This is a genomic window from Bradyrhizobium sp. Ce-3, from assembly GCF_022835695.1.
GTDB lineage: Bacteria > Pseudomonadota > Alphaproteobacteria > Rhizobiales > Xanthobacteraceae > Bradyrhizobium.
The window spans coordinates 110,231-164,873 of record NZ_BQUV01000002.1; the positions used below are offsets into that span (position 1 = coordinate 110,231).

General features: G+C 65.2%; 54 protein-coding genes and 1 pseudogene (1 of these 55 only partly in view). 36 read left to right on the plus strand and 19 right to left on the minus strand.

All coding sequences use genetic code 11. From position 1 onward, the window contains the following. From BRSPCE3_RS06820 to BRSPCE3_RS06855, 8 genes are all read left to right on the plus strand, one after another. Positions 1–334, plus strand: the end of a protein-coding gene (locus BRSPCE3_RS06820) for an AraC family transcriptional regulator (RefSeq protein ID WP_244065061.1). The gene continues 554 nt to the left of window position 1, outside the view; only the last 334 of its 888 coding nucleotides appear in the window; its start codon lies beyond the left edge, outside the window; the stop codon is at positions 332–334. 218 nt (positions 335–552) lie between these two features. Beyond that, entirely contained in the window at positions 553–1,554 is a 1,002-nt protein-coding gene (locus BRSPCE3_RS06825; protein ID WP_244065062.1) for an alpha/beta fold hydrolase, read from the plus strand. A gap of 92 nt (positions 1,555–1,646) precedes the next feature. After that, positions 1,647–2,360, plus strand: a complete 714-nt coding sequence (locus BRSPCE3_RS06830) for an SDR family NAD(P)-dependent oxidoreductase (RefSeq protein WP_244065063.1) — start codon at positions 1,647–1,649, stop codon at positions 2,358–2,360. 76 nt (positions 2,361–2,436) lie between these two features. Then, entirely contained in the window at positions 2,437–3,078 is a 642-nt protein-coding gene (locus BRSPCE3_RS06835) for an HD domain-containing protein (RefSeq protein WP_244065064.1), read from the plus strand. Between the two features lie 289 nt (positions 3,079–3,367). Next, a complete protein-coding gene (locus BRSPCE3_RS06840) occupies positions 3,368–5,065 on the plus strand; it encodes a phospholipase C (RefSeq protein WP_244065065.1) in 1,698 nt (565 codons plus the stop codon). A gap of 121 nt (positions 5,066–5,186) precedes the next feature. Then, complete coding sequence (locus BRSPCE3_RS06845; protein WP_244065066.1) at positions 5,187–6,518, plus strand: cytochrome-c peroxidase; 1,332 nt, start codon at positions 5,187–5,189, stop codon at positions 6,516–6,518. A gap of 72 nt (positions 6,519–6,590) precedes the next feature. Continuing rightward, complete coding sequence (locus tag BRSPCE3_RS06850; RefSeq protein WP_244065067.1) at positions 6,591–7,376, plus strand: aldo/keto reductase; 786 nt, start codon at positions 6,591–6,593, stop codon at positions 7,374–7,376. A gap of 176 nt (positions 7,377–7,552) precedes the next feature. After that, entirely contained in the window at positions 7,553–8,437 is an 885-nt protein-coding gene (locus tag BRSPCE3_RS06855; RefSeq protein WP_244065068.1) for a hypothetical protein, read from the plus strand. 13 nt (positions 8,438–8,450) lie between these two features. Here the strand turns inward: BRSPCE3_RS06855 and BRSPCE3_RS06860 are convergent, their stop codons facing one another. Further along, positions 8,451–9,128 (minus strand): DUF599 domain-containing protein, encoded by a 678-nt coding sequence (locus BRSPCE3_RS06860; protein ID WP_244065069.1) that lies wholly within the window; start codon positions 9,126–9,128, stop codon positions 8,451–8,453. Between the two features lie 122 nt (positions 9,129–9,250). On the opposite strand from BRSPCE3_RS06860, the gene BRSPCE3_RS06865 reads away from it, so the two are divergent. The 5 genes from BRSPCE3_RS06865 (at position 9,251) to BRSPCE3_RS06885 (ending at position 12,518) form a co-directional block, all read left to right on the plus strand. Beyond that, complete coding sequence (locus tag BRSPCE3_RS06865) at positions 9,251–9,904, plus strand: glutathione S-transferase family protein (protein WP_244065070.1); 654 nt, start codon at positions 9,251–9,253, stop codon at positions 9,902–9,904. A gap of 116 nt (positions 9,905–10,020) precedes the next feature. Continuing rightward, on the plus strand, positions 10,021–10,389 hold the full coding sequence (locus tag BRSPCE3_RS06870; protein ID WP_244065071.1) for a YidB family protein: 369 nt from the start codon (positions 10,021–10,023) through the stop codon (positions 10,387–10,389). 217 nt (positions 10,390–10,606) lie between these two features. Beyond that, positions 10,607–10,810 (plus strand): hypothetical protein, encoded by a 204-nt coding sequence (locus BRSPCE3_RS06875; protein WP_094194249.1) that lies wholly within the window; start codon positions 10,607–10,609, stop codon positions 10,808–10,810. 153 nt (positions 10,811–10,963) lie between these two features. Next, positions 10,964–11,917, plus strand: a complete 954-nt coding sequence (locus BRSPCE3_RS06880; RefSeq protein WP_244065072.1) for a hypothetical protein — start codon at positions 10,964–10,966, stop codon at positions 11,915–11,917. Between the two features lie 160 nt (positions 11,918–12,077). Next, positions 12,078–12,518, plus strand: a complete 441-nt coding sequence (locus tag BRSPCE3_RS06885; protein ID WP_106318065.1) for a DUF1489 family protein — start codon at positions 12,078–12,080, stop codon at positions 12,516–12,518. Between the two features lie 43 nt (positions 12,519–12,561). Here BRSPCE3_RS06885 and BRSPCE3_RS06890 read toward each other — a convergent pair whose 3' ends face one another. Next, a complete protein-coding gene (locus BRSPCE3_RS06890) occupies positions 12,562–13,308 on the minus strand; it encodes a hypothetical protein (protein WP_244065073.1) in 747 nt (248 codons plus the stop codon). A 144-nt stretch (positions 13,309–13,452) separates the two neighbouring features. Then, positions 13,453–14,304 carry a pantoate--beta-alanine ligase gene (panC, locus tag BRSPCE3_RS06895; RefSeq protein ID WP_244065074.1) on the minus strand — a complete coding sequence of 284 codons (852 nt, stop codon included), beginning with the start codon at positions 14,302–14,304 and terminating at the stop codon, positions 13,453–13,455. Positions 14,305–14,596: 292 nt separating this feature from the next. Here panC and BRSPCE3_RS06900 point away from each other — a divergent pair, with 292 nt between their 5' ends. The 3 genes from BRSPCE3_RS06900 (at position 14,597) to BRSPCE3_RS06910 (ending at position 17,941) form a co-directional block, all read left to right on the plus strand. Beyond that, positions 14,597–15,520 (plus strand): division plane positioning ATPase MipZ, encoded by a 924-nt coding sequence (locus tag BRSPCE3_RS06900; protein ID WP_244065075.1) that lies wholly within the window; start codon positions 14,597–14,599, stop codon positions 15,518–15,520. 20 nt (positions 15,521–15,540) lie between these two features. After that, the gene (locus tag BRSPCE3_RS06905) at positions 15,541–16,662 is read left to right on the plus strand and encodes a helix-turn-helix domain-containing protein (protein ID WP_244065076.1); all 1,122 of its coding nucleotides are present in this window, start codon (positions 15,541–15,543) and stop codon (positions 16,660–16,662) included. Between the two features lie 127 nt (positions 16,663–16,789). Continuing rightward, positions 16,790–17,941, plus strand: coding sequence for a serine hydrolase (locus tag BRSPCE3_RS06910; RefSeq protein ID WP_244065077.1), 1,152 nt, complete (start codon positions 16,790–16,792; stop codon positions 17,939–17,941). Here BRSPCE3_RS06910 and BRSPCE3_RS06915 read toward each other — a convergent pair. Further along, positions 17,938–19,020 carry a zinc-binding alcohol dehydrogenase family protein gene (locus tag BRSPCE3_RS06915; protein ID WP_244065078.1) on the minus strand — a complete coding sequence of 361 codons (1,083 nt, stop codon included), beginning with the start codon at positions 19,018–19,020 and terminating at the stop codon, positions 17,938–17,940. The genes BRSPCE3_RS06910 and BRSPCE3_RS06915 overlap by 4 nt on opposite strands. A 106-nt stretch (positions 19,021–19,126) precedes the next feature. On the opposite strand from BRSPCE3_RS06915, the gene BRSPCE3_RS06920 reads away from it, so the two are divergent. The 3 genes from BRSPCE3_RS06920 to BRSPCE3_RS06930 all read left to right on the plus strand — a co-directional run bounded on the left by BRSPCE3_RS06920 (position 19,127) and on the right by BRSPCE3_RS06930 (position 21,995). After that, a complete protein-coding gene (locus BRSPCE3_RS06920; RefSeq protein ID WP_244065079.1) occupies positions 19,127–19,903 on the plus strand; it encodes a helix-turn-helix transcriptional regulator in 777 nt (258 codons plus the stop codon). A gap of 320 nt (positions 19,904–20,223) precedes the next feature. Next, positions 20,224–21,165: an alpha/beta hydrolase gene (locus BRSPCE3_RS06925; protein WP_244065080.1), complete on the plus strand. Its 942-nt coding sequence runs from the start codon at positions 20,224–20,226 to the stop codon at positions 21,163–21,165. A gap of 89 nt (positions 21,166–21,254) precedes the next feature. After that, complete coding sequence (locus BRSPCE3_RS06930; protein WP_244065081.1) at positions 21,255–21,995, plus strand: VWA domain-containing protein; 741 nt, start codon at positions 21,255–21,257, stop codon at positions 21,993–21,995. Positions 21,996–22,004: 9 nt separating this feature from the next. Here the strand turns inward: BRSPCE3_RS06930 and BRSPCE3_RS06935 are convergent, their stop codons facing one another. After that, complete coding sequence (locus BRSPCE3_RS06935) at positions 22,005–22,409, minus strand: DUF302 domain-containing protein (protein WP_244065082.1); 405 nt, start codon at positions 22,407–22,409, stop codon at positions 22,005–22,007. 129 nt (positions 22,410–22,538) lie between these two features. Here BRSPCE3_RS06935 and BRSPCE3_RS06940 point away from each other — a divergent pair, with 129 nt between their 5' ends. Beyond that, positions 22,539–23,258 (plus strand): DnaJ domain-containing protein, encoded by a 720-nt coding sequence (locus tag BRSPCE3_RS06940; RefSeq protein WP_244065083.1) that lies wholly within the window; start codon positions 22,539–22,541, stop codon positions 23,256–23,258. A gap of 246 nt (positions 23,259–23,504) precedes the next feature. Here the strand turns inward: BRSPCE3_RS06940 and BRSPCE3_RS06945 are convergent, their stop codons facing one another. Then, positions 23,505–25,286 carry a D-alanyl-D-alanine carboxypeptidase gene (locus BRSPCE3_RS06945; RefSeq protein WP_244065084.1) on the minus strand — a complete coding sequence of 594 codons (1,782 nt, stop codon included), beginning with the start codon at positions 25,284–25,286 and terminating at the stop codon, positions 23,505–23,507. A gap of 423 nt (positions 25,287–25,709) precedes the next feature. Between BRSPCE3_RS06945 and BRSPCE3_RS06950 the strand changes: the two genes are divergently transcribed. Beyond that, positions 25,710–26,048 carry a phasin family protein gene (locus tag BRSPCE3_RS06950; RefSeq protein ID WP_244065085.1) on the plus strand — a complete coding sequence of 113 codons (339 nt, stop codon included), beginning with the start codon at positions 25,710–25,712 and terminating at the stop codon, positions 26,046–26,048. A 71-nt stretch (positions 26,049–26,119) separates the two neighbouring features. On the opposite strand, the gene BRSPCE3_RS06955 is transcribed toward BRSPCE3_RS06950, so the two are convergent. Next, entirely contained in the window at positions 26,120–28,111 is a 1,992-nt protein-coding gene (locus tag BRSPCE3_RS06955) for a TadE/TadG family type IV pilus assembly protein (protein ID WP_244065086.1), read from the minus strand. 510 nt (positions 28,112–28,621) lie between these two features. On the opposite strand from BRSPCE3_RS06955, the gene clpS reads away from it, so the two are divergent. Next, a complete protein-coding gene (gene clpS / locus BRSPCE3_RS06960) occupies positions 28,622–28,954 on the plus strand; it encodes an ATP-dependent Clp protease adapter ClpS (RefSeq protein ID WP_244065809.1) in 333 nt (110 codons plus the stop codon). Between the two features lie 260 nt (positions 28,955–29,214). After that, positions 29,215–31,623, plus strand: a complete 2,409-nt coding sequence (gene clpA, locus BRSPCE3_RS06965) for an ATP-dependent Clp protease ATP-binding subunit ClpA (protein ID WP_244065087.1) — start codon at positions 29,215–29,217, stop codon at positions 31,621–31,623. An 83-nt stretch (positions 31,624–31,706) separates the two neighbouring features. On the opposite strand, the gene BRSPCE3_RS06970 is transcribed toward clpA, so the two are convergent. The 3 genes from BRSPCE3_RS06970 to BRSPCE3_RS06980 all read right to left on the minus strand — a co-directional run bounded on the left by BRSPCE3_RS06970 (position 31,707) and on the right by BRSPCE3_RS06980 (position 34,814). After that, positions 31,707–33,128, minus strand: coding sequence for an MFS transporter (locus BRSPCE3_RS06970; protein WP_244065088.1), 1,422 nt, complete (start codon positions 33,126–33,128; stop codon positions 31,707–31,709). 150 nt (positions 33,129–33,278) lie between these two features. Beyond that, on the minus strand, positions 33,279–33,632 hold the full coding sequence (locus BRSPCE3_RS06975) for a PilZ domain-containing protein (RefSeq protein ID WP_244065089.1): 354 nt from the start codon (positions 33,630–33,632) through the stop codon (positions 33,279–33,281). 225 nt (positions 33,633–33,857) lie between these two features. Continuing rightward, positions 33,858–34,814, minus strand: coding sequence for a helix-turn-helix domain-containing protein (locus BRSPCE3_RS06980; protein WP_244065090.1), 957 nt, complete (start codon positions 34,812–34,814; stop codon positions 33,858–33,860). 219 nt (positions 34,815–35,033) lie between these two features. On the opposite strand from BRSPCE3_RS06980, the gene BRSPCE3_RS06985 reads away from it, so the two are divergent. Beyond that, on the plus strand, positions 35,034–36,041 hold the full coding sequence (locus BRSPCE3_RS06985) for a carbon-nitrogen hydrolase family protein (RefSeq protein WP_244065091.1): 1,008 nt from the start codon (positions 35,034–35,036) through the stop codon (positions 36,039–36,041). Between the two features lie 30 nt (positions 36,042–36,071). Then, positions 36,072–37,124 carry a phenylacetaldoxime dehydratase family protein gene (locus BRSPCE3_RS06990; RefSeq protein WP_244065092.1) on the plus strand — a complete coding sequence of 351 codons (1,053 nt, stop codon included), beginning with the start codon at positions 36,072–36,074 and terminating at the stop codon, positions 37,122–37,124. Between the two features lie 312 nt (positions 37,125–37,436). Here BRSPCE3_RS06990 and BRSPCE3_RS36135 read toward each other — a convergent pair. Then, positions 37,437–38,328, minus strand: a pseudogene (locus BRSPCE3_RS36135) (LysR substrate-binding domain-containing protein). A 64-nt stretch (positions 38,329–38,392) separates the two neighbouring features. Between BRSPCE3_RS36135 and BRSPCE3_RS07005 the strand changes: the two are divergent. Further along, a complete protein-coding gene (locus BRSPCE3_RS07005) occupies positions 38,393–39,406 on the plus strand; it encodes a bile acid:sodium symporter family protein (RefSeq protein ID WP_244065094.1) in 1,014 nt (337 codons plus the stop codon). A 138-nt stretch (positions 39,407–39,544) separates the two neighbouring features. Here BRSPCE3_RS07005 and BRSPCE3_RS07010 read toward each other — a convergent pair whose 3' ends face one another. Continuing rightward, positions 39,545–40,474 carry a glycine/sarcosine/betaine reductase selenoprotein B family protein gene (locus BRSPCE3_RS07010; protein WP_244065095.1) on the minus strand — a complete coding sequence of 310 codons (930 nt, stop codon included), beginning with the start codon at positions 40,472–40,474 and terminating at the stop codon, positions 39,545–39,547. Between the two features lie 187 nt (positions 40,475–40,661). Here BRSPCE3_RS07010 and BRSPCE3_RS07015 point away from each other — a divergent pair, with 187 nt between their 5' ends. The 5 genes from BRSPCE3_RS07015 to tsaA all read left to right on the plus strand — a co-directional run bounded on the left by BRSPCE3_RS07015 (position 40,662) and on the right by tsaA (position 44,488). After that, positions 40,662–41,678, plus strand: coding sequence for a lytic transglycosylase domain-containing protein (locus BRSPCE3_RS07015; RefSeq protein ID WP_244065096.1), 1,017 nt, complete (start codon positions 40,662–40,664; stop codon positions 41,676–41,678). A gap of 179 nt (positions 41,679–41,857) precedes the next feature. After that, entirely contained in the window at positions 41,858–42,610 is a 753-nt protein-coding gene (locus BRSPCE3_RS07020; protein ID WP_244065097.1) for an AzlC family ABC transporter permease, read from the plus strand. Beyond that, positions 42,607–42,951 carry an AzlD domain-containing protein gene (locus BRSPCE3_RS07025; RefSeq protein ID WP_194460992.1) on the plus strand — a complete coding sequence of 115 codons (345 nt, stop codon included), beginning with the start codon at positions 42,607–42,609 and terminating at the stop codon, positions 42,949–42,951. Before BRSPCE3_RS07020 ends, BRSPCE3_RS07025 begins: the two co-directional genes overlap by 4 nt. A gap of 61 nt (positions 42,952–43,012) precedes the next feature. Then, positions 43,013–43,993, plus strand: coding sequence for a tripartite tricarboxylate transporter substrate binding protein (locus BRSPCE3_RS07030; protein WP_244065098.1), 981 nt, complete (start codon positions 43,013–43,015; stop codon positions 43,991–43,993). 3 nt (positions 43,994–43,996) lie between these two features. After that, the gene (tsaA, locus tag BRSPCE3_RS07035) at positions 43,997–44,488 is read left to right on the plus strand and encodes a tRNA (N6-threonylcarbamoyladenosine(37)-N6)-methyltransferase TrmO (protein WP_074128941.1); all 492 of its coding nucleotides are present in this window, start codon (positions 43,997–43,999) and stop codon (positions 44,486–44,488) included. A 114-nt stretch (positions 44,489–44,602) separates the two neighbouring features. On the opposite strand, the gene BRSPCE3_RS07040 is transcribed toward tsaA, so the two are convergent. From BRSPCE3_RS07040 to BRSPCE3_RS07055, 4 genes are all read right to left on the minus strand, one after another. Then, positions 44,603–45,028: an HIT domain-containing protein gene (locus tag BRSPCE3_RS07040; RefSeq protein ID WP_244065099.1), complete on the minus strand. Its 426-nt coding sequence runs from the start codon at positions 45,026–45,028 to the stop codon at positions 44,603–44,605. Between the two features lie 67 nt (positions 45,029–45,095). Continuing rightward, on the minus strand, positions 45,096–46,346 hold the full coding sequence (locus BRSPCE3_RS07045) for a GNAT family N-acetyltransferase (RefSeq protein WP_244065100.1): 1,251 nt from the start codon (positions 46,344–46,346) through the stop codon (positions 45,096–45,098). 155 nt (positions 46,347–46,501) lie between these two features. Beyond that, entirely contained in the window at positions 46,502–47,254 is a 753-nt protein-coding gene (locus tag BRSPCE3_RS07050; RefSeq protein ID WP_244065101.1) for a glycerophosphodiester phosphodiesterase family protein, read from the minus strand. A 3-nt stretch (positions 47,255–47,257) separates the two neighbouring features. Next, a complete protein-coding gene (locus tag BRSPCE3_RS07055) occupies positions 47,258–47,725 on the minus strand; it encodes a RidA family protein (RefSeq protein WP_021078295.1) in 468 nt (155 codons plus the stop codon). 105 nt (positions 47,726–47,830) lie between these two features. Between BRSPCE3_RS07055 and BRSPCE3_RS07060 the strand changes: the two genes are divergently transcribed. The 3 genes from BRSPCE3_RS07060 (at position 47,831) to BRSPCE3_RS07070 (ending at position 49,503) form a co-directional block, all read left to right on the plus strand. Beyond that, positions 47,831–47,992 carry a hypothetical protein gene (locus BRSPCE3_RS07060; RefSeq protein WP_244065102.1) on the plus strand — a complete coding sequence of 54 codons (162 nt, stop codon included), beginning with the start codon at positions 47,831–47,833 and terminating at the stop codon, positions 47,990–47,992. Beyond that, entirely contained in the window at positions 47,989–48,855 is an 867-nt protein-coding gene (locus BRSPCE3_RS07065; protein ID WP_244065103.1) for a cell envelope integrity EipB family protein, read from the plus strand. Before BRSPCE3_RS07060 ends, BRSPCE3_RS07065 begins: the two co-directional genes overlap by 4 nt. 246 nt (positions 48,856–49,101) lie before the next feature. Further along, complete coding sequence (locus BRSPCE3_RS07070) at positions 49,102–49,503, plus strand: RidA family protein (protein ID WP_244065104.1); 402 nt, start codon at positions 49,102–49,104, stop codon at positions 49,501–49,503. A 144-nt stretch (positions 49,504–49,647) separates the two neighbouring features. On the opposite strand, the gene BRSPCE3_RS07075 is transcribed toward BRSPCE3_RS07070, so the two are convergent. Further along, positions 49,648–50,964: a DNA polymerase IV gene (locus tag BRSPCE3_RS07075; RefSeq protein WP_244065105.1), complete on the minus strand. Its 1,317-nt coding sequence runs from the start codon at positions 50,962–50,964 to the stop codon at positions 49,648–49,650. Continuing rightward, positions 50,943–51,242 carry a DUF3572 domain-containing protein gene (locus BRSPCE3_RS07080; protein WP_244065106.1) on the minus strand — a complete coding sequence of 100 codons (300 nt, stop codon included), beginning with the start codon at positions 51,240–51,242 and terminating at the stop codon, positions 50,943–50,945. The genes BRSPCE3_RS07075 and BRSPCE3_RS07080 overlap by 22 nt, the downstream gene beginning before the upstream one ends. Before the next feature lie 228 nt (positions 51,243–51,470). Here BRSPCE3_RS07080 and BRSPCE3_RS07085 point away from each other — a divergent pair, with 228 nt between their 5' ends. Continuing rightward, a complete protein-coding gene (locus BRSPCE3_RS07085) occupies positions 51,471–51,836 on the plus strand; it encodes a response regulator (RefSeq protein ID WP_016845968.1) in 366 nt (121 codons plus the stop codon). Between the two features lie 15 nt (positions 51,837–51,851). Further along, positions 51,852–53,228 (plus strand): PleD family two-component system response regulator, encoded by a 1,377-nt coding sequence (locus BRSPCE3_RS07090; RefSeq protein ID WP_244065107.1) that lies wholly within the window; start codon positions 51,852–51,854, stop codon positions 53,226–53,228. A gap of 140 nt (positions 53,229–53,368) precedes the next feature. Here BRSPCE3_RS07090 and BRSPCE3_RS07095 read toward each other — a convergent pair whose 3' ends face one another. Next, positions 53,369–54,574, minus strand: coding sequence for a serine hydrolase (locus tag BRSPCE3_RS07095; protein WP_244065108.1), 1,206 nt, complete (start codon positions 54,572–54,574; stop codon positions 53,369–53,371). Positions 54,575–54,643 lie beyond the last annotated feature (69 nt).

Here is a 54,643-nt window from a genome sequence, read left to right on the forward strand (position 1 = left end):
TCCTTGGCAGGAACGTCGCGCGAAAGACCTCATGCATTCCGCGATCGGGCGAGCTCTCTCTCTGCAAGAAGTTGCGGATGCATGCGGATTGTCGGTTGTACATTTTTCGAGAGCATTCAGGAAATCGACAGGCTGTTCGCCACACAAATGGTTCGTGGAGAAACGCATCGAAATGGCGTTATCGCTTTTGTGCGATGACAAATTGTCTTTGACAGATATCGCCGCGCGATGCGGTTTCGTCGACCAAAGCCACCTTACAAAGGCGTGCAACCGCCATGTAGGAATGCCTCCGGGTGTCTACAGAAGGCGTGCGGCTTCGGCCCAGTTTGAGTAATTCGCAAATTTCAGGATCGAAATTTCCAAATCCGGCCGCCGCGTACAAGACGGTGGCCGGCTAGTGGCCGATATTCTCGCACCAGCGACAGAGGCGGCGGTTCCGGCAGCCTCCGCCGGAGACTCGTGAGCGCGCTGTCAAGCAGCCGGAACGGGCTCGCCTGCGAGCTTGCTGTCCGGCGGCTCCAAGCTGGATCAACCTTGGAAAGGCATCGCGGGATGGACTCCTCCACTGACGGTAATCTTGCTTCCCGCCGTGACTTGTTGCTTGCGAGCGCTGGAGGCCTTGCGCTCGCTTTGGCCAATCCCACCCGCGCAACTGAAAGCAAAATGAGCCTTGAGCCGCCGATGACCTCGGTCGTTCCATATATCGAGCATCGGATATCGAACGGCCGCATGGTCTATGCTCGCGAGTATCCTGGCCAGGATCCGGCTTTTGTCATGATGCACGGATTCCCGGACAATCTTCACATCTACGATTATCTGGTGCCGTATCTGACGCGCGCCGGCAGGCGGGTGGTGGTGTTCGACTTCCTCGGATTTGGTCAATCGGAGAAGATCGCAGCGGAAGGCTATCAGTACACGTTCAAGCAGCAGGTCGGAGACCTGGCAGCCGTTGTCGATGCGCTGAAGATCGACAAGTTCATTCCGGTCGGTCACGACTCCGGCGGGCCATGCGCGGCCAACTACGCCCTCGACCATCCTGATCGCGTTGCCTGGCTCTGCCTGCTGAACTGTTACTATTCGGATTCGCCAACATGGCGGCTGCCCGAAATCATCGAAGTGTTTGGCGACCCCTGGCTCAAGGAGCTTGCCCAGGCATTTCTGAGCAGTCCTGATCAAATGAGCTGGCTGATCACGTTTCAGGACAAGCATTTTCAGGTCAACATGCCTTCGGAATTGAGGGAGCGCTTCGACGGCATCGTGCGACCGATCGTCGATGGCAATTTTGCCGGTGGGGCGGGGCCGGCCTTTGCGCAAATGACCGCTCAAGTGCGGGAGAGCGTAGCCTACAACACGTCACGGCTCCCCGACGTCGGTCGGTTCGCCAAAAAGGTCAACCTGATCTGGGGCGTCATGGATCCTTATTTGACCTCGGTTACGGCGGCTGCGATCGCCGCGACCTATCCGCACAGCGCAGTAAAACCGGTCGAGGCCGGCCACTGGCTGATGATCGACAGGCCAGCCGAGGTTGCGCAACTCCTGCTCACGTCGGGCTAGGATCGGAAGTCACGCTTCCTGAACTGAGAACGCTCAGGCTGGCGGCCGGGATCAACGGGCTCTGGCAGGCGGCTCTGAAAAGGTGGTTCGTCATGGACGTCGCTAACGCAACTGTCTTCATCACCGGTGCCAATCGCGGTCTGGGCCTGGCTTTTGCGCGCGAGGCGCGTCGTCGCGGGGCAAGGAAGATCTACGCCGGGATGCGCAGCACCAGCGGTTTCGAGGAAGCGGGTGTCGTCCCGGTCAGGGTCGATGTCACGGACAAGGCGTCGATAGCAGCGGCCGTCGAACTGGCCGCGGATACGACGCTGTTGGTCAACAATGCCGGAATCGCCGCGTTGATCGATGGGCCTCTGGCACAGGACGTCGAAGCACAATCATCCCGGATGTTCGAGACCAACTATTACGGCGTCGTGCGCGTCACGCAGGCCTTTGAGCGGATCCTGCTGGCCAAGCCACATGCCGCCATCATCAACGTGCTTTCCGACATCGTGTGGCTTCCGCGGCCCTATCTGACTCCCTACGCCGCGTCGAAGGCGGCGGCATGGAGCTTTACCAACCAGCTTCGCTTCCAGTTGCGGGAGCAGCGCGTGCAGGTTCTCGGCCTGCATGTCGGGTTCGTCGATACCGACCTGACCAACGGCATTGACGTGCCGAAGGCCAGCCCCGAGCACGTGGTGCACCAGACCTATGACGCGCTTGCCGCCGGCAAGAGCGAGGTGATGGCCGACAAGGGGACGGCGATGCTGAAGGGGACGCTGGCGGCGGACGTGCCCGGCTACATCACCCCGCCGCCGGGCCTTTGAACCCGATGGTTGAAGGCATTTGGGTGCAGGCAGCGCCCCAAACTGAAATTCCGGGCCTGAATTCCGAGGAGGATACATGAGTGCGGCGGTCAGCATCGGAGGAATGATCGCTCCGGATTCAGATCTCGCGCGCAAAGCTGCGGCGCTCGCCGAGCAGGCCCATTCCAAGGTGCTGCTCAACCACGTACACCGGACGTGGTGGTTTGCCGAGTTCATCGGGAGGAAGCGCGAGATGAAGTACGACCGCGAGCTCGTCTACATCGCATCGCTGCTCCATGATCTCGGCCTTTCGCCATTGCACGCCGCTGACAAGCGATTCGAGGTCGATGGCGCCGATGCCGCCAGCCGCTTCTTGCTTGCGAACCACTACCCGCCGTCGAAAACCGAAATCGCCTGGGATGCGATTGCGCTGCATTCGGTCGCCGACATCGCCGACCGCAAGCAGCCGGAAGTCGCGCTGGTCCATTTCGGCGCTTACGTCGATGTCATGGGACTTCGAATGGAGGAAATCACGCCGTCCCTGATCGACGATACTCTCGCTCTCTACCCGCGGATTGGAATGAAGGCCGCGTTCACGGAGGCTTTGGCCGAAGTCGCCAGAAAGAAGCCGCATACGGCGATCGGCACCGGCTTGGCCGACATTGGTCGGCGCCTCGTGCATGGCCTCGAGATCCCCAACGTCTGTGACATCATTCACGCGGCGCCCTTCGAGAGTTGACGTGCCGTGGCGGCTGGCCGGGGAGGTCAGCGTGACGGTTTGCCGCCGACGCAGCATGCGCGGGAGCACGTTTCGTCATGACGCGCGAGCCTTCGTCATCGACACAGCGATCGCTTCACTAACATCGATTCAAGATCCGTTCGCGCACGCTGCAACTGCCGCGTGAATTGAACGCGCGACGATCATGTCGCGATGATGCGGCAATCGCAAAACCGACACAGAGCTGTTACGCGCGCTGGCTAATGTGTCGCACGTCGACGTCATAAATCCTTAAAAAATGGGGCAAGAAGTGAAGGCGAAATTCCTTTCAACGGTCGGAGTCTGCCTGGTCGCTGCCGCTGCAGTTGTGTGCAGCGCCGCCGCTCACGACGATGATAAAGACCACGAACATCGTCATCCGCACGACATCCACACGGCAACGCCGATCAAGCATCTCGTCGTCATCTTCAACGAGAACCGCTCGTTCGATCATTATTTCGCGACCTATCCGAATGCGGCCAATCCGTCGGGCTCGATTGCCTTCGTTGCGAAGCCGCATACGCCGAAGGTCAACAACCTCGCCAACGCCGGACTGCTGACCAACAACCCGAATCTCAATCCGGCCAACGGCACCGGCGCGACCAATCCATTCCGTCTCGACCGCACCCAGGCCAACACCAAGTCGCAGAATCACGCCTACACGCCCGAGCAGCAGGCGGTCGACAACGGCAAGGAGGACCTGTTTCCGAAATTCACCGGTCGCGGCACCGCCGGCGGCGTCGGCGCCTTCGGCACCAACGGGCAGGTGATGGGTTATTTCGACGGCAACACCGTCACCGCGTTTTGGAACTACGCCCAGCACTTCGCGATGAGCGACAACAACTGGACCGACACTTTCGGTCCGTCGACGCCCGGCGCGATCGAGGTGGTGTCCGGCCAGACCAACGGTGCACAGAACATCGTCGGCACCTCGTCGTCGATCGCCGACGGCCAGGGCGGCCTGACGCTGATCGGTGATACCGATCCCGCCTACGATTCCTGCTCGAGCACGACCAGCCAGGTCCTGATGACCAGCAAGAACATCGGCGACCTGCTCAATGCCGAGCAGATCAGCTGGGGCAGCTTCATGGGCGGCTTCGACCTGACGCTCAAGAACGGCAACGGCACCACCAATTGCGGCCGCAGCACGTTCTCGAGCAACGTCAACGGCACCATCGTGGACTACATTCCGCACCACGCCTGGTTCCAGTACTACAAGTCGACCGCCAACCCGACCCATGCGCGGCCGAGCTCGCTGAATGCGATCGGCCACACCTACGTGCCCGGCAGCAAGACGGTCGATCCGGCCAATCATGCCTACGATCTCGAGGACTTCTACGCCTCGGTGAAGGCCGGCAACTTCCCGGCCGTGTCCTACATCAAGATGCCGGCCTATCAGGACGGTCATCCCGGCAATTCCGATCCGCTCGACGAGCAGGCCGGCAATGTCGAGCTGGTCAACTTCCTGCAGAAGCAGAAGGAGTGGGGCGAGACCGCGGTCATCATCACCTATGACGACTCCGACGGCTGGTACGACCACCAGTACCTTGCGCCGATCAGCGCCTCGTATGACCCGACCGCCGATCAGGTCAACGGTCCCGGTCAGTGCGGCCGCGGCGTCAGCAAGCAGAAGCAGCCGAAGGGCCTCGAGGGCAAGCCGGTGAACGGCCGCTGCGGACCAGGCACGCGGACGCCGTTCCTGGTGATCTCGCCGTTCGCCAAGCGGAACTACGTCAGCCACAACTTCATCTCGCAGGCCTCCGTCGTGCGCTTCATCGAGGACAACTGGCTGCACGGCCAGCGTCTCGGCGGCGGCTCGTTCGACGACAGCGTCGAATCGATCGCCGACATGTTCGACTTCGAGCGCGGCCACGGCCACGATCACGAGTACCGGCAGGACACGCTGTTCCTCGACCCGACCGCCGGCACAGTCATCGTCAGCCCGCCGGATGATCACCACCACCACTAGGAGCCCTTCGGTTCTGATCTGATCTGATCAGAGCCGAAGCTCTGCTTCCCGCCTTGACGCTTGGCTCGCGCGAACTGGTCTCCGGTTCGCGCGAGCATGCTCCAACGACACTGGATCTGATATGAAGGGCCGCACTCTGTGGCTTCTCGGCGTCGGCCTGCTGTGCATGGCCGGCGCCGTCGCGGCTGTCGAGACCCAGCAACTTCCGGGGACGAATCCGAGCCCGGTGCAGCTCCGGCGTCCGCCGGTCGCGCCATTGTCCGCCATGGCGCAGCTCGGCCGGAAGATATTCTTCGACGCGTCGCTGTCGTCGTCGGGCGCATTGTCGTGCGCATCCTGCCACAGCCCGGACCACGCCTACGGCCCGCCCAATGACGGGCCGGTGATGCTCGGCGGGCCGACGCAATCCCGGCAAGGGACGCGCGCCGTGCCGGGCCTGACCTATCTCGAGCGCCAGCCGAATTTCAGCATCGGCCCCGAGAAGGACGAGGACGACAATGTCGTCGACTTCGCGCAACTCGCCGCGGCAGGCCAGCAAGCCGTGCGCGCCAGGAAGGTCGCGACCGGGACGGCTGCGTCCGCGGTCAACATCGTGCCGCAGGGCGGTCTGTTCTGGGACGGCCGCGCCGATACGCTGCAGGATCAGGCGATCTTTCCGCTGCTTGACCCGAACGAGATGGACGGCGGCAGCATCGAGGTGGTGGCGCAGAAGCTGCGCCGGGCGAGCTACGCTCCGCGCTTTGCCGAACTGTTCGGCGCTCAGGTGTTCGGCAACACGCGGCTGCTGGTCGCGGAGGCGATGTTCGCGGTCGCGCGCTATCAGGTGGAGGAGCCGAGCTTCCATCCCTACACCAGCAAGTTCGACTACTGGCTGGAGGGCAGGGCGCGGCTCAGCGAGAGCGAGCTGCGCGGTCTGCAATTATTCAACGATCCGGACAAGGCGAATTGCGGCGGCTGCCATACCTCGCAGCCGACCCGCGACGGCCTGCCGCCGCTGTTCACCGACCATCAATATGAGGCGCTCGGTGCGCCGCGTAACGCCGCGCTCGCCACCACCCGCGATCCCAATTATTTCGACCTCGGGGTCTGCGGCCCGTATCGCACCGACATCGCCGAGCAGACGCAATATTGCGGGATGTTTCTGACGCCGACCCTGCGCAACACCGCGACCCGCCGCGCGTTCTTCCACAACGGCGTCTTCACCAGCCTCGAGCAGGTGCTCGATTTCTACAATTTCCGCGATACCAACCCGGAGAAGGTGTTTTCGCACGGCGCCGACGGCACGGTTCGCAAGTACGACGACCTGCCGGAGAAGTACCACGGCAATGTCGACGTCAGCGATCCGCCGTTCGAACGCCATCCCGGCGACACGCCCGCGATGACGGCGCGGGATGAGGCCGACATCATCGCCTTCCTGAAGACGCTGACCGACGGTTACCAGCCGGAGCGGTGAGGCGCCGCCACGGTTCGGCGTGGAACCGAACCGTGAGTTGGCAGCTCCTCGTGAGGCGCGCATAATGGCGCCATGAATGTCGTCGAAGGCAACGGCGCCAAAATCCCCGCGATCGGACTCGGGACATGGGAGTTGCGCGGGCGGACCTGTGCGCGCATCGTCGAGCAGGCGCTGCGGCTCGGCTACCGGCACATCGACACCGCCGAGATCTACGACAATGAGCGCGAGGTCGGCGAGGGACTGCGCGCCTCCGGCGTCAAGCGCGACGATGTGTTCGTGACCACCAAGGTCTGGACCACGCATTTCATGGCGAAGGATCTCGATCGTGCGGTCAAGGAAAGCCTGGCGCGGCTGCGCCTGACCGAGGTTGATCTGTTGCTGCTCCATTGGCCGAGTGCGCAGGTGCCGCTTGCCGAGACGCTCGGCGCGCTGGCGCGGGTCAAGCAGGCGGGACTGGCGCGGCATATCGGCGTCTCGAACTTCAACGTGGCGCAGATCGCGGAGGCGGTGGCGGCGTGCCCCGAGCCGCTCGCCTGCAACCAGGTCGAGTACCATCCTTATCTCGACCAGACCGATGTGATCGAGGCCTGCGCACACCATGGCCTGGCGTTCGTTGCCTACAGCCCGATCGCGAAGGGTCGGGTCAAGACCGATCGCGCGCTGGCGCGGATCGGCGACCGCTATCGCAAGACCGCCGCCCAGGTCAGCCTGCGCTGGCTGGTGCAACAGAATGTGTCCGCGATCCCGCGCACCGCGAAGCTCGAGCGGCTCCAGGAAAACATCGACATTTTCGATTTCGAGCTGTCGGATGCGGATATGGCCGAGATTACGGCGATGGCTGGTGCCGGCGGACGTTGATCGGCCGATGCGCCGCTTGCCTGGGCATCATTGCGCCGAAAATCGCTGGGCAGCGGCCCGGATCATGCTATTGCGCGCCGGTCGCCTGCGGATTTGAACCGAAGGGGGATTGAGGTAGGCGGGTTCCGGCCGGTAATGTTGCCGGCGGGGAGACATCACTGATGTGATCGAGCGGGATGAAGTTTCGGCCAAACGCGGACATGTTGGCATCGGTGTTCGTGCACCTGATGCTGCTTGCGCTGATTTTCCTGTATTCGGAGGTGCATCAGTTCGATCCCGTCGCCGCTGACACGGTGCCGGTCGAGATCGTGACGCCGCAGGAGGTCGCCAAAGCCGAGGTCGCGCCTGACCCGGTGCCGAGCCCAACGCCGACCCCTGAGCTGCGATTGCCGTCACTCGACAAGCCGGTGGAGCAGGCCAAGCCCGAAGGATCGGCCCAGGCGCCCGCCCCACAGCCGCAGCAGAAGCAGGCGACGCCGCCGGCTCCCAAGCCGAGCCCGAGTCCTCAGCATGCTGCGGCCGAGCCGCCGTCGGCGACGCCGGCACCCCAGACGCCGCCGATGCCCCAGCCAACCGCGCAGCAACAGGCCGCGGCGTCTTCGCCTGCCTATGCGCAGCCCGAGCCTGATCTGTCGGTCAAATACAATGTCATGCTTGGTCTGCCGCCCGATATCTCCGTCAAGCCGCCGGCCGACGCGCCGCAAGGCCCCGGTCCTGGCAAGGACAATTTCGATGCCGCGGCCACCGAGCAGGCCGATGTCGGCTCCAGCGTGGCCGCCGAATTCCGCCGCCATCTAAAGACCTGCCTGAAGCTTCCGCCGACGCTGAGCACGGGCGACGACGTCAGGATCAAGCTCCGGGTGTTCATGAAGCCTGACGGCAAGCTCGCCTCGCAGCCCTTGCTGATCGAGGCTACCGCATCGGAGAAGGGGCCCATGTTGCTCAAGAGCGCGACCGAGGCGCTGCAGGCCTGTCAGCCCTATGCGATGCTGCCGCGGGACCGCTACGGCGAATGGAAGGTGCTCGACCTCGACTTCACCCCGCGCGATTTCGCGTCGTGAGCCGAGGCAGGCCTCAGCTTCCCATCGCCTGCCAGGCGTTCGAGGCAAACTGCCGGCGCCAGATCACGATCACGACCGCGGCGGTCGTGACGAACAGCACCCAGGGGCTGACGAACCAGCCGAGATAGGCGAGCGCGAAGAAGAACGCGCGCTGTCCGCGGTTGAAGTGCCGGCCCGCGGTCTCGAACAGGCGCGTGGTGCGGATGACATGGGCCTCCGCCTCCGGCGTATCGCGCTGACCGGCCGGCGGCATCGCACCGAACAGGATCGCGACATAGTTGAACAGGCGATAGGCCCAGGCGAATTTGAAGAAGGTGTAGATGAAGATCAGGATCAGCCCGATGCACTTGATCTCCCACAAAGCTGGCGAGGGCGTCAGGTTGACCGGCAGCGCACCGAGCACCGCGAGCGCATCACTGGTGGCGCGCAGCAGCGCCAGACCGCCGCCGATCGCGATCAGGCTGGTGGAGGCAAAGAACGCGGTGCCGTTCTGCAAGCTCGCCATGATCTGCATGTCGACCATCCGCGCGTCGCGATTGAGCAGGTTCCGGACCCAGATCTCGCGGTAGACATGCATCCGCGCCGACAGGCTGTCGCGCCCATAGGCGGTGTGCTCCAGCGTGATCGCGTAGACCAGCCATTCCAGCGCAAAGAAGCTGACGGCTAGGATGTCGGCCCAATAGCCAGTCATGGCTGCCTTCCTTCGTGAGCGCGCGGCTGCCCGTCCGCGCCGCGCTGCATCCCGCGTGATGTACAGGTTGAAGACCTGCAATGCACTATGGCAAAATACGCAGGCAACAGGATTCCCCGGACATGCTCAAGCTCGTCATCGGCAACAAGAACTATTCGTCATGGTCGATGCGGCCCTGGCTGGCGCTGCGCGCCAACGACATCCCGTTCGAGGAAATCTTCGTGCCGCTGTACACCGATCAGGCCGACAAGGACCGCATCCTCGCCTTCAGCAAGGCCGGCAAGGTGCCGACGCTGATCGACGGCGATGTCACGGTGTGGGATTCGCTGGCGATCATCGAATATCTCGCCGAGAAATTTCCCGACGCGAAGCTGTGGCCTGCGGATCGCGCCGCGCGTGCGCATGCCCGCGCGATCTCGGCCGAGATGCATTCCGGCTTCGTGCCGTTGCGCAGCGAATGCGGCATGAACCTGCACCGGCCGATCCGCGCGGTGGCGCTGTCGGACGACGCGCGGGCCAATGTGGCGCGGATCGAGGAGATCTGGGCCGACTGCCACGCGCGCTACGGCAAACAGGGCCCGTTCCTGTTCGGGGAATTCTCCGCGGCGGACGCGATGTACGCCCCGGTGGTGCATCGCTTCCGCACCTATGCGATCCCGGTGAAGCCCGAGGCGAAGCACTATGTCGATGCCATGATGCAGCTTCCGGCGTTCCAGCAATGGACCCGCGACGGCCTTGCCGAGACGCTGCGGATCGACCGATTCGAGGATGTCTGACGGTTGCTGCGCTTCCGAATTGTGACAACGCTGGCAAAGATCGCGGCTTGACGCCGCGGAGCTGAAGGCGTCGAATCCGGCAGGCTGGTTTCACAAGTCGTGAAAGGACTTAGACCATGGGCATTCTCGATTCCCTGGAGAATTCGCCGGAGCTGAAAGGCATGCTGGGCCAGCTCGGCGCGGCGGTGATCCCCGTCGTGCTCGGCGAGGTAATGGGCAATGGCGGGCAGGGCGGCTTGTCCGCGATCGTCGCCAAGCTCGAGCAGGCCGGGCTCGGCGAGCAGGTCAAATCCTGGATCGGCAGCGGCCAGAACCTGCCGATCACCGCCGAGCAGCTCCAGCAGGTGCTTGGAAGCGACACGGTCAAGCAGCTCGCCGCCAGGTTCAACATTCCGGTGGACCAGCTGTCCCAGATCCTCGCCCAGCAGCTTCCGGCCGCGGTCGACAGCGCGAGCCCCAACGGCAAGCTGCCGCATACTGCCTGAGGCTATGGAACCGGGTTCCAGCCAGGCCCGGCGGGCAATTTCCGGCTGGCACGTAAATTGCTGTCTATCGTCCTGAAAAACCTGCAAAAATTGCACCTTCGCCATGCCCCAATCTTGCTGGATTTGGGACAGGGCGATGTGCTAGCTTGCCGCAGGGTTCTCAAAATGCCGGCATGAGCTATCGGGACTGTCAGCTCAGCCAGCAATCTCTAAGAAAATGGAGAGGGCGTTGAAGCATAAGTACTCGATTGGCGAGATCGTCTATTTCACGGCGAGCAACGTGGCGCGCCCGGCGGCGAGTGGCACCTATGAGGTGATCCGCCTGCTGCCGACCGAAGGTGACGACTGCCAATATCGCATCAAGAGCTCGACCGAAGCTTTCGAACGGGTGGCCAAGGAGAGTCAGCTCGCGCTGTCCTGAAGGAGTTGTGCGCAAGCCGGTGGCCGGAGCGGGTTCCGCAACGTCGCCGTCAAAAGGCCCTGTTCGCAGACCCATTGTGCTGAAGGTTGGACGTCGGGGTGGCGGCGTTCATCGTCGCCGATTGTGCTTACGCTGCGTTGAGGGACATCGCGCATGAACTGGGCTTCCTCGCTGGATCAGATCTGGCGCTCACCGACCTTCCCGATGTGGCTGACCTTGGCCGCGGCGGGATTTTTTGGGATCGTCGTCCTGGTCACGCTGCTGCGCGCGGAAAAATCCGTCGCCAATGGCGCACTGACCGTCATCACGCTGCTGTCGATCGCAGTTGCGGTCGCTGCGACGATCCGCGGCTTCGGGCCGGGCGGGGCGGCCGCGCCGGCCGAGACACGGACCGCGCAATTGACCGGCCAGACGGTGCCGGCGCTGGCCTGCGTCGACGACCTTGCTGGAGACGCCGTCCTCAACGCCTGCGAGAAGGTGCTGTTCGGTTCATCGGACACCGCGGCCGCCGCGGTCAGCTATGCCGCGTCGCAGGTTTCGCGCCTGACCGCGCTCGGTGACCTCGCAACCGCGGAGCGCAATTCGACCACCGAACTGCAGGCGCTGCGCCGCGCCATCGAGCATGATCGCTACGGCCTGGTGGCCTATGCGCTGATGGCCCGTGACCATTGCACGCCGACCGCATGCCCGGCATTCCGCTCGCTCGGCGACAACCATCAGATCATCGCCAACATGAACGAGCGGACCTACGAGAACCTGGTCACCCGCTATGCCGGCTCCTGGAACGCGCCGGCTGGCGCGCAGGCGTCGGCCACCGGTGGCCTGGTCGCCGCCCTGCCGCCGTCGATGCCCACGGGCAGGCCGACCAATGCGGAGTTTCCGAGCGCGGCATCGACACCGCCGGTCAGCATCATGACGCCCGAACCGACGAGGCCGGCTGCAGCCGCACCGCCGCCGGCCGCGCGCGCCGCCACCGCATCGCCTGCGGCGGCCCCGAAGCGGCCGCCTGCAGCGAAGCGTCCGGTCCAGATCGCGCCGGCTGCGGCCCCGGCGTCGGCTCCGCCGCCTGCCGCGGCGAGTGCGCCTGCGGCCGCGAGCCAGGACTAAGCAGCCGCGAGCCAGGACTAGCGGGACCAGGCCGACACCGGGCGTGATCACGGCGGCTTGAGCCGTCGTTATCGCGCCGTTCGCTGCAGTAAGTCCCGATATCCACTGCCGCTGCTATCGCTCCCTTTCCAAAGCGCGCGCCGGCCGCTACATCCGGCGCATGCCACTGCATCTCATCAAGCTCGCCGTCGGTTGCGACTCGGTCAAGGAACTCAAGGGCTGGGTCGCCGAACGGATGGCGACCGCGAAGAAAAAGGGCCTGCCGCTCCGTCACGTCCACATCACGCGGATGACGCCGAAGCGCGAGGAGGAGCTCCTTGCCGGCGGCTCGCTGTATTGGGTGATCCGCGGCGAGATCGCCGCGCGCGAGAAGATCATCGCGATCGAGCCGTTCCGCGACAAGGATGGCATCGGACGCTGCCGGATCGTGATGCAGCCCAAGGTGATCGCGGTCTCGCCGCGGCCGATGCGGCCGTTCCAGGGCTGGCGCTACCTGACCGCGGACTCCGCACCGGCAGACCTGACCAAATCGAGCGCGGCCAGCGTGGCGTCGATGCCCGAGCCGATGCGCCGCGAGTTGCGTGACCTCGGATTGCTTTGAGCAATCGGATTGCTTTGAGCAATCGAGCGGCGGTGATCCGGGATCACTGGGTCACGAGATGCAGCCGGGCCCATTCTGAGGCCGGGACCTCGACATAACGGCCACCCGCCTTGTCGGCGGTGACGTCGAACAGTTCATGGTCGATTCCCATCTCGCCGAGATATCTCCGGAACTGATCGGTGAAGATCGTGGTGAGGTTGTCGCGGTGCTCGGTAGAGACGTTGGGTGCGAGACGGTCGTAGATCTGCATCCTTGCGGTCAGGACGACGCGGTTGCCGGGCGGCAGGCTGCGATGCACGCCGCCCGCGAGCATCAATACACATGCCAGCTCGCAGGGCACACCGGAGAGTTTTTCCTTGGCATCCAGCGGGCCGCCGGGCCGCTTCAGTGCAAAGCATTCCTCCTCGGGTTTTCCGTTGCATGCCTCGACCTCTGTCGCCGCCACCGCCGCATCGATGCCGCGACCGCGCAGGATGCGGCCGAGGCTGGCGGCGACGGTGAGGTCGGACCCCGGTTTGACATTGATCACCACCGGCAGCTTGCGTCCGTTCTGCCGGTCGAGGATCGCCAGCAGGCGCTTGTAGGTGTCCCATTGCACCGCGCCCTCGGCGGCGATCCAGTCCGTGCAGCCGGGGCCGCAGGCATCGGGCGCCCCGTGTGCGACATAGAAGATCATGGCGCCCGGCGCCGAATTGACCCCGCCGACCGGCGGCCGGGTCTGCGCCTGCGCCGCCGCGGCGGCCAGCAGTGCGATGCCGAGAACAATGCCTTGTCTGAAATAACGATTCATTCCGATCGCCCCTGAAAGGCGCGATCATCCATGCGTCGCGAGCGTGGCGCAAGCACGACCCGGCCACACGGATGAGGCCGGGCTCTCCTTACAGGCTCGCATCCGCTCCGCGCATGAACCGCTTCACACTTTTCCGGACCTGACTCAGACCGCGATATTGTCGATCAGGCGCGTGCCGCCGATCCGTGCCGCGACCAGCATCCGCATCGGGCCCTCCTTCAGCGAGCCGATCGGCGCCAGCGAGGCGGCGTGGCGGACCTCGAGATAATCCAACACGAAGCCGGCCTTGGTGATCTCCGCGGCGCCGGCGGCCATCGTGGTTGCGGTGTCCTCGCCGGCGCGCAGGCGGCCTGCCGCTTGCTTCATCACGCGGTTGAGCGCGGGGGCGGCGCGCCGTTCCTCCGGCGACAGGTAGACGTTGCGTGAGGACATCGCGAGGCCATCGCGTTCGCGCACCGTCTTTGATCCGATCACCTTGACGCCGAGGTCGAGGTCCGCGGCCATCTGGGTCACGACCCGGAGCTGCTGGAAGTCCTTTTCGCCGAAGATCGCGACATCGGGCCGGACTTGCGTGAACAGCTTGCCGACCACGGTGGCGACGCCGCCGAAGAAATGCGGCCGGAAGCGATCCTCCAAACCGGCGGTGGCGGGTCCCTCCGGCACGATCCGGGTGGCGAAGCCGTCCGGGTACATCGCCTTCACCTCGGGGTGCCAGATCAGGTCGACGCCTTCGGCGGCGAGCTTCGCGACGTCTTCCTTCCAGGTGCGCGGATACGATCCGAAGTCTTCGGTGGGCGCAAATTGCGTCGGGTTGACGAAGATCGAGACCACGACCCGCTTGGCCCGGCGCTTGGCGAGCCGCACCAGCGACACATGGCCGTCATGGAGGGCACCCATGGTTGGGACCAGCGCGACGGTGGCCTTCTTGGCGCGCAAGGCGTCGACGGCCCGACGAAGGGCAGGGACGGTACGGACGACGGTGGGATTTCTCGGCATCTGGTCTCGACTCGCGGGGCAATCTGGGTGGGATGAATTGAGCTGGAACGGTTGGCGCTCGGCGGGTGATGGAGTTTACCAAGACCGGGCCGCCGTCGGCAAACTGCCGCGACCAGCATTAGCCGATCCAGGTCGCGCGTGGAGCACTGGTATCGTGCCGCCGATCGACGCAGCAATCCTGCTCGACCGATTCATCATTAAGGACGGCTGCGATTGATTTCTCTTCGTGGTGATGCATTTCACTTGACCGCGGCAGCGCTTCGACTCGAAGATCATTTCCGGGATTTGAATCATGTTGGTTCAGGCTAGTCAGGGTCAATCCGGCTCCGCGCACGTCGTTGTGCTGGGCAACGAGAAGGGTGGTTCGGGCAAGTCGACCACCGCCCTGCATATCGCCGTCGCGCTGATGAAGGCCGGACAGCGCGTCGCCAGCATCGATCTCGACTGCCGCCAGCAAAGCTTCACCCGCTACATCGGCAATCGCCAGGCCTGGGCCAGGCGCACCGGGATCGACCTCGAGCTGCCCGCGCACCACTGCATCAAATACGGCGAGACGATGCAGATCGAGGCGAACGAGAACGCCGAATTCCAGCAGTTCATGACGGCGGTGAGCGCGGTGGAACGCGCCTATGATTTCATCGTCATCGATACCCCGGGCTCCGACAGCTACCTGATGCGGCTCGCGCATTCGATGGCCGACACCCTGGTCACGCCGATCAACGACAGCTTCCTCGACTTCGACGTGCTGGGCACGGTCGATCCCGCGACCTATGCGGTGACCGGCGAGAGCCATTACGCGGAGATGGTGCGCGACGTCAGGCGCAAGCGCCGCCAGCTCGACGGTGCCTCGACCGACTGGATCGTGGTGCGCAACCGGCTGTCGATGCTGGGTTCGCGCAACAAGCAGCTGGTCGCCGACGGCCTGAAGCAGCTGTCGCTGCGGCTCGGGTTCCGTGCGGTGGACGGCTTTGCCGAGCGGGTGGTCTATCGCGAGTTCTTTCCGCGCGGCCTGACCGCGCTCGACGACATCGACGAGGCGACGCTCGGCACCCGCCCGAGCCTCGGGCACGTCACCGCTCGCGAGGAGGTGATGAGCCTGTTGCGCCAGCTCAAGCTGCCGCTCGACGAGCGCGGCCGCCGCCGGGCCGCCAACCGGGCCGAATGGTTCAGCCAGGTCGACAAGCCGCTGGAAGTCGACGACATCATCGGCAGCTAGCGATCGTGAGCAGCAGCGCGTTGACGGCGATCGATCTGGGTTGTCGGGGCGCCGTCGTCGGACTGTCGTTGCTGATCGCGGCCGTGTTGCTGCGCGACCGCCGTGACACCACGGCACGCCTTGCTGCCGCGCTGGTGGTCGCCGTTGCGGCTTCCGCGATGTCCGGGGCGCCGGGATTTCCGCGGCCATGGCCATATTGGGGGCTGATCCTGCTGGCCTTGTCGAGCAGCGGATCGGTGCTGTTCTGGGTCTGGGCGCGCGCGACCTTCGATGACGATTTCGTGCTCCGGCCGTGGCACGGCGCCTTGCTGGTCGCGGTTGTCGGCGCGCAATTGTTTGATGCCTGGCCCGCTCGAGGCGTGCTCCGGGGTGGGCTCGATGATGCACTGTCGTTCGTCTATCTCGGCTTCGCGGTGCTGGCCGCGGCACAGACGGTTGCGACATGGCAGGCGGACCTGGTGGCGGGACGGCGGCGGTTGCGCGCGATCGTCCTGCTCGGTGCGGTGGCCTGGAGCGCCGCCGTTTTCTCTCACAATGTTTGGCCGACCCTGGTCGCCAGTTCAACGGTCTGGAGCGCGGCCAACGCGTCCGTGCTGTGGGCGCTGCTGGGTATCGCGGCATGGAGCCGGTTTCAGGTGGCCCCAACGCAGCGGGCGTCCGTCCTTCTGCCAGCCGCGGCTCGAGTTCCCGGCAGTATCGGCGGGGCTCCGCCTGGACGGGAGGACAAGCCGTGGGCGGTCGATGCCGAGCTGTTGCGCAGGTTGCAGCGCCTGATGACGTTGGAACGCGCCTATCGGCGTGAAGCAATGACGATCGGTTCGCTGTCGGCCAAGCTCGGCGTTCAGGAATACCGGCTGCGGCAGCTGATCAACGAAGGACTGGGATATCGCAACTTCAATGCCTTCCTCAATCACTACCGGATCGAGGACGCCCGTGCGGCCCTCGCGGATCCCGGACAGAAGCAAGTGCCGGTGCTGACGATCGCCATGGACGCCGGCTTCCAGTCGATCGGCCCATTCAACCGGGCATTCAAGGCCGCCACCGACCTGACACCGACTGAATTCAGGCGGTTGGCGCTGGCTGAGCACGCGTCTGAGGCGGGCAATCCGGACGACCGCCCAGGAATCGGCCAGAGAAACTGACGAATCGGCCAGCCGAATTCTGAAGCCGGCAAGCACGGACTGAGATTCTCGGGCAGATGGTCCAAACGATTGGTTTGGGCGCGGTCGCAAACCGCACGGCGAGGATCGAATGGAACGACGCCAATTCATGTCATTGCTCGGCGGCGCCGCGTTGGCACCGCTCGCGACCTTGCCGCTGTGTGCCGAGCCGACCGACGGCTGCAGCGTTCCGGGTGAGCGAGACGACGGCTGGTCGGTCGCGCCCGTGACCGAGGATAAGCTCGTCGACCGCCATGCACTGTGTAGCAGGGCCGATCGGATCGCCGTCTCGAGCGATGGCCACATCCATTCCGTTCTGGTCGTCCGCGGCGGCAGGCTGGCGTTCGAGCGCTACTTCAGGGGGCCCGACGAGGTTCCCGGCCGCTTCTACGGCAGCCGGGTCGAAGACGTCACGTTCGATGCCGATAGGCTGCACAACATGAAGTCGGTCTCGAAGAGCGTCGCGTCCCTCGCGGTCGGGATCGCGATCGATCGCGGGCTGATCCGCGGCATCAACGAACCGATCTTCAGCTTCTTCCCCGAATTGTCGGACCTGCGATCCCCCGAAAAGGACCGCATTCAGCTCGTGCACACCCTCACCATGTCGATGGGGTTGACATGGGTGGAGGCGACGCCTGCGACCGGAGACGACAACGACGAGGCGCGCATGTATCGGGCGCCGGATCCGTGCCGTTACGTCCTCGGTCTTTCGGCAACCGCCGCGCCGGGCGAGGCGTTCTTCTACAACACTGGCGCGCTCGCGCTGCTGTCGGCCATCGTCCGCAAGGCGACCGGACATCCGCTCGACGAGTTCGCGCGCACCGCGTTGTTCGAGCCGCTGGGCATCACCAGCTTCGAATGGAGCCGGTTCAAGGGGGATAGCGATGCCGGTGGCGGGTTGCGCCTGCGGCCGCGCGACATGGCCAAGATCGGCCAGCTTGTCCTCGCCGGCGGCCGTTGGAACGGTCGCCAGATCGTCTCAAAGGCATGGATCGAGACTTCGACGGAAGCGAAACTCAAGGCCACGGACCATCAATCCTACGGATATCTGTGGTGGCTCGGCCGCTCCCAGTCCAATGGACGCACCGTCCAGTGGATCGGCGCGTTGGGGCGCGGCGGGCAGTCGATCCGCATCGTACCGGAGCTCGATCTCGTTATCGCGGTGACTGGGGGCTACTACCAGGACTACAGCCCGGAGGCGTTTCGCGCACAGTACGCCGTCTTCAAGGACGTCCTGGGCGCGATTTCGCCGCCGGGCTAGTTCGGCACCAGCACCGTCATCTTGAACGGCCCGCTATTGGCGGCGGCATGTGCCACGGCGTCGTTGGCATGGTCGAGGTCGAAGGTCGTGACCTCGAATTGATCGAGCCGCAACAGCCCGGCGCGGGCGAGATTGACGAGGCCGAAGGTGGCTTCCGGCGGATACATCCAGACGCCGTGAATGCTGATGCATTCGCGCATGATCCAAGGGTAGGGCAGGTCGAGCCCCGGTCCGCCCTGCATCCCGACGCCGCCCATCAGCACGACCCTGCCATAGGGACGCACGGTCATGATCGCGGCGCGGACCGTTGTGGTCGTGACGGACGGAGGCATCAGGTCGAGCACGCAGTCGATCGGTCCGGGCGCGGCTTGCCGCATGCGCTGACGGTCGTCGTCTTCGTTGCCGCTCAGCCTGACCGGGCGCACGCGCGCGCCAAAGCGGCGGACCAGATCTGCCAGCACCTTCTCGTTGCGACCCGGGGCGACGACGCAGGCGGCGCCCATCGCGAGCGCGACGGCGACCGCGGCACTCCCGAAATTCCCGGTGGCCCCGCTCACCAGCACGGTCTCGCCCGGCTGCAGCCGCGCCGCCAGCAAACCGCCATAGGGCACGAGGCAGGTGCCGAGCGCACACCATGACGGCGCATCGGCCGGATCGATCCCGCAGATCCGCTTGACGTTCTCGGTCGGCACCAGCGTCTGCTCGGCAAACGAGCCGTGACGGAAGTGCCGCTGCAAGCGCAGTCCGCCTTCGCCGCGCGCGCTCCAGCCCTGCAACGTGATGTCCGGCGAGATACTGTCGTCGCGCGAGCGGAAGGTCGGATCGCAGTACACCCAGTCGCCGGCGGCGAGGTGAGTTGCATCCGGCCCGAACGCGCGTACCCGCCCGATGCCGCCTGGACCGGGAACGGCCGGCAGCTCGAGCAGGTAGTTGCGTGCGCCGCTGAACACCTCGTTGGTGTAGGACAGCACGCGCGTCGCAACGACGTCGACGAGGACTTCACCCGTTCCCATCACCGGGGCGGGGACCTCTTCGATCGCGAGCGGTGAGCCGAACGATTTCAGGATTGCTGCTTTCATCTGGTCTTGTCCTCGGGTTGAGAGCGGCATCATCCCGCGCTCCGTTGCGGCCAGGAAGACCTGGTATTATCCTAGGACTATCAAACCCACTCAGGAGTCCCGTGCGATGGCCACTGCGCGGCAAAGCGAGCTAGGTGATTTCCTGCGGTCGCGGCGGCAGAAGCTGACGCCCAAGCTCACCGGCACCCAGGCCGGGCGGCGGCGCCGCACGCCCGGGCTGCGCCGCGAGGAGGTGGCCGAGCTCGCCGGCATCGGGGTCGACTGGTACATCCGCCTCGAGCAGGGCCGTTCCGTCAGCCCATCGGTCACCACCATCGACGCGCTGGCGCGGGCGCTGCGCCTCAGCAAGGCTGAGCATGCGCATCTGCGGGCGCTTGCGAAGGACGGCGACCGCCGCCCATTCGTCGCTGAGACCGTGCCGCCTGCGATCCGGCGCGTTGTCGAAAGCCTCAACCAGCCTGCCTACGTCACCGGACGGCGATGGGACGTGCTGGCCTGGAACGCGGCCGCGGAGGAGGTCTTCGCCTTCGGCCGCCTGCCGGAGGACGAGCGCAATACGCTGATCTATGTGCTGACCAACCCCAAGAGCCGGCGGCTGTTCGGTGCAAGCTGGCCCGAGGAGGCGCGGCGCATCGTGACCCAGTTCCGCCGGACCCACGACCTCTGGGCCGGCGATCCGGCCTTCCTTGACCTGCAGGCGCGGCTTCGCAACGGCTGTCCGGAGTTCGACGGCTGGTGGGGGACGCACGACGTCAGCGTCAGCGTCGCCGGACGAAAGGAGTTCAACCACCCCAAGCGCGGCCGCCTGACCTTTGAATACGCCACCTTCCGGGCCAATGACGATCCCGGCCTAAAGCTGATCATCTACACCGAAATTCACTGAGAACCGTGGTTTTTCGGTGATTTTCGTCACAGAGTGGCCAAAAAGCCGGAACAAAGGTGCCGGAATCCGGTTTCCCCTCAACGTCGATCCAGGGTTCGAACGCAACCTTGGGAACTTGCGTCGTAGGGTAAGAGGAGAGCACGAGCCGCAGCAGAGGTCCTGTGCAGGTGCACAAACTATAGGTGCAACGCACAACGTTATGCCACCAAAGCCACAATATTTGGACTTCCTGTCACGGCGCTGTGACATATATTCTCAAAAGGAGGCCGAAGAGCTTCCAGCCAAAATCGCCCTGAAAAGGCGGGCACCTCGAGGACGTCATGAAGCGTGGAATTCTCGTTCTGCTTTCGCTCTCCGTGGTCATCACGGCGGCCTATTTCACCGCGAGCAAGTGGGCGATCCGTCACGAAACTCTCATGTTCAAGGACCCGACGCGCGATGAGCGGCCGGTCGCGGTCGACGTTGCCGTGCGCTTCGACAAGGAGATGCAGGCCGACGCTGGCATGATCACGCTGCCGGTTGCGATCCTCAATCATGGCAATACCGTCAAATTCACCGAATATTCCTTCCTCGCGAACGTGTTCGCGGCGCGCGGCTATCTGACCATCAGCATTCAGAACGACCTGCCGTCGGACGGACCGATGGTGACCAAGGTCGGCGAGCTCTATGTCGGGCGGCTGCCGCAGTATCAGCGCGGCATCACCAACATCAAGTTCGCGATCGAGGAGATGAAGAAGCGTCAGCCGAACGCCGACTACACCAAGCTGACGATGGTCGGCCATTCCAATGGCGGCGACATCGCGATGTATTTCGCCAAGCAGTATCCGGACGAGATCAAGAAGGTCGTCACGCTGGACAATCTGCGCGTGCCGTTCATGACCGACGGCAAGTTCAAGATCCTGTCGTTCCGTTCGCATGACCAGCACTTCAAGCCCGATCCCGGCGTGGTGCCGGACGAGGAGGAGTGCGAGAAGGCCGGCATCACCGTTGTGAACACCAACTTCCAGCACAACGACATGCGCGACACCGGACCCGAGAAGGCCAAGGACTCGATCCAGGCCATGCTCGATAAATTCCTCGCCGATACCGACAGCGCGATCGCGCCGGTCGACACCAGGAATGCGCCGCCGAAGATTCTGGAGCCCGGACCGGTCTCGCTCTACGTGCCGGTCGAGAAGCCTCCGACCTTCACCGAGAAGCTCAAGAAGTCGCTCTCGCTGACCAAGACCGAGACCAAGAAGGATCCCTCGGTCACGAATTGACGGGCGGCCGCCGAGCCAGGCTCGCCCGTCCACGTTGACCAATCGGACATGGCGGCCCACATAGTGTTTGCTGTACGAGGCAAGCGCTGATGGCCGGCAAGACGATCAAACCGACATCCCAAGGCGATGTGCGTCCGGCGGACGCGCCCGGCGTGCCGACGTCGAGCGCGAACGACATCGCCGCGTTCGTGGCGAAGGCGCGGGCGATGTCGCCGCATCGCGCCGGCGCACGCGGCAGGCTGGTGTTCGCGCTCGACGCCACCATGAGCCGGCAGCCGACATGGGACATGGCGTGCACGCTGCAGGCGGACATGTTCCGCGAGGCCGGCTCGCTCGGCAGCCTCGATATCCGCCTCGTTTATTATCGCGGCTTCAATGAGTGCCGCGCCACCGGCTGGATCTCCGACAGCGCGCAGCTCGCGCGGCTGATGAGCAAGATCGATTGCCAGGGCGGCAATACCCAGATCGCCAAGGTGCTGTCGGAAACCCGCCGCGAGGCGGTCGCCTCCGGCGTGCGCGCGCTGGTGTTCGTGGGGGATGCGATGGAGGAGAGCGCCGACGACCTCTGTGCCAGGGCCGGTGAGCTCGGCCTGCTCAAGGTGCCGGTCTTCATGTTCCAGGAGGGCCACGATGCGACCGCCGAGCAGACATTCCGGGAGATCGCGCGGCTGACCGGCGGGGCGTGGTGCAGGTTCGATCCCGGCGCGGCCGCGCAGCTCCGCGAGCTGCTGCGCGCCGCCGCGGCCTATGCCGCCGGCGGCCGCGAGGCGCTGCTGCAACTGGCCAAGACCGCGAGCGGCGCGGCGAAGCTGATCGGCCAGATGAAGTAAGACGCCGCGTCAGGCGCCCGACGTTGCAGCCTTCGCGATTGCGCCGAGCAGCGCCGCCATGGCTGATGTCACCGCCTTGGTCTCATCCGCAACGCCGTGCCGCTCGGCGAGCCAGGCCGGATCGTTGTAGGACAGCCAGGTGTCGCCGGCTTCGTCCTGCCAGACCAGCGCCTTGAGCGGCAGATCGATCCCGACGGTCTGTGCGGCCTGCATCAGGGGCGTGCCGCCCTTCGCATTGCCAAACACCACGACCTCGGTCGGGCGGAGCGCAAGACCGGCGCTGGCCGCGCCCGCGGCGTGATCGATCTGGGCAAACAGGGTCAGCCCGCGTGCTTGCAGCTCGGCCTTGAGCCGATCGGTGGTTTGCTTCGGCCCGACATGGCTGCGCAGGCTGATCAGTCCGTCAATCGCCATCAAGCTTCCTCCGGCGCGGTCGCCGCACGCTACGCAATTGCGGCGAGCTAAGCCACGTGGGCGCCCTTCACGCTCCGGTGAGACGAAGCTTCGCATGCTTTTTGCCGCCGGGCCGCCTATATTCCGCGCATGCCAACCCTGATCGCCGGCGTCATCGCCGTTGTCGTCCTTTATTCCGCGCTGCAGATGTTTCGCGCGGCCAATCCCGCCGTGCTCGCGCGCGCGATCAAGATCGTTGGCGGCGTGCTGGCGCTTGCGGTCGCGGCCTTCACCGGCGTGCGGGGCGAGCTGGCGGTGGCAATTCCGCTCGGCATCTTCGGCGCCGGACTGCTCGGCTGGTCGCCGTTCGGGAACACCGGGCTGCCCAATTTCGGCGGCATGTTCGGCGGCTCGCGCTCTCAGGGACAAAGCTCGCGGGTACGCTCGCAATATCTCGACATGAGCCTCGATCACGGCAGCGGCGTGCTCGCGGGCCGGATCGTGGCCGGACCACAGGCCGGCCACATGCTCGACGAGTTCGATTTGGCGCAGCTGCTGGCGATGGTGCCGAGCTTCGATGCCGAAAGCGTCGCGCTACTTGAAAGCTATCTGGACCGCCGTTTTCCCGCCTGGCGTCAGGACGCACAGGGCAACCGGACAGGGGGGCAGGGCCGCGCGGCGCCGAGCGGCAAAATGACCAACGAGGAGGCCTATCAGATCCTTGGCCTGCAGCCGGGCGCGTCGCGTGACGACATCGGCCGGGCTCACCGCACCTTGATGAAGAAACTCCATCCCGACCAGGGGGGCTCGACGTACCTCGCGGCTCGTGTGAACGAGGCCAAGGATACTCTGCTTCGCACGCATCTCTAACTCCGGCTACGCTACCAACGCCACAGCCGAGAGCTGTCTTCCGCTTCTGATTGATGCCCCGTGGCCCGCCGCTGTCCGGCGTGGCCGATCGTTCTTTCGGGAAAACTTAACCGTAAAATCTTGACGAGAAGTTTTCATCGCCACGCCGCGTGGCCGATGCGCCAGTCGTTTCGCGCGGAGCACACGCAAAGCAAAAGGGCCGGCGCATGCGGCGCCGGCCCTTTTGGACTCAGCAGATCGTGTCGATCAGTTGCGAACGGTGATGCAGGAGATCTCGGCGCGCTTCAGCGTCTTGCAGGCGGCTTCGGCCTGATCGCGCTCGAGACCGGCAAAGCGGGCGCGGTAGAGCTTGCGATTGTCCTTGGCCACGACTTCGGTGAACGGGTCGGCCTTGCTGAGCAGACCGCGGGCAGAGCTGCGCGCGAGGTCGATGCGCTTGTTGGCCTCGCCCTCGGATTCCAGCGCGCCAACCTGGATGATCCAGCCGCTGTGCGCGGCGCCCGGCTTGACTACGCTGGTCGGCGGGGCGGCCTGCAGGCTGCGGGTGGCGGGTTCGATCGAGGCCACGGCCTGCGGCGCCGCAGGGGCGGGCGCATGAACGGCCGAGGCCGGCAGCACGCCGAGGATGCCGTTGCCGGTGCCGAAATTGGCCGGCTGCGGCGGCATTTCGGGCCGCGAAGTCTCCGCGGCGCGTGCCATCATCGCATTGGAGGTCTCGGGGATTTCGCCGCGCGAGGGGATCGTGCTGGTGATCGGGGGCGCCGACTGGGCCGGGCCGGCGGCGGCGAGCTTGATCTGGCCGGCCTTGACCTGAACGGTCTTCACCTTGACCGGCTTCATCGGTTCAGCCGAGCCGGGGATCGCGGCGATCGGCTGGGTCTGGATCACGCCAGAGGTCAGCGGCGCCGGCTCGGGCTTGGCCTGCGGTTCGGGCTTTGCCGGGGGCGGCGGCAGGGCGGCGGCTGCGGCTGCCAGCAGCGAGGGCTTGGCCGGGCGCGGCGCCGGCATCGGGGCAGGCTCCGCGGCAGCGACCGGGGTGGTCTCTGCCGAAGCGCGTGCGTCGTCGGCATCGGCAACCTCGACATTGGCGTCGGCCGGATTGCGCTCGGTGATCGCAGCAGCGGTACGGGTGGTGGCACCCCTGCCGATGTTCTCGGCCAGCAGGTTGCGCATGATGGCATCGCGCGAGCCGCCGCTGCGGCCGCCGAGCACGACGCCGACCAGGAAGCGGTTGCCGCGGTGGATCGAGGTCACGAGGTTGAAGCCGGAGGCGCGGGTGTAGCCGGTCTTGATGCCGTCGACGCCCTCGACGCTGCCGAGCAGACGATTGTGACCGGTGATGGTGTGGCCGCGGAAATTGAACGCCGTGGTCGAGAAGTAGCGATAGTAGCGCGGGAAGCGATCCTGGATGGCGCGGCCCAGCGTCGATTGATCGCGCGCCGTGGTGATCTGCTCGTCGTTGGGCAGGCCGGAGGCGTTGCGATAGGTGGTCCGGCTCATGCCGAGGGCGCGGGCCTTGCGGGTCATCATCCGGGCGAAGTCGTCTTCGCTGCCGCCGATCGCCTCGGCGATCACGACCGCGGCGTCGTTGGCGGAGCGGGTGACGAGGCCCTTGATGGCGTCTTCGACCCTGATGGTCTGGCCCGGCCGCAGGCCGAGCTTGGTCGGGTCCTGTTCGGACGCATGCTCGGAAACCGGCATCTCGGTGTCGAGCTTCATCTTCCCGGAATCGAGACGCTCGAACAGCAGATAGAGCGTCATGATCTTGGTGAGCGAGGCGGGGTGCCGCAGGCCGTCGGGACTGTTTGACGTCAGCACCGAGCCGGTATTGCCGTCGACGATGATCGTCGCAAATTGCGGGCTGTAGCTTTCGCGCGCGGACTCGCTGTGGTGGTGACGCGCGGCGTGGCGCCGGTGACGGCGCGCCTCGGCGTTATCACTCGTGATCAGGATCGCCGTCGTGACGGTTACGAGCCCAAGAACGCCAACTCGCAGCGCCCGCGAGGAGGCAAAGGTTGTTCGAAGCATCTACTTCCCCGTCCCAATTTCTATCTAGATCACTGGCCCGTGAGGCGAAATTGTGCCCGGCGGCCGTCGATCCTTGCCTGCGCAACAGACCATTTCGGGCAGAACCATCTGCCTTCGTGGCGGCTCAGGTCGCTCTTCTAGCTAAGGTGTTGTTCACAAACAGCTTTCAAGGCTGCCCGTCGGAAGGCGAACAAAGTCCAGGAATCAGGTTAGGTGGCCCGAGTTTCCAAAAGATTAAGCAACCGTTGCGTAGTCCCCCGGGGTTTATCGCAAATGCTCAGGATTCGGGCAAATGTCGTTGTGCGGCGCACAATATTTGTTGACATAATTGTGCGATGCGATATTCCAATCGTTGTCAGGGGGCCGGGAGCTTCCCGGCAATGGGAATTTGCGCCTTCAAGTCTGGGAAAAGGAATTCCATCCATGGTCAAGATCGAAGACATTCAGAGCTACGGCAAAGAGCATTTCGAGTCGGTCACTGCGTCTGCGAACAACCTGCAGAGCGGCGTCCAGGCCATCGCCACCGCCTATGGCGACTACGCCAAGAAGTCCTTCGAGGACACCAAGTCGTTCGTCGAGAAGCTGTCGGGCGTGAAGTCGCTGGACAAGGCGCTCGAGGCGCAGACCGAGTACCTGCGCTCGTCCTACGAGACCTTCGTCGCGGAATCGCAGAAGATCGCCGGCCTGTATAGCGACTGCGCCAAGCAGACCTTCAAGCCCTATGAGGGCCTGGTCTCCAAGTTCACGCCCGCCGCTCAGTAAGCGTCGCGCTCAGGACAAACGAAAAGCCCGGCCGAACGGCCGGGCTTTTTTGTTGTGCGTGAGTCGGGCGGTTACTTCGCCAGCCGCAGCTTGCTGAGCGCCGTTCCGATCGTGTTGAACGTCGTCACGATCTGGGTCGAGCTGGTCAGCATGAAGAATTTGTCGGGGCTGCTGGCGCAGTTCTTCAGCACGGTTGAGGTCGGATCGGCGGGCGAACTGGTGTTCACCTGGATGGTGTAGATCGTGTACATCGGCGATCCACCGGAATCCTTCGCGGCCTGCAGGTTCTGGCACATCAGGGCCTGCCGCGCGTCGATCGGATTGCCGGACGCCTGCGTCCTGCCGTCGCCGTATTCGGGCCAGCGGTCTTCGGTGTTCAGACCGTCGGACAACAGGATGATGACCCGGTTGTAGGTCGTGTTGGAGTCCTCGGCCGGCGTGTTCAGCGGGCCGCCCACCAGCAATGACTGCCACGCCCAGGCCAATCCAACCGCCTGGTTGGTGCCGCCGGTCGGCTGCATGGCGTTGACGGCCGTTTTGAGCGCGCTCCAATTGTAGCTCAGCGGAATCATCGGCTCGAGCTGCGTCGAAGAGCTGCTGCTGCAATAGGCGGTGCTGTTCTCGTAGTTCTCGTTGGCGGGAAACAGCGTCGTCAGGTCGGACGTGTTGGGCAGCACGCCGGTCGCATCGTTGGGCTGCGTGCGGTCGGTGATGCAGCCGGTCCAAGTGCTGATCGGATTTGTAGAAAAATTGCGCCAGTCATTGGCGACCCCGAGGGCGGTGGGAGTCCAGATGTGCTCGGTGTTGGTGGTGCTGGTTGGGTCCCTGTAGCCGACGATCGCAGAAACCCGGGGCTGATTGGTATTGTGCGTGTTGTCGTTGGGGCCCGGCTGCGTCCAGTTGTGGACATAGGTCCATCCGGTGCAGGACCGGCTGCTGCCGCTGCCGCTGCAGGTGCAGCCCGAGACGTTATTGCCGGACGAGTTCTTCGGGCAGCTGCACTTCGAGCTTCCGCTGCAGAAAGTCTCTTTCGTTCCGGCTGCGGTTGCCGCGGACGGCTCGCTGGTCCAGCAGCCGTTGTAAAACGTCTGGGAATTGCCATCCATGGTCGGACAGATCGGATTCTGGATGCTCGCGCCGTTGACCGTGAGCGTCGTCGACGGGATCGTCGAGGTCGTCGAACTGTTGCGTGTGGGGTTGACCTGGCAGACGAAAGCTCCGTTTGCACTTCCGTCGGTGTTGCCGGTGGTGTTGGTGAACGGGCACTTCGAACCCGGTCCCACGGCATGCCAATTGACGGGCAGCGTTGCCTGCGTGCTGGTGGTGAGGAGGGCCTGCTGAGTGGTCGGCGGATTGAGCCAGTCGGTCCAGTCGATAAAGCTCGCGCCGTAGTTGCTGGCGCCGAGGTTGACGTCCTTGAAGAACGGAATGACGGAGATGTAGACGTCGCCGTTGTTCTTGCTGAGCGCGCTGAGCTGATCGATCAGGCCGCCGGTTCCGGCGACCGCGTTTCGCAGTGCGACAATCTTGTTGTCGTCCTTCATCGACCCGGTGTTGTCGAGGGCGAGGGCGACGCGCATCTTGACGTTGCCCCAGGTGCTGGTCGAGGTCGCGCCGAAATTCACCGTGGTCGGGGCGGCACCGGCACCGGGGAGCAGGGCGGCAAGCTGCATAAAATCATATTTAATGTAGCCCGATCCGGTCAGGAGAATAGTGGCTGCCGTGTTGGCGGTCGGGGTCGTATAGGTGGCGGAAATGGAAATGCCCTGGCCGTCCTTGTTCGTATAAAGAGCGGCGAAATAGGTCTGCGCCTTGCCCGGAATCTGCGCGGCCGTGATGTTGCCCATGGTCAGATCCTTGGACAGCATCAGCGCGGTCGAATCGAGCGCCGCCTGCATCGAGGAGCGGGCGGCGTTGGCGCGGGTATAGTCGATCGCTACACCCACGAAGAGGAGCACGGGAATCGCCGCGAAGGTGAAGATCACCGCGATATTGCCGTCGGTTGCCTTGGAAAACCGGCGGGCGGCCGCGCGAACGCGATCGAAAATGGCTGAACCAAGCATGATGCTCTCATCGAAATGAATGGCGCGGCCATCTCGACTGGCGCGGCTAAACAGTTGGTGAATCGCGCAAGGGAAACCCGGGATCGGCCCCGATGAACGATGAAAAGCCGGGCAAAAGCGCTGGCTATCCTCAATGCCGCCTAAATTGGACCCCCGACTCCTTTGTCAAATCAGGCAGAAATGATTAACCTTCCGGGGGTTGCCGCGCCGGGAAAAGGACCGGTGGGCCGCGGCGGGTCTGCGCTTGCGGCAGGGCCTCTCGAGGCCCATATTCGCATAGTCGATCCGGCCGCCGGATCGGACCGGGAGCGGCAATCTGGAAAGCATTGCTGGGGGTTCCGCGATGTGTCTTGCGGCAATCGCGACCTCCGTCCAATCGCCATCCGGTTTTCCCGCTAGTTTCCCTTGGGGAATTCGAACGCCTGAGCCATGTTGCGATCCACGTTGACAGCCCTGATCTCCGAGCCGGTTTCGTCCATGCCGGCGGTAGCCGCCGCGGCGGCGCCGAGAATGAGCAATGACGACAACCGCAACGGCGCGGGCACTGGCCCGTCGACCTCGGTCATCACCAAGGTCAAGCCGAAAACCAAGCGCCCGAATTTGTATCGCGTCCTGATCCTGAACGACGACTACACTCCGATGGAGTTCGTCGTTCACGTGCTGGAGCGATTCTTCCAAAAGGACGCCGAGGCGGCGACCAAGATCATGCTGCACGTTCATCATCACGGGATCGGTGAGTGCGGCGTGTTTACCTATGAGATCGCCGAGACCAAAGTGACGCAAGTCATGGACTTCGCGCGCAAGCATCAGCATCCACTGCAATGTGTGATGGAAAAGAAGTAGTCCGCGGAAACGATTGAACCCGCCGCGGCGGCGGAACGGGTCTTGCATCGCGTATTGTGACGGTGGTGAACCGCGTTCCCGTACGATCACGGGGCGCGGCCGGGCGACGTTCGGACGCCCGAAATTTAGAAGAAAACCATCATCGCGAGACCGGTCTTTCGCCACGATCCGTCGTAACTATATCAATGGCGATCACGAAGGTTGTTATTGCCTGACCCGGCAATGGCGATCATGATGGCAGGGGGCCATAGAGGACGCGAATGCCAACTTTTTCCCAAAGCCTTGAACAATCGCTGCACCGTGCATTGGCGATCGCAAACGAGCGTCATCATCAGTATGCGACGCTCGAACATCTGCTGCTGTCGCTGATCGACGACTCGGATGCGGCGGCGGTGATGCGGGCCTGCAGCGTCGATCTCGACAAGCTGAGGACGAGCCTCGTCAATTATCTCGAGACCGAATTCGAAAACCTGGTGACTGACGGCGCCGACGATGCGAAGCCGACCGCCGGGTTCCAGCGCGTGATCCAGCGCGCGGTGATTCACGTCCAGTCGTCCGGTCGCGAGGAAGTGACCGGCGCCAATGTGCTGATCGCGATCTTCGCCGAGCGTGAGAGCCATGCCGCGTATTTCCTGCAGGAGCAGGACATGACGCGCTACGACGCGGTCAACTACATCAGCCACGGCATCGCCAAGCGGCCCGGCGTCTCCGAGGCGCGGCCGGTGCGCGGCGTCGACGAGGAAACCGAGACCAAGGGCAACGAGGACGCCAAGAAGAAGGGCGAGGCGCTCGAGACCTATTGCGTCAACCTCAACAAGAAGGCGCGCGACGGCAAGATCGATCCGGTGATCGGCCGCAATGCCGAGATCAACCGTGCGATCCAGGTGCTGTGCCGCCGCCAGAAGAACAATCCGCTGTTCGTCGGCGAAGCCGGCGTCGGCAAGACTGCGATCGCCGAAGGCCTCGCCAAGCGCATCGTCGACAGCGACGTGCCGGAGGTGCTGGCGGCCGCGACCGTGTTCTCGCTCGACATGGGCACGCTGCTCGCCGGCACCCGCTACCGCGGCGATTTCGAGGAACGGCTGAAGCAGGTCCTCAAGGAGCTTGAGGCGCACCCGAACGCCATCCTGTTCATCGACGAGATCCACACCGTGATCGGCGCCGGCGCCACCTCGGGCGGCGCGATGGATGCGTCCAATCTGCTGAAGCCCGCGCTGGCTTCCGGCACGATCCGCTGCATGGGCTCGACGACCTACAAGGAATATCGTCAGCACTTCGAGAAGGACCGCGCGCTGGTGCGGCGCTTCCAGAAGATCGACGTCAACGAGCCGACGGTGGAAGACGCGATCGCGATCCTCAAGGGCCTCAAGCCCTATTTCGAGGATTACCATCGGCTGAAATACACCAATGAGGCGATCGAGGCGGCGGTGCAGCTGTCGTCGCGCTACATTCACGACCGCAAGCTGCCCGACAAGGCGATCGACGTGATCGACGAGTCCGGCGCGGCGCAGATGCTGGTCGCCGAGAGCAAGCGCAAGAAGACGATCGGCATCAAGGAGATCGAGACCACGATCGCGACCATGGCGCGGATCCCGCCGAAGAGCGTGTCGAAGGACGATGCCGAGGTGCTGAAGCATCTCGAGCAGACCCTGAAGCGCACGGTGTTCGGCCAGGACAAGGCAATCGAGTCGCTGGCGGCATCGATCAAGTTGGCGCGTGCCGGCCTGCGCGAGCCGGAGAAGCCGATCGGCAGCTATCTGTTCTCGGGTCCGACCGGCGTCGGCAAGACCGAGGTGGCCAAGCAACTCGCGGCGTCGCTCGGCGTCGAGCTGCTGCGCTTCGACATGTCCGAATACATGGAGCGGCACACCGTGTCGCGCCTGATCGGCGCACCTCCCGGCTATGTCGGCTTCGACCAGGGCGGCCTGCTGACCGATGGCGTGGATCAGCATCCGCATTGCGTGGTGCTGCTCGACGAGATCGAGAAGGCGCATCCGGATCTCTACAACGTGCTGCTGCAGATCATGGATCACGGCCGGCTCACCGACCATAACGGCAAGCAGGTCAACTTCCGCAACGTGATCCTGATCATGACCACGAATGCGGGCGCGGCCGATCTCGCGCGGCAGGCGTTCGGCTTCACCCGCTCGAAGCGGGAAGGCGACGACCACGAGGCGATCAACCGGCAGTTCGCGCCGGAGTTCCGCAACCGGCTGGATGCGATCGTCTCCTTCGCGCACCTCAACGCCGAGGTGATCGGCATGGTGGTCGAGAAGTTCGTGCTGCAGCTCGAGGCGCAACTCGCCGACCGCGACGTCACGATCGAGCTGTCCGAGCCCGCCAAGGCCTGGCTGATCGAGCACGGCTATGACGAGCAGATGGGCGCGCGTCCGATGGCGCGCATCATCCAGGAGCACATCAAGAAGCCGCTCGCGGATGAAGTTCTGTTCGGCCACCTCAAGGGCGGCGGGCACGTTCGCGTCGTCCTCGTCAAGGACGAGGCGACCGACAAGGACAAGATCGGCTTCGAATATGTCGAGGGCCCGGTCACCCCGAAGCCCGAGAGCCTGCCGCCGCGCAAGCGCAAGCCGCCGAAGGGCGGCCCCAACAACGGCGGCGGAGGCGGCACCAAGGGGCCGGCCTCGAAGGGGCCGATGGTCAAGGCCTGAGGCGTCAGCGAATAAATTGAAAAGGCCGGCTGAACAGCCGGCCTTTTTGCTTGCGCCGACGAAGTCGATGAAGTCGCGCCGCCTCACTCGCCCTTCAGCCGCTGGCCCTCATGGACCCGGACCTGGTCGGCGCCGCGGCTGCCGGCCGAGGACAGCCGCAGCGTGCTGAGCACGGCGCCGACGGCAGCAAAGCCAACACCGACCATCAGCGAGATCCGTGTGCCGTCGGCCGGATAGCGTGCCAGCAGGAGCGCCACCAAAGCCGCGCCGATGGTCTGTCCGAGCAGGCGCGCGGTGCCCAGCATGCCGCTGGCGCCACCCGAGCGCTCGCGCGGCGCAGCAGCGATCATGGTGCGGTTGTTCGGGGTCTGGAACAGGCCGAAGCCGGCGCCGGCCAGCGCCATCCGCCAGATCACGTCGATCGGCGTGGCGTTGGCCGGCATGAACGCCAGCGTGCCCAATCCGGCCGCGAACAGCAGCAGGCCGATGCCGCCGAGCAGGCCGGCCGGATAGCGCTCGACCAGCCAGCCGGCGAGCGGGGCGGCGAAGGCGACCGCGATCGGCCACGGTGTGATCAAGAGGCCGATCTGCACCGCGGAATATCCGAAATGGTTTTCGAGATAGAACGGCATCGCGACGAAGGCCAGCATCTGGCCGCAGAACGAGGCGATCGAGGTGCCGATCGAGAGCGCGAAGATCGGTATCCGCAGCAGGTCGACCGGCAGCAGCGGCGAGGGCAGATGTTGTTGCCGGCGGTACAGCAGATGCGAGGCGACCGCGGCAATGGCGAACTCCAATGCGCACAGATACAGCGCCTCGCCGTGGCCGGCGCTGTCGATCGCGCTGATGCCGAATCCGAACGCGATGGCGCTCATCGCGGCGCTCTGCCAGTCGAAGGCGTGAATCGCCGGCAGGGTATGCGGCAGGAAGCGCCAGCCCAGCGCCAGCGTGACGATGCCGAGCGGGACATTGATGGCGAACAGATACGGCCAGGTCCCGACCGCCAGGATGAACGAGGCGATGGTCGGGCCGACCGCGGCCGAGATCGCCACCACCAGCGCGTTGACGCCGATGCCGCGGCCGAGCTGCGAATGCGGATAGATGAAGCGGACCAGCGCGGTGTTGACGCTGAGGATCCCGGCCGCGCCGAACCCCTGCAGGATGCGGGCGATGGTCAGCAGCGGCAGCGTATGCGACAGCGCGCAGAACAGCGACGCCAGCGTGAACAGCAGCAGTCCGGCCAGATAGACGCGGCGATAGCCGATGATCTCGCCGAGCGAGGCCAGCGGCAGCAGGGAGATCGTGATCGCCAGCTGATAGCCGTTGACTATCCAGATCGAGAACGCCGGGCTGGCGTCAAGATCCCGGGCAATGGTCGGCAGCGCGACATTGGCGATCGAGCCGTCGACGACGGCCATCACCAGGCCGAGCGCGATCGTGAGAATGGCCCAATTGCGCTGCGGCTGCGGCAGCCCGTCGGGATGCTCGATGATCGCGGACGACATGTCGTGGAGTGGCTCTCGTTTCCAGCATTGCGGAGCTTACCGCATGCTGGATTAGCCCGGCCTTTGCAACCCCGAATGCCGGATGCCGGCCGCGTTCGAAACGAGGGCGGGGAGCCGCAGGCTGCAGCTCCGGGAGCCGCAAAAAGCGGCTCAGCCCTGGCCGAGCAGCTCCTTGATGCGGCGCTGCAGCTGCCGCTTCTTGATCTCGCTGCGGCGGACCCGCTCGTCGAGATCGCTGATCGGCGTGTCCGAGGTCATGATGCGGAAGGCGAGGCCGACCTTGTTGGCCTGCCGCCAGATCAGTCGCGCCAGGAACGAACGCCCCTTGCGCGCGACGCTGAGGTTCATCTCGTCCGGCAGGCGGGTGGCGTCGCCGAATTCGACGCAGGCGCCGCCCTCGCTGATATTGCGGACGACGCAATCCATCGTCGAGCCGCGCTCATTGATCTCCGCAACCGCACCGTAAAACACCTTGTCGCGTGGGCTCTGGCGCCGGTCCTGCATGGGAAATCCTCCTAAATTAACGGCAGAACTGTACCGGTCCGGACCCGCGAAAAGAAGGGTACCAACGGAACCCGTTGCAGTTAGTGTAAATTGTTTGCATCTGTGAAGGTCCGGATTCCCCACTATTTTGCGCCGCAAAGCAGCTCCGGATCCTTGTTTTGACGCGCTTCTTCACGCAAACCGGCATCCACCTCGCATCAAGTGCGGGCCCGTCCCGAAAACGCGTTAATTCGGCAGCCGGCTGTGCCGCCAATCGCGCGGCGACAGGCCGTAATGCTCGCGGAACACGCGGCCGAAATGCGAGAGATCGTTAAAGCCCCAGGCGAACGCGATCTCGCCGATGTGGCGATGCGCGTGTGCCGGCGAGGCGAGGTCGCGCTTGCAGCGCTCCAGCCGCTGCGCCAGCACGAAGCGCTGGAACGAGGTGTCCTCGTCGGCCAAAAGGCTGTTGACGTAGCGCGGCGAGATGCCAAGTGCCGCGGCGGTCTCGGTGAGGCCGAGCTCGGGGTTCGGCAGGTGCGCGAGCACATGCGCCTTCAGCCGGTAGAGCAGGGCGGAGCGATGGGTCGAGGCCGGCAGCGCGGCGCCGCCGAGCCGCTCGCTGATCGCCATCGCGAGCAGGTCGGCGGCCTGATCGGCGAGGCGGATCGCATTGTCAGGCTCGAGCCTGTCGGCGATCTCGGAAAGTCCCGAGATGAACTGCCAGGCCAGCCGCTGCACCGGACGATCCGACGTGAACGTGGTCGCGGTGAGGCCCTGCGTGCCGGCAAAGCGCCGGTGCAGCATCTCGCGCGGCACCTGGAAGATGGTCTGCGTGAAGTCGTCGTCGAAGCGCAGTTCGTAGGGCCGGGTGGTGTCGTAGAACGCGAACTCACCCGGCCGGATCACCGTCTCGCGGCCGTCCTGCAGCACGCCGCCCGCGCCAGTTCGCCCGAGTGCGAACAGAACAAAATCCTCGCTGGTGCGTGCGATCCGTGACGGCGTGCGCAGCACCCGTTGCCGGCCCGACGAGACGACGGAGCATTTCACCGCGCCGAGTTGCGCGCTGGTGATGGCGCCGTGGAAGGCGGTGCCAAGATCTGACTTGCAGTCGAGCTGCACGAACACGTCGCAAACGATGTCGCGCCAGAGCGCCAGGCGCCGATGCGTGGGCGCGTCGTCCGTGGAGAACAGGGCCGGCATGATTTCCTCCCTTCACGAGTGCAAACGCTGGCGACGCGAACAAAGCAAGCTTCGTACCGGTGACGGCCGGGGGAATCTCCTCCGCAGTCGAATTTTCCTTCCGTCCTGGTCGAACGGCGTCCCCGGTCCCAAGGCAGCATGATGTCAGAAGCGGCTGCGGCCGATCAAGACCGAACCGGCCCCGGATTGCCAAGTCCGGCCGGCCGCGAGGAGGACATCATGGGCATCGAACATCCGAAATATCGCGTTGCGGTGGTGCAGGCGGCGCCCGCCTGGCTCGATCTCGACGCGTCGATCGCCAAGTCGATCGCGCTGATCGAGGAGGCCGCCGCCAAGGGTGCAAAGCTGATCGCGTTCCCCGAGGCCTTCATCCCCGGCTATCCCTGGTACATCTGGCTGGACTCGCCGGCCTGGGCGATCGGCCGTGGCTTCGTGCAGCGCTACTTCGACAACTCGCTGAGCTACGACAGCCCGCAGGCCGAGAAGCTGCGGCTCGCGGTCAAGAAGGCCGGCATGACCGCGGTGCTCGGCCTGTCCGAGCGCGACGGCGGCAGCCTTTATCTCGCGCAGTGGCTGATCGGACCCGACGGCGAGACGATTGCAAAACGGCGCAAGCTGCGGCCGACCCATGCCGAGCGCACCGTCTATGGCGAGGGCGACGGCAGCGACCTTGCGGTGCACGACCGCCCCGGCATCGGCCGGCTCGGCGCGCTGTGCTGCTGGGAGCATCTGCAGCCGCTCTCGAAATACGCGATGTACGCCCAGAACGAGCAGGTCCATGTCGCGGCCTGGCCGAGCTTCTCGCTGTATGATCCGTTCGCGCCGGCGCTCGGCTGGGAGGTCAACAATGCGGCCTCGCGGGTCTACGCCGTCGAGGGCTCCTGCTTCGTGCTGGCGCCCTGCGCCACGGTCTCGCAGGCGATGATCGACGAGATGTGCGACCGCGACGACAAGCACGCGCTGCTGCATGTCGGCGGCGGCCACGCTGCGATCTACGGGCCGGACGGCAGCTCGATCGCCGAGAAACTGCCGCCCGACCAGGAAGGGCTGCTGCTGGCCGATATCGATCTCGGCGCGATCGGGGTCGCCAAGAACGCCGCCGACCCGGCCGGGCATTATTCGCGGCCCGACGTCACGCGTCTGCTGCTGAACAGGAAGCCCTCCAAGCGCGTCGAGCACTTCGCGCTGCCGCTCGATATCGAAGAGATCGACGCGGCCGCGAGCTGAACGCACGACATCCAACCGGAGGCGACTGCCATGGAATCCGCGATTCCCTCTCACTTGCAGACCGCGCGCTCCCGTCATCGTCGCGTGCCCGACGATTACGCGCCGCCTTATCCGTCCTTCGTCGCGCGCCACAAGCCCGCGGTGGCACGCGTGATCATGGCCTATTTCGGCGTGCAAGTTCGTGGCGAGCCGACTGCCGCGATGACTGATGCGCTGGCATCGATCGCAAAGCGCTTTGCCGGCGACAACGGCCCGACGCATTGGGACCGTGCGCACTATGTCGACCAGGCCGGCTTCACCAACGTCGTCTCGGTCGCCTATTGGGACGATGCTGCCCGCTTCGACGCCTGGTTCGAAGGTGCGCGCGAGGCCTGGACTGGCGGCGGCGCCAGCGATGGCGTCGGCCGCTTCATCGAGGTGCTGCGGCCGCATGTTGAGCGCTACGAGACGCTGTTCTCGTCGCTCGGCCGTCCGGAGGGCGTTGCCGTGCTCGCCGACGGCATGAGCGGAGAGGTGCAGGAGCATGCATACTGGGGCGGCATGCGCGACCGCATCCCGCTGTCGCAGACCGACGCGATGTCGCCGGGCGGCGAGCCGCGCGTCGTCCGCGACGGCGCGCGCATCCGCGTGGTCGCGCATGACAATCTCTGCCTGATCCGCTCCGGCCAGGACTGGAGCGACACCGAGGCCTCGGAGCGCAAGATGTATCTCGACGATGTCGAGCCGGTGCTGCGCGAGGGCATGGATTTCCTGCGCGACGACGGCGTGCCGATCGGCTGCTACGCCAACCGCTACATGCGCGTGGTCGATGCGGAGGGACGGCCGACCGAAAAGTCCTATGGCCAGAGCTGGTGGAAGAGCCTCGCGGCGCTGGAGCGCTGGGCGGAATCGCATCCGACCCATGTCAGGATCTTCGGCGCGGCGATGAAGTATCTGTCCACGCTGGGGCCCGCCGCCAAGCTCAGGCTGTATCACGAGGTCACGGTCGCCGCCGCCGACGAGCAGTTCTTCGAATATCTCGGCTGCCACGAGCGGACCGGCATGCTGGGCGCGGCGCAGGTCGCGGCGGCGCCCGCGACCTGATACGGGCCTCCTGGCGGGCGCCCCTGCCAAAATATCGAAAACAACCCCATGCACAGTAGCCGGCGGGCGGCCGGCGTTCGACACGCAACTTGACTCGGCGGGCAACTCAGGGGTATTGTTCTATTATTCCGAAATCGTGCAGCCCCTCAGCTTGCTCGCTGTCGTCACCCGCGCAAGCGGGTGATCCAGTATTCCAGAGACGGCAGTGCTTGAGCCGAGGGGCCGCGGCGTACTGGATCGCCCGGTCGAGGCCGGGCGATGACGGCGGTGGATGACGGTATAGCCGCACATCCTCTCACGTGAGCCAAACTTCTACGGCCGCAGCCGGCCGCCGCGTTCGGTGATCGCCTGCGCCAGCTCGGCCGCCGGGCCGCGTCTGGTCCGGCGCGCGGTGCGGACCACGAATTCGACGCTGCCGAGCGGCGGCAGGCCTGATGCCGGCATCGCTTCCAGTCCGTCCGGGATCAGGCCCTGCGCCTGCGGCGTGATGCCGAGGCCGGCCAGCGCCGCGGCGCGCAGGCCACTGAGGCTGCCGCTGGAGCAGACGATGCGCCAGGGCCGTCCGAACCGCTCCATCGCCTCCAGCACCACGCTGCGGCTGACGCTCGGCGGTGCATAGAGGATCAGCGGCAAGGGCTGCTCGGGATCGAGCCGCGTGCCCGGCGCGCCGGTCCACACCAGGCGGTCCTGCCACCAGCTGTCCCAGCGCGTCGCCCGGACGCCGCTTGCCGAGCACGAGATCGAGCTCGCCGGCGTCGAGTTGCTGGTACAGCACCGCGCTCAAGCCGATCGTCAGTTCGAGATCGACCTGCGGATGGCGGCGGACGAAGTCGCGCAGCAGATCCGGCAGGCGGGAGCTTGCAAAATCCTCAGCGGCGCCGAACCGGACTTTTCCGCGGACCTGCGACCCCGCAAAGTAGTCACGGGCGCGGGCATTGGCCTCGAGGATCGGACGCGCAAAGCCGGTCATCGCCTCGCCGTCGGCGGTGAGCACCACCGAATGGGTGTCGCGCACGAACAGGCGGCGGCCGGCGGCGGCCTCGAGCTTGCGAATGTGCTGGCTCACCGTCGACTGCTTCAGGCCGAGGCGGCGGCCGGCCTCGGTGAAGTTCTCCGTCTGCGCCACGGTCAGGAAGGTTTCGAGCTGGGTGGGGTCGAGCATATGCCGGCGATCCGTCATTACATAACGTAATGACAATAACATCGGTAAGTGCGGTTCACAATCGGCGTTGGCGGCGCCACTTTCGGGTCAAGGAAAGGAAGCCACCATGACCACCACCCGCCTGCGCTCATTCGTACCCGTCGACCCCTACATCGCCGCCATCGTCGGGATGGTCGGCCTTGCCACGCTGCTGCCGCTGCACGGGCAGGGCACCGTGATCGGCGGCTATGCCACCGATGCTGCGATCGCGCTGCTGTTCTTCCTGCACGGCGCCCGGCTGTCGACGTCGGAGGCGTTGGTCGGTGCCCGGCACTGGCGGCTGCATGTCGTGATCTTCCTGTCGACCTTCGCCCTGTTCCCGCTGCTCGGGCTCGCGGCCCACGCGCTTGCGCCGCATCTGCTGACGCCGGCGCTGTGGGCGGGCGTGATCCTGATCTGCATCCTGCCGTCGACGGTGCAATCGTCGGTCGCCTTCACCTCGATCGCGCACGGCAACGTCTCCGCCGCGCTGTGCTCGGCGACCGCCTCCAATCTGCTCGGCATCGTCGCGACGCCGCTGCTGGCGGGCGTGCTGCTCTCGAGCCATGGCGGCTTCTCCGGCAATGCGGCGCTCGACATCGTGGTGCAGCTGCTGCTGCCGTTCGTGGCGGGGCAATTGTCGCGGCCGCTGATCGGTCGTTGGGTCGAGCGGCATCATGCGATGCTCGGCCTGGTCGACCGCGGCTCGATCCTGCTGATCGTCTACACCGCGTTCAGCGACGGCGTCAGCCACGGCATCTGGCACCAGGTCAATGCCACCCAGATGGCGATCGTGCTTGGCCTCGATGCGCTGCTGCTGGCGACCGTGCTGCTGATCACCCATTTCGGCAGCCAGCTGCTCGGCTTCTCCCGTGCCGACCGCATCGCCATCATGTTCTGCGGCTCGAAGAAGAGTCTGGCGAGCGGGCTGCCGATGGCGAGCGTGCTGCTCGCCGGACAGTCGGTCGGCCTGATCGTGCTGCCGCTGATGCTGTTCCACCAGATCCAGCTGATGACGTGTGCGGCGCTGGCGCGGCGTTATGCGGGCAGCGACGACACGGCCTCACACGATGCGGTGCCCGTGCTCGTGAAGGCGCACTGAGCGAGACCTCTCCACTCGTCGTCCCCCGGCTTGACCGGGGGACCCAGTACGCCGCGGCTTCTCAGTGACTCACTGACGTCTCTGGAATACTGGATCGCCCGGTCAAGCCGGGCGATGACAGCGTAAATCGGGTCAGCCTTACGCCACGCGCAAGCCCTTGGCGATTTCCTTCTGCGCGTCGAACTCGCGGCGGAGGCGGGCGAGTTCCTCGGCACTCAGTGCGTCGGCATTGCTGTAGTCGCGCTTCCAGGCGGCGTCCTCGCTCCAGCGCAGCGGTGATTGCACGGTGGTCTGCGGACCGGGGGCAGACTCCAGCACGCGCAGTGCGAGCTCCAGCGTGAAGGCCTGCGACGCTTCGTCATGCGGCTTGCCGGCGGAGTTGCCGAGCGGGAAATCCGAGAACAGCAAGCGCGGCACCGCGGCGTGCTCGACGATGTCCTTGGCACAGCCCATCACCACGGTCGGGATGCCGTTGGCCTCGAGATGCCGCGCCACCAGGCTGACGGTCTGGTGGCAGACCGGGCAGTTCGGCACCAGCACCGCAGCATCGACACTGTCGTCACGGCAGCGCTTGAGGATTTCGGGCGCGTCGGTCTCGATGGTGACGCGGTGGCTGCGGTTGGTCGGGGCGCCGAAGAAGCGCGGCGCGACGCCGCCGATTGTGCCCGCCGCGGCGAGGCGCCGGAGTTGCGCCAGCGGGAACCAGGTGCCGCTGTCGGTCGCCGTTGTGTGGGTACGGTCATAGGCGATGTGCGAAATCCGCAGATCGTGCTGCTGCGACGTGTCGCCGTCATAGACCGAATAGAATTTTGCGCCGCCGTTGTATTTCGCGCCCGGGCCCTGGTCGCCTTTGGCGGGATCGAATGGTGCCGCGGTCGTGATGATGGCGACGCGGGACCGGTTCAGCGGTTTCTTCAGCGGCTGGAACGGGGCGGAGGTGTAATGCGCCCAGCGGTAGGGGGTGGTGTAGCCGATCGCCGCGTAATAGTCGCGGGTGCGCTTCATGTAGCCGATCGGGGCGTCGTCGTCGGGGGCAAAGCCTGTTTGATCGTCGGGGCTTGCTGCCATTTTACGCTCCCTTTTGCGCGCCATCATTTCAGTCCATAGCTAGACCACGAGCTTGCGGTGTCAAGCCGCGTTGCGCGGGAACAGATTTGCGATGCGAACGGGTCGTTGCGCCGCATGGGTCATCCTTTGGTTGCTGGGGTCGCCGGTCGGCGCCGGCGCGGAGGACGCGCCTGTCGCAGCCCCGACGATGCCGCCAGCTGCCGAGCAGCCCGCAGCGTCACCCGCGGACAAGCCCACCGAGAAACCCGCGGCAGCGCCGGCCGAGCAGGCTGCGCCGGCGCCGGGAGAGCAGCCCGCGCCCTCGGCCGAAAAGCCTGCTCCCCCAGCGGACGCGCCTGCGCCGCCTGCCGAGAAGCCTGCCGCGGCCGCGACCGACAAGCCCGCGGATGACGCGCGCGAAAGCGACACCCGCGAGGCGATGTGCCTGATGATCGAGTCGGCGGCACGGGCCAACGACCTGCCGCTCGAATTCTTCGCCCGCGTGATCTGGCAGGAGAGCCGTTTCCAGGCCGACGCGGTTGGTCCGATGACCCGGAGCGGCCAGCGTGCGCAGGGCATTGCGCAGTTCATGCCGGGCACTGCCAACGAGCGCGGGCTTCTCGATCCCTTCAATCCCGTCCAGGCACTGCCGAAGTCGGCCGAATTCCTCAGCGAGCTGCGCAACCAGTTCGGCAATCTCGGCCTTGCGGCCGCCGCCTACAATGCCGGCCCGCGCCGGATTCAGGACTGGCTGGCCGGCACCGGATACATGCCGCAGGAGACGCGCAATTATGTCTCCGCGATCACCGGCTCCAGCGTCGACGACTGGGCCGCGGCCGCCCGCAACAACGGCAAGATGCCGGAGCGTCCGCCGACCACGAGCTGCCGCCAGCTGATGGCGCTGTTGAAGCGCGCGCCCAATCCGTTCGTGGCCGGGCTCGAGCAGCACATCACGCTGTCGGCGGCCAAGCTGTGGGGCGTGCAGCTCGCCGCCGGCTTCAGCCGCGACAAGGCGCTGGCGATGTATGCCCGCGCCATCAAGCGGCTCTCCAGTGTGATCGGCGATCAGGATCCGAGCCTGCTCTCCTCGCGGCTGCGCACCCGCGGCAGCGCGACGTTCTACCAGGTGCGCATCGGCGCCGACACGCGCCCCGAGGCCGACGGCCTCTGCACCCGTATCCGCAAGGCGGGCGGCGCGTGCTTTGTGTTGAAGAACAGGGCGTGATTGCGTAGCCCGGATGGAGCGAAGCGAAATCCGGGGCCGCTCTTGCAGTAGGGCAGAGCTGTCCCGGATTTCGCTTCGCTTCATCCGGGCTACCGCATACCCGCCCTGTGCAGCCACTTGCTTGACCATGTGCCGTCAGCGCCCTAAGCCGCCGATATTGCAAAACCATCCGGCTTCCCGTGGCGCTTCCTCCGCTCGATTCCCCGCAATGGCAGACCTCGTTCAGTGCCTTCCTGTGGGGCGCGCGATCGATCGGCGCGACGGTGCTGACCTTGGTGCTGTTTGCGACCTATCTCGGCATCGGCGCGTTGGCGCATGATAGCGGCTTCTCGCTGGGCTGGACGCTCGCAAGCACCGCGTTCGTCTGGGCGGGGCCGGCGCAGATCATCGTGATCACGACGCTCGGCTCCGGCGCCACCGTGTTGCAATCGGCGATCGCAGTCACCGTCAGCGCGATCAGGCTGTTTCCGATGGTGGTGTCGGTGTTGCCGCTGATGCGCACCGAGCAGACCAAGCGGCGGCATCTGATCCTGGTGGCGCATCTCACCGCCGTGACGCTGTGGGTCGAATGCTACCGCTTCCTGCCGCAGGTGCCGCGCAACCGCCGCATCGCCTTCATCCACGGGCTCGGCTTGGGGCTGGTCTCGGTCTGCCTGATCGCGAACACGATCGGCTACACGCTTGCGGCCAACCTCACGCCGCTGCTCGCTGCCGGCATGCTGATGCTGACGCCGCTGGCCTTCCTGTTCTCCACGGCGCGCAACTGCCGCGAACTCGCCGACGTCATCGCGCTGGTGCTTGGGCTGTTGCTGTTCCCGCTGGCCGCGATGCTGAACAGCGGCGTCGACATCCTGGTCAGCGGGGTGGTCGCGGGAACCATCGCCTATGGCGTGCACCGCGCGAGGGCGGGCATGGTGAAGGCACGCGCATGAGCAGTTTCATCGGCGATTGGCATGCGCTCGCGGTCCTGTTCGTGGCGGGCGTCATCCCCAACCAGATCTGGCGCATGCTCGGCCTGTGGTTCGGCGGCGGCATCGACGAGAATTCCGAGCTCCTGGTCTGGGTGAGGGCGGTCGCCACCGCGATCCTCGCCGGCATCATCGCGCAGATCGTGGTGCAGCCGCCGGGCGCGCTCGCCAGCGTGCCGGACTGGCTGCGTTACGGCGCCGTCGCCGCGGGCTTCGTGGCGTTCATGCTGGCGCGCAAATCGATCTTCGCCGGCGTGATCGTGGGCGAGATCGTCTTGATCGCAGGCAAATACTGGCTCGGCTGATTGCGGCAGCCGCATTATCCGTTACTCTCGTTCTCCAAGAACAAAACAACGGGGGAACGCCATGCAGCGGCGCGCATCATCGGCATTCATTGTTGCTCTGGCCGCTTTGCTGGCGACGGCACTGCCGGCGCGCGCCGCCGACTATCCGACGCGTCCGATCAAGCTCGTGGTGCCCTATGCCGCGGGCGGGCCGACCGATGTGCTCGGCCGCATCGTCGGCGAATATCTCGGGCGCGATCTGAAGCAGGTCGTCGTGGTCGAGAACAAGGCCGGCGCGCAGGGCGCGATCGGCGCCGAGGCGGTGGCGCGCTCCGATCCCGACGGCTACACGCTGTTCGTGACGGCGGCCTCGATCTTCGTGCTCAATCCGTTGCTGTACAAGAAGCTGCCTTACGATCCGGCCAGGGATTTCCGGCTGCTGTCTGTCATCACGGACGCGCCGATGATCATGGAGGTGAATCCGTCCGTTCCGGCCAAGACGATCGCGGAGTTCGTCGCCTATGCCAGGAAAAACCCCGGCAAGCTCAATTTCGGCTCGGCCGGCACCGGCGGCACGGTGCATCTCGCCGGTGAGATGTTCAAGCAGATGGCCGGCGTCGAGATGACCCACGTGCCCTACAAGGGCGCCGGACCGGCGCTGCAGGATTTGCTCTCCGGCAACATCCAGCTGATGTTCGACACGCTCGGCACCGCGCTGCCGCCGGTCAAATCCGGCATGCTGCGCGCGCTCGGCGTCAGCTCGACCGCGCGCATCCCTGACTTGCCCGACCTGCCGACGATCGCCGAGAGCGGCTATCCGGATTATGCGGTCAGCGTCTGGTATGGTATTGCAGCGCCGTCGAAGGTGCCTGACGAGATCGCCGCCAAGATCAAGGCGAGCCTCGACCGGGCCTTGAACGATGAGGCGTTCCGCGCTTCGCTGGTCAAGATCGGTTTCCCGCCGCTGCGCGCGAAGAGCCAGGCCGAGATCGACACATTCGTGGGCACCGATCGCGCGCGCTGGGCGGGCGTGGTCAAGGCGCTGAACATATCGCTGGATTGACACATGGTACGTGAAATGGAATTGCGCCAGGGCGAGGTCGCCGTCGACATGCCGACGGCGCGCGACGCCGGGCTGGTCTTCATCGGCCGCATCCGTACGCCCTGGACCTCGCGGCTGGCGACGCCGCGACAGGGGCGGCACGACGGCCCGGTGTGCCGGCTCGAGATCTTCGAACCCTGGGTCGCCGCGATCAAGGGCGTCGATTTCTATTCGAACCTCGAGGTGCTGTACTGGCTGCACCAGTCGCGCCGCGACATCGTGCTGCAATCTCCGAAGAACAACGGCAACACCCGCGGCACCTTCTCGCTGCGCTCGCCGGTGCGGCCGAATCCGATCGGGACCTCGATCGTCAAGCTGGTCGGCGTCGAGGGCAACGTCATCCTGGTGCGCGGTCTCGACTGCCTCGACGAAACGCCGCTGATCGACGTCAAGCCCGATAGATGCGAGTTCACCCCATTGGCGCCGCCGCAGGCGGGGGATTTCGAGACGGAGTGATTGTGACGTCGTAGCCCGGATGCAGCGAAGCGAAATCCGGGGCGGTTTCACAACGCGGTAAAGATCCCGGATTGCGCTACGCTCCATCCGGGCTACGCAGCGACGCCGATGGCGTCACTTTAGCGCCGCGATCAGTTTCGCGGCATGTGCCTCCAGCACCTTGCCGTCTTCCTTGTGGCTTGCGGGCGGCAGCAGCGCCACGCCGTCCTTGCGCGGCATCACGTGCATGTGGAGGTGGAACACGACCTGGCCGCCGGCGGGCTCGTTGAATTGCTGCACGGTGATGCCGTCGGCCTCGAATGCCTTCATCGCGGCGGCGGCGATCTTGTGGGCGGCTCGCGCCACGTGGGCGTAGTCGTCCGGCGTGATGTCGAGGATGTTGCGGGCAGGGGCCTTCGGGATCACCAGCGTGTGCCCGGGCGAGCGCGGCATGATGTCGAGGAAGGCGAGCACGTGCTCGTTCTCGTAGACCTTGTAGGACGGAAACTCGCCGCGCAGGATCTTTGCGAAGGGGTTGTTGCTGTCATAGGCGGCGGGCATGGCGGCGGCTCCCTGGATTTTGCAAGTCTGTATCTGAAAATCTAATTTCTCGGTCGCGGCTGAAACGTCAAGCGTCGTCGTCGACGGTCTTGCGGAACGGTCCGGCCTCGGTGAGTTCGCGGCCGACCTCGGCGACATAATCGCGCTCGCGCTTGAGGTAATCGGCAATCGCGCGGCGCAGCCCGGGATCGGCGATGAAATGCGCCGAATAGGTGGTCTGCGGCAGGTAGCCGCGCGCCAGCTTGTGCTCGCCCTGCGCGCCGGCCTCGACCACCTTCAGCCCGCGCTGAACCGCGAAATCGATCGCCTGGTAGTAGCAGACCTCGAAATGCAGGAACGGGTGGTGCTCGATCGCGCCCCAGTTGCGGCCGAACAGCGTGTCCGAGCCGATGAAGTTGATCGCGCCCGCGATCCAGCGGCCGTTGCGCTTGGCCATCACCAGCAGCACGTCCCGACTCATGGTCTCGCCGATCAGCGAGAAGAATTTTCGGGTCAGATACGGCCGGCCCCATTTGCGCGAGCCGGTCTCCATGTAGAACTCGAAGAATGCGTCCCAGGCGTCCTCGGTGATCTCGGAGCCGGTCAGCCGGTGGATGGTGATCCCGGCGGCAAGCGCCTCGCGGCGCTCGCGCTTGATGCCCTTGCGGTGACGGGAGTTCAGCGAGCCCAGAAAATCGTCGAAGGTCTTGTAGCCCTGATTGTGCCAGTGGAACTGCTGGTCGGTTCGCTGCAGGAAGCCATGCGCGCCGAGGAACTTTGCTTCGTCCTCGCGGGCAAAGGTCACGTGCACCGAGGAGGCCTCGGTGGCGTTGCAGAGCGCCCGCAGGCCCCGCGCCAATGCCGAGCCGATCACCTCGCGGTCGACGCCGTCGCGGATCAACAGCCGCGGCCCGGTCGCCGGCGTGAAGGGGACGGAGACCTGGAGCTTCGGGTAGTAGCTGCCGCCGGCGCGGTGATAGGCCTCGGCCCAGCCGCGGTCGAACACGTATTCGCCCTGCGAATGCGATTTCAGATAGCAGGGCACCACGCCGACGATCCGGCCATCGAGTTTTGCGACCAGATGCCGGGGGCCCCAGCCGGTCCGCGGGCAGGCCGAGTTCGAGGCTTCGGCAGCGGCAAAAAAGGCGTGGGATACGAAAGGGTTATAGCTCGAACTTGCGGCGGCCTGGCAATCGCCTGCGGCGACGGGCGAGGCCAGCGTGTCGAGGGTGTGAATGCTGTCCGCGTCGGCTTTGGGATTGGCGCAGGCGTCCCATTCGGCGGGTGCAATGCCGCCGATGTCAGCCACAGCCTCTAGGGTGATTTCAGACGACGCCATCGAAAGTGAAGACCGGTGCCTCGTTCGAGCATGATCTTTCCGGAACAGCTGGCTCCACTTCCGGATCATGCCCCGCATTCCGCCATCGCCGATGACGACCAACTCCCGACAACATCGTGCGTCGCAGCGAAGAGTTCAAGGCTGCCGCCGAGATCTTAGGTTCCCGGCACAAACCCCTCGAAAATCATCTGGTCGGCGAAGCGCGCTGCGCGCGCGCGCTGTTCCGCCGTGCGTACGGTCCAGGCCAGCAGCGGACAGCCGAATATGTTGCGGGCGATCCAGGGCGCCGGTGCCGGCAGCTGGTTGACCCAGAAGGCGACGAAATGCGGCTCGGTCGTAAAGCCGTGACGCAGGTACAGCATGCCGTCGCGCTGGGCCGGCGTCAGCTTGGTCCAGGAACTGTCGTCATAGCTGCGCTGGGCGGTGATGCCGCGCGGCAGGTTCGGCATGATCTGGCGCAACGCCAGCACCTGGTCGGGATCAAAGGACATGCCGACCACGGGGCCGGAATAGGACGCCAGCACCTCGGCCATCCGCCTGACCAGTCTGCGGTCGCCGTCGAAATGGCTCTTCACCTCGACCACCAGCGGCACGCGGCCGGCGACCAGCGTGCAGAGGTCGCCGAGCGTCATCATCTGCTCGGGCGTGCCCTTGAACTTGACCGCCTTCAGCTCGGCTGCGGTCCTGGTCGCGAGCAGGCCCGAGCCTTCGGTGAGGCGGCCGAGCGCATCGTCGTGATGCACCATCGCCTCGCCGTCGGCGGTGAGCTGGATATCGCACTCGATCGCGAAGTTACCGGCAACCGCGGCATTCGCCGCGGCCGGCATGTTCTCGATGACACCGCGTGCGGCATCATGCAGGCCGCGGTGGGCGACCGGCCGCTTGGTCAGCCAATCAGGCGCGCGCATCGATCAGGCGACTTCGAACACGCCTTCGACCTCGACCGCGGCATCCGCAGGCAGCGAGGCGACGCCGACGGTGGTGCGGGCATGGCGGCCCTTGTCGCCGAAGGCCGCGACCATCAGGTCGGAAGCGCCGTTCAGCACCTTCGGCCCGTCGAAGAAGTCCGGCGCCGAGTTGATGAAGCCGCCGAGCCGCACCACGCGCACGACCTTGTCGAGGTCGCCGAGCGCCGCCTTGACCTGGGCCAGGAGGTTGATCGCGCAGCCCTGCGCCGCGGCGACGCCTTGTTCGAGCGTGACGCCGGCCCCTAACTTGCCCTTGGCGATCAGCTTGCCTTCGGCGTTGAAGCAGACCTGGCCCGAGACGAACAGCAGGTTGCCGCTGCGGACGAAGGGGACGTAATTCGCGACCGGGGAGGTCGGCTCGGGAAGTGTGATGCCCTGTGACGCCAGTTTCTGTTCGACGGTACCCGCCATCTTTTGTCCCCCAATTGGATTGCACGAAGCCTGAAACGCGGTCAGGGCCAGATTTGTTTCGGTTGTTTCGCGCATCGTGCCGCCGGTTGCAAGCGACTGTAGGACATGGGCATTGGCGCCGTGATGCGCGGAATCGCACGGAAACTTGCCGAAAATGACGGCAGTTTCGCCGCGCAGATTGCCAATTTGTCAGACTTGCCCCAGTTGCGGCGCAATACCACCGTCACTATTGTGGCGAATCCCTGCCTCCCCGAGGACAACACATGACCCTGCCGTTTCGGAATCCGTCGCGTGCCCTGGTGTTTGCGATCGCCGTTGCCGCAGGATCCGGACTGGTTCAAGGATCGGCCGCTGCCGCGGCAAGCGGGCCGTTTCTGGCGCATCAGGCGCTGTACGATCTGAGCCTGGTGAAATCGCGCGGCTCCAATTCGGTCAGCGATGCGCGCGGGCGCATCCTGTACAATTTCTCCGGCAACTCCTGCGAAGGCTACACCTCCGAATTCCGCCAGGTCTCCGAGCTCGACAGCGGCGAGGGCAAGGTGACGCTATCGGATCTGCGCTCCACCTCCTGGGAGGACGCGTCGGGCAAGAGCTACCGCTTCAAGATCGACACGCGGATGAACGACAGCGACTCGTCGCCGGTCGACGGCATCGCCGAGCGCGTCGGCGATCATATCACCGTGAAGCTGACCCAGCCGGTGAAGAAGACATTCAATATCGACGGCAAGATCGTGTTCCCGACCGAGCAGATCCAGCACATCATCGCCGCCGCCCGTGACGGCAAGTCGGTGCTCGAGCAGACCGTCTATGACGGCTCCGACAATGGCGAGAAGATCTACAACACGCTGACCGTGATCGGCCGGCCGATCGCCGGCGACCGCGCGCCGTCATCGCCCGATCCGTCGACGGCGAGCGATGCGATGAAGACGATGACGCGCTGGCCGGTGACGGTGAGCTATTACGACAGCGACGCGCGTGCCAAGGACGGCGAGCAGACGCCGGTCTATGCGATGTCGTTCGAACTCTACGAGAACGGCGTCTCCCGCGCGCTGGTACTCGACTACAACGATTTCGTGATCTCGGGCGCGCTCGACAAGTTCGACGTCAGGGATTCCAAGCCCTGCAAGTGAGGGGCTGAGTATCGCCCACCCACTCGGCGTCGTCCCGGCGAAGGCCGGGACCCATAACCACCGAAGGTGATTATGGCGCGACGCTGGGGCCACAGCTTCCTTCAATAGCTCAACCCTGTGGTAATGGGTCCCGGCCTTCGCCGGGACGACGGCAGTGCAAGCGTGGAGCACTCGGCACGACCGCACTGGCCGGAACCATCAGACCCGAGTACGCTTCCCAAAACACGCGTGTCAGGGAGGCACATCATGAGCGAGCTCAACCATCTTCGCCCGAGCGGCCTGCATCACAATCCGGCTTACTCGCATGTCGTGGTCGCGTCGGGTGCGCGCACCATCTACATTTCGGGACAGGTGTCGGTCGACGAGGAGGGCCGGGTGGTCGGCGCCGGCGATCTCGCCGCGCAGACCACGCAGGTGATGCAGAACCTCGGTATGGCGCTGAAGGCCGCGGGCGCCAGCTATTCCAACATCGTCAAGATCACGACCTTCGTCGTCGGCTACAGGCCCGAGCTGCGCCCGATCATCGGCAAGGCGCGCTCGGCGTTTTTCGAGGGCATGGAGCCGCCGGCCTCGACGCTGGTCGGTGTCAGCGCGCTCGCGGCGCCGGAATGGCTGATCGAGATCGAGGCGGTTGCGGTCACGGATTGAGGACTCAGGGTGACGCTGAAAGGACCGTCACCCTGAGGAGCCGCGAAGCGGCGTCTCGAAGGATGAACGGCCCGGCTGGTGGCCGTCGACCCTTCGAGACGCGCGCAAGAGCGCGCTCCTCAGGGTGACGTCAACTGATATCTACTACTCCTCAGCGCTCTTCTGCGGCCCCTCATAGGCGATGCCCCGGATCACGGCGGCGTTGCCGAACTTCTTGCGCAGATTGTCGATCGCGCGTTCGGCGTGCGCCGAGCGGCGGTCGAGCATGTCCGAATCGTTGGCCTGCGCGCCGGGGCGCAGCGCGCTGACGCCGGCACCCATCAGGCGGAAGGCGGTGCCGTCGATCTCCCTCACCAGCATCTCGCGCGTCACCGCAAAGATCTTGGCAGCCAATTGGGTCGGGGTCTGGATCGATTGCGAACGGGTGCGCTGGCGGAAATCAGCGGTCTTCAGCTTCAGCGTGATGGTGCAGCCCGAGAGGTCGCTGCTCTTCAGCCGCGCCGAGGTTTTCTCCGACAGCTTCCAGAGCAGTTTCTCCAGCGTCGCGAAGTCGCGGATGTCGGTCTCGAAGGTGGTCTCGCTCGAGATCGTCTTGGCGCCGCGGTCGGGCACCACGCTGCGGTCGTCGATGCCGCGCGCCAGCCGCCACAGCCTGCGGCCTTCGCTGGCGAACTGCTTCATCAGCTCGTTCTCGTCGGCCCGCTGCAAATCGGCGATGACGCGGAAGCCGCGTTGCACGAGCTTCTCCTGCGTCGCCGGGCCAACGCCATAGATGAAACCGACCGGCTTGCTCGCCAGCATCTCGCGCGCCTCGTCCTGGTCGAGCGCGGCGAAGCCCCTCGGCTTGTCGAGGTCGGAGGCGATCTTGGCGAGGAACTTGTTGCAGGATAGCCCGACCGACACCGTGATGCCGATGTCGCGCTCGACATCACGGGCGAATTTGGCGAGCACCTTGGCCGGGATCATGCCGTGGACGCGCTGCGTGCCGGAGAGATCGAGGAAGGCCTCGTCGATCGACAGCGGCTCGACCAGCGGCGTCAGCGCCTGCATCGCCTGGCGCACCTCGCGCCCGACCCGGACATATTTCGCCATGTCCGGCGGGATCACGACAGCATCGGGGCAGAGTTCCAGCGCCTTGAACATCGGCATCGCCGAACGGACACCGTAGGTGCGGGCGATGTAGCAGGCAGCCGACACCACGCCGCGCTTGCCGCCGCCGATGATGACGGGGCGGTCGGCGATCTCGGGATTGTCGCGCTTCTCGACGGTGGCGTAGAAGGCGTCGCAATCGATATGCGCCAGCGCCAGCGCGGGCAGGGTGCGATGACGCACCAGCCGTGGCGACCCGCAATGGCTGCATCGTTTCACCTTGATATCGAGATCGCCGAGGCAGTCTCGGCAGAAACTGAGGGGGCCGTCCGACGCTGCCGCTGCCGTCGTCACGGCACGTCGCGCTCCCATTTCGGGTCGCCCAGCACCTGATGGGCGGCAGCGATGTTGGTCGGATGCAGTTCCGAGGCCTTGGCGAATGCCTTCACCGTGGCATCGTCGCGCATCACGAAATCGAGCACGCTCGCAAGAAATTGAGGATTGGAGGCCGCGTTCCGCAGCGTCTCTGGACCGATTCCAGACTCAGCCAGGAACAAGCCCAGCCGTTCGGGATCGCCGGCAATAAAGCCCAGCGCCTGAATCGCAACGATTTCAGCAACTTCCCGAGGGTTGTGAACAGGCTTTTTCAACGCGCCGGTTTGCCTTTCCGTTAACTTATGGTCTCTATTGAGAGGCCCATCATGCCCGAGTCTTCCGCGTGTGTTCAAGCAACGGAAACCACGCTGCGGAAGTTGGATGTCGGGTTAACGGGTTAGAGCGATTCTGGCGCTAGTTTGAATTCACATTTTCGACGCGTCCCGAGCGCGGCGCGTGAGGTGCCGCAGCCGGGCCTGTTTCCTAAGTCTGGGAGGGACGGGATGGCCAAAACCGTCCTGATCGTGGAGGACAACGAGCTCAACATGAAGCTCTTTCGCGATCTGTTGGAAGCGCATGGCTATCAGACTTCGGGCACCAGCAATGGTTTCGAAGCGCTCGATCTTGTCCGCAAGCTGCGCCCCGACCTCATCCTGATGGATATTCAACTGCCGCAGGTCTCCGGCCTCGAAGTCACGCGCTGGATCAAGGACGATCCCGACCTGCGCACGATTCCGGTGGTCGCGGTCACCGCCTTCGCCATGAAGGGCGACGAAGAACGCATCCGCGAGGGCGGCTGCGAAGCCTATTTGTCCAAGCCGATCTCGGTCGGCAAATTTATTGAGACTGTCCGACGCTTCATCGGATAGGGGAGTTGTGGTGCCATGTCCGCGCGTATCCTCGTCGTCGATGACGTTCCGGCGAACGTCAAGCTGTTGGAAGCCCGTCTGTCAGCCGAATACTTCGATGTGCTGACCGCTTCCAACGGGACGGAGGCGCTGGAAATCTGCACCCGCGCCGAATGCGACATCATCCTGCTCGACGTCATGATGCCTGATATGGACGGCTTCGAGGTCTGCCGCCGGCTGAAGTCGAATCCGGCGACCCATTTCATTCCCGTTGTCATCGTCACCGCGCTCGACAGTCCGGCCGACCGCGTGCGCGGGCTTGAGGCCGGCGCCGATGATTTCCTGACCAAGCCGGTGTCCGACGTCGTGCTGATCGCGCGCGTTCGCTCGCTCACCCGTCTGAAGATGATGACCGATGAGCTGCGCATGCGCGCCATCACCTCGCTCGAGATCGGCATGCAGGCGCCCGAGCGCAGCGCGATCGCCGACCGGGGCACCGGCGGCCGCATCCTGCTGGTCGACGACCGGCCGTCGTCCTACGAGAAGCTGGCGCCGATCCTCGCCGCCGAGCACACCGTCGACGTCGAGGTCAATCCGTCGGAGGCGCTGTTCCATGCCGCCGAGGGCAATTACGACCTGCTGATCGTGTCGCTCGGTCTCGACAATTACGACGGCCTGCGGCTGTGCAGCCAGGCCCGCTCGCTGGAGCGCACCCGCCAGGTCCCGATCCTTGCCATTTCGGATGCCGACAACAACGCGCGGCTGATGCGCGGGCTCGAGATCGGGGTCAACGACTATCTGCTGCGTCCGGTCGACAAGAACGAACTGCTGGCGCGCGCGCGCACCCAGATCCGGCGCCGCCGCTACACCGATCACCTGCGCGACAATGTGCAGAACTCGATCGAGATGGCGATCACGGATGCGCTGACCGGCCTCAATAACCGGCGCTACATGGAGAGCCACCTCGCGACCTTGGCGGAGCAGGCCTCGGTCCGCGGCAAGCCGCTGGCGCTGATGATCCTCGATATCGACTACTTCAAGGCGATCAACGACACCTACGGCCACGATGCCGGCGACGACGTGCTGCGCGAATTCGCCGTTCGCATCCGCAAGTCGATCCGCGGCATCGATCTCGCCTGCCGCTACGGCGGCGAGGAGTTCGTCATCGTGATGCCGGAAACCGATCTGCATGTCGCAAGCATGGTCGCCGAACGGCTGCGGCGCTCGATCGCGGGCGAGCCGTTTGCAGTCGACAAGGGCGGCAAGCGGATCACGGTCACGATCTCGATCGGGCTGACCACGCTGGAGCGCAAGGGCGAGCAGGTCACCGACGTGCTGAAGCGCGCCGACACCGCGCTCTATCGCGCCAAGCACGACGGCCGCAACCGGGTGGTGTCAGCGGCCGCGGCGTAGCGCTCTTCGCGTTCTCCATATCCATCTGCCGTCATACCCCGCGAAAGCGGGGTATCCAGTACGCCGCGGCCTCTCGTTTCAAACGGCGCTGTCTCTGGAATACTGGGTCACCCGCTTTCGCGGGTGACGACAGGACAGTTTTAGCGCCCGCGCCTCACCGCGTCATAGGCCAGCCGCTTGAACTCGAACGAGAACGGATGGACGAACGCCATCTGGCGCTGCGCCATCATCACGCCGGCGGTGCCCGTCTTCGGCGAAATCCACCACTGCGTGCCGGCGACGCCGCCCCAGTAGAATTCGCCGGCCGCGTCGGGATGATCGATCGGCGAAGGGTTGAGGATCAGGCCGCCGGCCAGGCCGTGCGCCTTGCCGGGTTGTTCGCCCATCATCGCGAAGCGGATCCACTGTCCTGCGGGCAACTGGTTGGACATCATCATTGCGATCGTATCCGGCTTCAGCAGCGTCGGTCCGCCCGGCAGCAGGCTGCGGATCAGCGCGACCATGTCGGGCAGCGTCGACACCAGGCCGCCGCCGCCATTGAGCCTTGCGACCGGGCGCAGATACGCGCCGGGGAAGGGCGCATTGTCGGTGCGGGTGAGGCCCGGCTTCATCGGCTCCATCAGATCGGCACCAGCGTAATACGCGACAAGTCGTCCCTGATCCTGTTGCGGAACGACGAAGCCGGTATCGGCCATGCCGAGCGGATCGAGGATGCGGGCCTTGATGAACTTGTCGAAGCTCTGGCCGCTGACGACTTCCACCAGGCGTGCGACCACGTCGATCGCGAGCGAGTATTCCCACGACGTGCCCGGCTGATAGATCAGCGGCAGACCGGCCAGCACGTCGACCATCTCGGCCAACGTCGTATTGGGATTGTGCACGCCGCGCTCGTTGAGCGCTTTGAAAATGACGGTGCCGGGATCGAAGAAGCCGTAGCTCAAACCGGCGCTGTGGCTCAGCAATTGGCGGATGGTGATCGAACTTCTTGCCGGCTCGGTGTCATCGATCGACGTCGCGCCGGGCCGCAGCACCTTGCGGTTGCCGAGCTGCGGGATGAATTTCTCGATCGGGTCGTCGAGCCGGATGCGGCCGTCTTCGAGCAGCAGCAGCGCCGCGCAGGAGGTGATCAGCTTGGTGTTGGAGAACACCCGGAAGATATGGTCGGTGCGCAGCGGGATCTGCGCTTCCTTGTCGGCCCAGCCGACGCAGCCGGTGTCAGCGATGTCGCGCCCGACCAGGACCGACCAGGAGATGCCGGACAACAGGTCGTTGTCGATATAGCGCTGCATGGCGGCGCGCGCCGGCGCGAAATCGTAGCCGGTGGCCGTCACCTTCAGATCTTCCATGGTCGTCCCCCTGATGTGCCGCGCTGTTCGCGCGGTCGTCGTCAATCTCGCCGGACGGAATATCCAATC

What these genes read in the sequence shown, in the direction of transcription:
- BRSPCE3_RS06825 (WP_244065062.1), top strand. Translation starts at nt 553, where the DNA reads ATGGACTCCTCCACTGACGGTAATCTTGCTTCCCGCCGTGACTTGTTG.
- BRSPCE3_RS06830 (WP_244065063.1), top strand. Translation starts at nt 1,647, where the DNA reads ATGGACGTCGCTAACGCAACTGTCTTCATCACCGGTGCCAATCGCGGT.
- BRSPCE3_RS06835 (WP_244065064.1), top strand. Translation starts at nt 2,437, where the DNA reads ATGAGTGCGGCGGTCAGCATCGGAGGAATGATCGCTCCGGATTCAGAT.
- BRSPCE3_RS06845 (WP_244065066.1), top strand. Translation starts at nt 5,187, where the DNA reads ATGAAGGGCCGCACTCTGTGGCTTCTCGGCGTCGGCCTGCTGTGCATG.
- BRSPCE3_RS06850 (WP_244065067.1), top strand. Translation starts at nt 6,591, where the DNA reads ATGAATGTCGTCGAAGGCAACGGCGCCAAAATCCCCGCGATCGGACTC.
- BRSPCE3_RS06855 (WP_244065068.1), top strand. Translation starts at nt 7,553, where the DNA reads ATGAAGTTTCGGCCAAACGCGGACATGTTGGCATCGGTGTTCGTGCAC.
- BRSPCE3_RS06860 (WP_244065069.1), bottom strand. Translation starts at nt 9,128, where the DNA reads ATGACTGGCTATTGGGCCGACATCCTAGCCGTCAGCTTCTTTGCGCTG.
- BRSPCE3_RS06865 (WP_244065070.1), top strand. Translation starts at nt 9,251, where the DNA reads ATGCTCAAGCTCGTCATCGGCAACAAGAACTATTCGTCATGGTCGATG.
- BRSPCE3_RS06870 (WP_244065071.1), top strand. Translation starts at nt 10,021, where the DNA reads ATGGGCATTCTCGATTCCCTGGAGAATTCGCCGGAGCTGAAAGGCATG.
- BRSPCE3_RS06875 (WP_094194249.1), top strand. Translation starts at nt 10,607, where the DNA reads ATGGAGAGGGCGTTGAAGCATAAGTACTCGATTGGCGAGATCGTCTAT.
- BRSPCE3_RS06880 (WP_244065072.1), top strand. Translation starts at nt 10,964, where the DNA reads ATGAACTGGGCTTCCTCGCTGGATCAGATCTGGCGCTCACCGACCTTC.
- BRSPCE3_RS06885 (WP_106318065.1), top strand. Translation starts at nt 12,078, where the DNA reads ATGCCACTGCATCTCATCAAGCTCGCCGTCGGTTGCGACTCGGTCAAG.
- BRSPCE3_RS06890 (WP_244065073.1), bottom strand. Translation starts at nt 13,308, where the DNA reads ATGAATCGTTATTTCAGACAAGGCATTGTTCTCGGCATCGCACTGCTG.
- panC (WP_244065074.1), bottom strand. Translation starts at nt 14,304, where the DNA reads ATGCCGAGAAATCCCACCGTCGTCCGTACCGTCCCTGCCCTTCGTCGG.
- BRSPCE3_RS06900 (WP_244065075.1), top strand. Translation starts at nt 14,597, where the DNA reads ATGTTGGTTCAGGCTAGTCAGGGTCAATCCGGCTCCGCGCACGTCGTT.
- BRSPCE3_RS06910 (WP_244065077.1), top strand. Translation starts at nt 16,790, where the DNA reads ATGTCATTGCTCGGCGGCGCCGCGTTGGCACCGCTCGCGACCTTGCCG.
- BRSPCE3_RS06915 (WP_244065078.1), bottom strand. Translation starts at nt 19,020, where the DNA reads ATGAAAGCAGCAATCCTGAAATCGTTCGGCTCACCGCTCGCGATCGAA.
- BRSPCE3_RS06920 (WP_244065079.1), top strand. Translation starts at nt 19,127, where the DNA reads ATGGCCACTGCGCGGCAAAGCGAGCTAGGTGATTTCCTGCGGTCGCGG.
- BRSPCE3_RS06925 (WP_244065080.1), top strand. Translation starts at nt 20,224, where the DNA reads ATGAAGCGTGGAATTCTCGTTCTGCTTTCGCTCTCCGTGGTCATCACG.
- BRSPCE3_RS06930 (WP_244065081.1), top strand. Translation starts at nt 21,255, where the DNA reads ATGGCCGGCAAGACGATCAAACCGACATCCCAAGGCGATGTGCGTCCG.
- BRSPCE3_RS06935 (WP_244065082.1), bottom strand. Translation starts at nt 22,409, where the DNA reads ATGGCGATTGACGGACTGATCAGCCTGCGCAGCCATGTCGGGCCGAAG.
- BRSPCE3_RS06940 (WP_244065083.1), top strand. Translation starts at nt 22,539, where the DNA reads ATGCCAACCCTGATCGCCGGCGTCATCGCCGTTGTCGTCCTTTATTCC.
- BRSPCE3_RS06945 (WP_244065084.1), bottom strand. Translation starts at nt 25,286, where the DNA reads ATGCTTCGAACAACCTTTGCCTCCTCGCGGGCGCTGCGAGTTGGCGTT.
- BRSPCE3_RS06950 (WP_244065085.1), top strand. Translation starts at nt 25,710, where the DNA reads ATGGTCAAGATCGAAGACATTCAGAGCTACGGCAAAGAGCATTTCGAG.
- BRSPCE3_RS06955 (WP_244065086.1), bottom strand. Translation starts at nt 28,111, where the DNA reads ATGCTTGGTTCAGCCATTTTCGATCGCGTTCGCGCGGCCGCCCGCCGG.
- clpS (WP_244065809.1), top strand. Translation starts at nt 28,622, where the DNA reads ATGAGCAATGACGACAACCGCAACGGCGCGGGCACTGGCCCGTCGACC.
- clpA (WP_244065087.1), top strand. Translation starts at nt 29,215, where the DNA reads ATGCCAACTTTTTCCCAAAGCCTTGAACAATCGCTGCACCGTGCATTG.
- BRSPCE3_RS06970 (WP_244065088.1), bottom strand. Translation starts at nt 33,128, where the DNA reads ATGTCGTCCGCGATCATCGAGCATCCCGACGGGCTGCCGCAGCCGCAG.
- BRSPCE3_RS06975 (WP_244065089.1), bottom strand. Translation starts at nt 33,632, where the DNA reads ATGCAGGACCGGCGCCAGAGCCCACGCGACAAGGTGTTTTACGGTGCG.
- BRSPCE3_RS06980 (WP_244065090.1), bottom strand. Translation starts at nt 34,814, where the DNA reads ATGCCGGCCCTGTTCTCCACGGACGACGCGCCCACGCATCGGCGCCTG.
- BRSPCE3_RS06985 (WP_244065091.1), top strand. Translation starts at nt 35,034, where the DNA reads ATGGGCATCGAACATCCGAAATATCGCGTTGCGGTGGTGCAGGCGGCG.
- BRSPCE3_RS06990 (WP_244065092.1), top strand. Translation starts at nt 36,072, where the DNA reads ATGGAATCCGCGATTCCCTCTCACTTGCAGACCGCGCGCTCCCGTCAT.
- BRSPCE3_RS07005 (WP_244065094.1), top strand. Translation starts at nt 38,393, where the DNA reads ATGACCACCACCCGCCTGCGCTCATTCGTACCCGTCGACCCCTACATC.
- BRSPCE3_RS07010 (WP_244065095.1), bottom strand. Translation starts at nt 40,474, where the DNA reads ATGGCAGCAAGCCCCGACGATCAAACAGGCTTTGCCCCCGACGACGAC.
- BRSPCE3_RS07015 (WP_244065096.1), top strand. Translation starts at nt 40,662, where the DNA reads ATGCCGCCAGCTGCCGAGCAGCCCGCAGCGTCACCCGCGGACAAGCCC.
- BRSPCE3_RS07025 (WP_194460992.1), top strand. Translation starts at nt 42,607, where the DNA reads ATGAGCAGTTTCATCGGCGATTGGCATGCGCTCGCGGTCCTGTTCGTG.
- BRSPCE3_RS07030 (WP_244065098.1), top strand. Translation starts at nt 43,013, where the DNA reads ATGCAGCGGCGCGCATCATCGGCATTCATTGTTGCTCTGGCCGCTTTG.
- tsaA (WP_074128941.1), top strand. Translation starts at nt 43,997, where the DNA reads ATGGTACGTGAAATGGAATTGCGCCAGGGCGAGGTCGCCGTCGACATG.
- BRSPCE3_RS07040 (WP_244065099.1), bottom strand. Translation starts at nt 45,028, where the DNA reads ATGCCCGCCGCCTATGACAGCAACAACCCCTTCGCAAAGATCCTGCGC.
- BRSPCE3_RS07045 (WP_244065100.1), bottom strand. Translation starts at nt 46,346, where the DNA reads ATGGCGTCGTCTGAAATCACCCTAGAGGCTGTGGCTGACATCGGCGGC.
- BRSPCE3_RS07050 (WP_244065101.1), bottom strand. Translation starts at nt 47,254, where the DNA reads ATGCGCGCGCCTGATTGGCTGACCAAGCGGCCGGTCGCCCACCGCGGC.
- BRSPCE3_RS07055 (WP_021078295.1), bottom strand. Translation starts at nt 47,725, where the DNA reads ATGGCGGGTACCGTCGAACAGAAACTGGCGTCACAGGGCATCACACTT.
- BRSPCE3_RS07060 (WP_244065102.1), top strand. Translation starts at nt 47,831, where the DNA reads ATGGGCATTGGCGCCGTGATGCGCGGAATCGCACGGAAACTTGCCGAA.
- BRSPCE3_RS07065 (WP_244065103.1), top strand. Translation starts at nt 47,989, where the DNA reads ATGACCCTGCCGTTTCGGAATCCGTCGCGTGCCCTGGTGTTTGCGATC.
- BRSPCE3_RS07070 (WP_244065104.1), top strand. Translation starts at nt 49,102, where the DNA reads ATGAGCGAGCTCAACCATCTTCGCCCGAGCGGCCTGCATCACAATCCG.
- BRSPCE3_RS07075 (WP_244065105.1), bottom strand. Translation starts at nt 50,964, where the DNA reads ATGGGAGCGCGACGTGCCGTGACGACGGCAGCGGCAGCGTCGGACGGC.
- BRSPCE3_RS07085 (WP_016845968.1), top strand. Translation starts at nt 51,471, where the DNA reads ATGGCCAAAACCGTCCTGATCGTGGAGGACAACGAGCTCAACATGAAG.
- BRSPCE3_RS07090 (WP_244065107.1), top strand. Translation starts at nt 51,852, where the DNA reads ATGTCCGCGCGTATCCTCGTCGTCGATGACGTTCCGGCGAACGTCAAG.
- BRSPCE3_RS07095 (WP_244065108.1), bottom strand. Translation starts at nt 54,574, where the DNA reads ATGGAAGATCTGAAGGTGACGGCCACCGGCTACGATTTCGCGCCGGCG.